This is a genomic window from Streptomyces sp. NPDC005805, assembly GCF_040630445.1.
Classification (GTDB): domain Bacteria; phylum Actinomycetota; class Actinomycetes; order Streptomycetales; family Streptomycetaceae; genus Streptomyces.
Genome location: NZ_JBEXXN010000004.1, coordinates 57,672 through 114,774, shown reverse-complemented (window position 1 = coordinate 114,774; position 57,103 = coordinate 57,672). Strand labels below are relative to the sequence as shown.

The window sequence follows — 57,103 nt, the reverse complement described above, 5'->3', positions numbered from 1 at the left end:
AGAAGCAAGGTGCCATCGAAATCGAGGGCACCGTGATCGAGTCCCTCCCGAACGCCATGTTCAAGGTGGAGCTCCAGAACGGTCACAAGGTCCTCGCGCACATCTCCGGCAAGATGCGCATGCACTACATCCGCATCCTCCCGGACGACCGGGTCGTGGTGGAGCTCTCTCCCTACGACCTGACGCGTGGCCGGATCGTCTACCGCTACAAGTAGATCTTGTCGCACCCCCTCTCGCGGGGTGGCGGCACTGACCCGGAGAACCTCACATCCCATGAAGGTCAAGCCGAGCGTCAAGAAGATCTGCGACAAGTGCAAGGTGATCCGCCGTCACGGCCGGGTCATGGTCATCTGCGACAACCTGCGCCACAAGCAGCGCCAGGGCTGACGCACGACCACCTGCACCACACTCGCAGTCTTCGCGCGACGCACGTAACACCATGTACATACGCAGGGTCCGCCTGGCTTCGGCCGGCGACACCTCCGGTGGAGGCCGGAGACCTGGTCGTACCACCCCGCTCGCGGGGTCGGCGGCCACGGAACGACCTTGCGGAAGACCTCCGACTACATCAGGAGCCATGAATGGCACGCCTTGAAGGCGTTGACCTTCCGCGCGACAAGCGCATCGAGGTCGCCCTCACCTACGTCTTCGGCATCGGGCGCACGCGGTCCCAGGAGACCCTCGCCGCCACCGGTGTCGACCCGAACACCCGCGTTCGTGACCTCCCCGAAGAGGACCTGGTCAAGATCCGCGAGTACGTGGACGTCAACTTCCAGACCGAAGGTGACCTCCGCCGCGACATCCAGGCCAACATCCGCCGCAAGGTCGAGATCGGCTGCTACCAGGGTCTGCGCCACCGTCGCGGCCTGCCGGTCCACGGCCAGCGCACCAGCACGAACGCGCGTACCCGCAAGGGCCCGCGTCGCGCGATCGCCGGCAAGAAGAAGCCGGGCAAGAAGTAGTCCTCAGCGGACATCTGTCCACGGTCTTCGCTGCAGGACCGACCACCTCCCGTAGGAGTTAAGAGATGCCCCCCAAGGGACGTCAGGGCGCAGTCAAGAAGGTGCGCCGCAAGGAAAAGAAGAACGTCGCTCACGGCCACGCGCACATCAAGAGCACGTTCAACAACACGATCGTCTCGATCACCGACCCCTCGGGCAACGTGATCTCCTGGGCCTCCGCCGGCCACGTCGGCTTCAAGGGCTCGCGCAAGTCCACCCCCTTCGCCGCGCAGATGGCCGCCGAGTCGGCCGCCCGCCGCGCGCAGGAGCACGGCATGCGCAAGGTCGACGTCTTCGTCAAGGGTCCCGGCTCCGGCCGTGAGACCGCGATCCGTTCGCTCCAGGCCACCGGCCTGGAGGTCGGCTCGATCCAGGACGTCACCCCCACCCCGCACAACGGCTGCCGTCCGCCGAAGCGCCGCCGCGTCTGACGCACGGCGCGGGCCTCGCGGCCCGGCTGCTGGACCAGGGTGTTCCGGGCGGTACGTCCCCTTCGGGGCGTGCCGCCCGTACCCTGTATCAGAGGACGTCAAATAGCGGGCGTCCACGACTGAAGGAATTCACACCATGCTGATCGCTCAGCGTCCCTCGCTGACCGAAGAGGTCGTCGACGAGTACCGCTCGCGGTTCGTCATCGAGCCCCTGGAGCCGGGCTTCGGCTACACGCTCGGCAACAGCCTCCGCCGCACCCTCCTCTCCTCGATCCCGGGTGCGGCCGTCACGTCCATCCGCATCGACGGTGTCCTGCACGAGTTCACCACCGTGCCGGGCGTCAAGGAGGACGTGACCGACCTCATCCTCAACATCAAGCAGCTGGTCGTCTCCTCGGAGCACGACGAGCCGGTCGTGATGTACCTGCGCAAGCAGGGCCCCGGCCTGGTCACCGCCGCGGACATCGCGCCGCCGGCCGGTGTCGAGGTGCACAACCCCGACCTGGTCCTCGCCACCCTCAACGGCAAGGGCAAGCTGGAGATGGAGCTGACCGTCGAGCGCGGTCGCGGCTACGTCTCCGCCGTCCAGAACAAGCAGGTGGGCCAGGAGATCGGCCGTATCCCGGTCGACTCCATCTACTCGCCGGTTCTCAAGGTCACCTACAAGGTCGAGGCGACCCGTGTCGAGCAGCGCACCGACTTCGACAAGCTGATCGTCGACGTCGAGACCAAGCAGGCCATGCGCCCGCGCGACGCCATGGCGTCCGCCGGCAAGACCCTGGTCGAGCTGTTCGGTCTGGCGCGCGAGCTCAACATCGACGCCGAGGGCATCGACATGGGCCCGTCCCCGACGGACGCCGCCCTCGCCGCGGACCTGGCGCTGCCGATCGAGGAGCTGGAGCTCACGGTCCGCTCCTACAACTGCCTCAAGCGTGAGGGCATCCACTCCGTGGGTGAGCTCGTGGCGCGCTCCGAGGCGGACCTGCTCGACATCCGCAACTTCGGTGCGAAGTCGATCGACGAGGTCAAGGCGAAGCTGGCCGGCATGGGCCTGGCGCTCAAGGACAGCCCGCCCGGATTCGACCCGACCGCCGCCGCCGACGCCTTCGGCGCGGACGACGACGCGGACGCGGGCTTCGTCGAGACCGAGCAGTACTGAGAGCTCGGGCCTCACGGTCCGTACCCGGGTGCGGGTCGGCTGTGGCTGATCGCGCCCACGCGGCGGAGCCGCAGATGCAGTACCGCCCCGCGCCCCTTCCGGGGCGCCCCCTGTGGGGACGCCCCGGATCTCCGACAGGTAACCGCCTGCTCGGATACTGACACCGGTACCTGGTACGGCCGGTGCAGACACCAAGGAGAAACACCATGCCGCGTCCCACCAAGGGAGCCCGTTTCGGTGGCAGCGCCGCTCACGAGAAGCTGCTTCTCGCGAACCTGGCGAAGTCGCTGTTCGAGCACGGCCGCATCACCACGACCGAGGCCAAGGCCCGCCGCCTGCGTCCGGTCGCCGAGCGCCTGATCACCAAGGCGAAGAAGGGCGACATCCACAACCGTCGCCTGGTGCTGCAGAGCATCACGGACAAGGGTGTCGTGCACACCCTGTTCACCGAGATCGCTCCGCGTTACGCCGAGCGTCCCGGCGGCTACACCCGCATCACCAAGATCGGCAACCGTCGTGGCGACAACGCCCCGATGGCCGTGATCGAGCTGGTCGAGGGTGAGATCGCCAAGAAGGCGACCGTCGCCGAGGCCGAGGCCGCCACCAAGCGTGCGGTCAAGGAAGACGCCCTCAAGAAGGACGAGGCCGCCGAGGCCACGACCGACGAGGCCGTCGAGGCGAAGTCCGAGGACGCCGCCGAGGAGTCCAAGGACGCCTGAACCCGGCTCCGGGCCCCCGCGGCCCGGTCCCGGTTCGCCGAACGGGTCCGTCCCCTCACGGGGGCGGGCCCGTTCCGCATGGTGCGCGGGGTGCGGCGCGCCGTACGCGAGTTGAGAGGATGGTCGCGTGAGCGACGAGGTGGAGCCCGGGTTCGTCCGGGTGCGGCTGGATCTTTCGTACGACGGCACGGACTTCTCCGGCTGGGCCAAGCAGGCCGGCGGCCGGCGCACGGTGCAGGGGGACGTCGAGGACGCCCTGCGCACGGTGACCCGCTCGGGCACCACGTACGAGCTGACCGTGGCCGGGCGGACGGACGCGGGGGTGCACGCGCGCGGCCAGGTCGCGCACGTCGACCTGCCGGTCGAGCTGTGGGCCGAGCACCGGGAGAAGCTGCTCAAGCGGCTGGCCGGACGCCTGTCCCGGGATGTGCGCGTCTGGCGGGCCGAGGAGGCCCCGGCGGGGTTCAACGCCCGCTTCTCGGCGATCTGGCGCCGCTACGCGTACCGGGTCACCGACCACCCCGGCGGGGTCGACCCCTTGCTGCGCGGGCATGTGCTCTGGCACGACTGGCCGTTGGACGTGGACGCCATGAACGAGGCCGCCGCCCGGCTGGTGGGGGAGCACGACTTCGCGGCGTACTGCAAGAAGCGCGAGGGCGCCACGACCATCCGCACCCTCCAGCGGCTCGACTGGGAACGGGACGCCTCGGGGGTGCTCACCGCGACCGTGCGGGCGGACGCCTTCTGCCACAACATGGTGCGCTCCCTGGTGGGCGCGCTGCTCTTCGTGGGCGACGGGCACCGGCCGGTGGACTGGCCCGCGAAGGTGCTGGCCGCCGGGGTGCGGGACTCCGCCGTCCATGTGGTGCGCCCCCATGGGCTGACCCTGGAGGAAGTGGGCTACCCGGCGGACGAGTTGCTGGCCGCGCGCAGCAGGGAGGCCCGCAACAAGCGCTCCCTGCCCGCGGGTCCGGCCGCCGCGCCGGCCGCACGGGGCTGCGCGGGCTGCGACTGAGGGCGCTGCGCCAGAGCGGGCCGGGGGGCGTCGGGCGGAGGGCGTCGGCTACCCGGCGGGCGCCGTCGCGGCCGCCGACGCCTGGGCCTCGCCGCGCCGGACGATCTGCCGGAACGCGAACTCCCCGATGTCGTCCCCGGTCCGGTACGCGGCGGTGTCCTTGCTGGTCACCGACTTGGCCGTGGTGTAGCCGGTGAGGGTGAAGTAGGCGTACCGGCCGTAGGAGTTGTAGGTGTTGCGGCAGACCGGGCCGCCCTTGCAGAAGCCGGAGACGCCCTTGCCGGGCAGCGGGGCGACCCCGCCCCGAGCCTCCTGGACGACCTTCTTCGCGGTCTTCTCGTTCTCGAAGGTGGCGACGCCGACCGTGACCGCGATGCCGTCCCGGAGGTAGGTCGCGCGGAACACCTGCTCGCAGCCGTTGCGTTCCAGCACCCCGCCGAGGGCGCCGGTGGTGACGGAGGCGCAGTTGCCGGTGCGGGTGGTGAGGCCCTTGGTGTAGACGCGCTCCCCGTTGCCCATGGTGAGCTTGGCGCCCGGGAAGAGGGTGTCGGCGCTGAGCGGGGCCGTGTCCTTCTTGCGGTCCGAGACGAAGTCCTTCGGGTTCGGCGGGGGGAGCGGGGCGACCGAGGAGAAGGACGGCTGGGGCTGGGTGGTGTCCTGCGGGAGCGTGGGGGCGGTCGGCAGGGTGCTGTTCTCGCCGGAGGCCGTCGTGCCGCCGTTGTCCTTGTTGGAGGAGACGATCGCGGTCGCGACGGCGCCGGCTATCAGGGCCGTCGCGAGTCCGCCGCCGCCCACCATCAGCCAGCGCCGGCGGCGGGTGCGCGCGGCGGAGGCGTCGGCGAGGGCGGCCCAGTCGGGGGTGCCCGGGTCGGAGCCGTACCGGCCCTGGGAGCCGCCGTACCGGCTCCGGTCGTCGTCGTAGGAGCCCTGCCCGTAGGGGTCGTTGCCCTGGCCGTACGGGCCCTGGCCGTAAGGGTCCTGTTGCTGTCCGCCGGAACCCCACTGAGGTCCCCCCTGCCCAAAGCTCATGCCGCGCATCCTAAACCTGTTGGGCCGAGTGGGTCGGGGCGGTGACAATCGGTCGCATGGGACATGTGGAGGCGGCACATCTGGAGTACTACCTTCCGGACGGGCGGGTGCTCCTCGGGGACGCGTCGTTCCGGGTCGGCGAGGGCGCGGTCGCGGCCCTGGTCGGCGCCAACGGCGCGGGCAAGACGACCCTGCTGCGCATCCTCTCCGGTGAACTCCAGCCGCACGGCGGCTCGGTGACGGTGACCGGCGGGCTCGGTGTGATGCCGCAGTTCGTCGGCTCGGTGCGGGACGAGCGGACCGTACGGGACCTGCTGGTCTCCGTCGCCCAGCCGCGTATCCGCCAGGCGGCCGTCGCGGTGGACGCGGCCGAGCACGCCGTGATGACCGTCGACGACGAGCGGGCGCAGATGGCGTACGCACAGGCGCTGAGCGACTGGGCGGAGGCGCGCGGCTACGAGGCGGAGACCGTCTGGGACATGTGCACGATGGCCGCCCTGGGCGTCCCGTACGAGAAGGCGCAGTGGCGCCAGGTGCGCACCCTCTCCGGCGGCGAGCAGAAGCGGCTGGTGCTGGAGGCCCTGCTGCGCGGCCCGGACGAGGTGCTGCTGCTGGACGAGCCGGACAACTACCTCGACGTGCCCGGCAAGCGGTGGCTGGAGGACCGGCTGAAGGAGACCCGCAAGACCGTCCTCTTCGTCTCCCACGACCGGGAACTGCTCTCCCGGGCGGCCGAGCGGATCGTCAGCGTGGAGCCCGGCCCGGCCGGCTCGGACGTATGGGTGCACGGCGGCGGCTTCGCCACCTTCCCCGAGGCGCGCCGGGAGCGGTTCGCCCGCTTCGAGGAGCTCAAGCGCCGCTGGGACGAGGAGCACGCGCGGCTGAAGGCCCTGGTGCTGCGGCTGCGGCAGCAGGCGGCGAACAGCCCCGACATGGCCTCCCGCTACCGGGCGATGCAGACCCGGCTGCGGAAGTTCGAGGACGCGGGCCCGCCGCCGGAGCCGCCGCGCGAGCAGGACATCCGGATGCGGCTGCGCGGCGGCCGCACCGGGGTGCGGGCGCTGACCTGCGAGGACCTGGAGTTGACCGGGCTGATGAAGCCCTTCTCGCTGGAGGTGTTCTACGGGGAGCGGGTGGCCGTGCTGGGCTCCAACGGCTCCGGCAAGTCCCACTTCCTGCGGCTGCTGGCGGGGGACACGGTCGCGCACACCGGGCAGTGGCGGCTCGGCGCGCGGGTCGTCCCCGGCCACTTCGCCCAGACCCTCCCCCATAGCCCTTCGGGCATGGGAGGTACCCCCATCCACCCCGAGCTCCTGGGCCGCACCCTGGTGGACGTCCTGTGGACGGAGCACGCCAAGGACCGGGGCGGGGCGATGTCCGTGCTGCGCCGCTACGAGCTGGAGCGGCAGGGCGACCAGCCCTTCGAGAAGCTGTCCGGCGGGCAGCAGGCGCGGTTCCAGATCCTGCTCCTGGAGCTGGCGGGCACCACCGCCCTGCTGCTCGACGAGCCCACCGACAACCTGGACCTGGAGTCGGCCGAGGCGCTCCAGGCGGGTCTGGAGGCGTACGAGGGGACGGTGCTCGCGGTCACGCACGACCGCTGGTTCGCCCGGTCCTTCGACCGCTATCTGGTGTTCGGCGCGGACGGCCGGGTCCGGGAGACGCCGGAGCCGGTGTGGGACGAGCGGCGGGTGGAGCGGGCGCGGTAGCGGACCCGGACCCGGCGGCCCGGACCCGGCGGGCCCGGGCGCGGTGGCCCCGGGCCCCGGGGAGCGTTTTGACCCGTGCGGGGGGCCACGGGTATTCTTCTGGTTCGTTATGCGTATTGGCTTGCTCTATCTCACGTGAGGGGCCCTTACGCCGGTCCACCGGGCCGACTCTCAGCGACCAGCACGCGGTTTGCGTCACCGAAGTGCGGTCAGGGCTGGCATGTCGTCCGGGTGGCCTTGTCAGGACCCCGTCCTGGGCGGCCTCGCGGTCGCGCAGGATCCCCATCACTGAAGAAGCGAAGGCTACGACCGTGCGTACGTACAGCCCCAAGCCCGGCGATGTGACGCGCCAGTGGCACATCATCGACGCGCAGGACATCGTCCTGGGCCGTCTGGCGACCACCGCCGCAACCCTTCTCCGGGGCAAGCACAAGCCGATCTACGCGCCGCACGTTGACACCGGTGACTTCGTCATCATCGTCAACGCGGACAAGGTGCACCTGTCCGGCAACAAGCGGACCCAGAAGATGGCGTACCGCCACTCCGGCTACCCGGGTGGTCTGCGCTCCGTCCGCTACGACGAGCTGCTGGACAAGAACCCCGAGAAGGCCGTGGAGAAGGCCGTCAAGGGCATGCTCCCGAAGAACTCCCTGGGCCGTCAGATGCTCTCGAAGCTGAAGGTCTACGCGGGCGAGAACCACCCGCACGCTGCGCAGCAGCCGGTTCCGTTCGAGATCACCCAGGTCGCGCAGTAAGTCCGGCCACCCCCTAAGACGAAAAGAATCTGAGGAGAATCGTGGCTGAGACCACCGCCGAGACCCCGCTCGAAGAGGTTGACGTCGAGCAGTACACCACCGAGACCGAGGTTCCGGTCGAGGGTGAGTACACCTCCGAGTCCCTGGCGTCCGACGCCTCCCGCTTCGGCGACCCGCAGCCGGCCGCCGGCCTGGGCCGCCGCAAGAACGCCATCGCCCGTGTCCGGATCGTTCCGGGCTCCGGCAAGTGGAAGATCAACGGTCGCACCCTTGAGGACTACTTCCCGAACAAGGTGCACCAGCAGGAAGTCAACGAGCCCTTCAAGGTGCTCGAGCTCGACAACCGCTACGACGTCATCGCCCGCATCGCGGGTGGCGGCGTCTCCGGCCAGGCCGGCGCCCTGCGCCTCGGTGTGGCCCGCGCCCTCAACGAGGCCGACGTGGACAACAACCGCGGCGCCCTGAAGAAGGCCGGCTTCCTCTCCCGCGACGACCGTGCGGTCGAGCGCAAGAAGGCCGGTCTCAAGAAGGCCCGTAAGGCCCCGCAGTACAGCAAGCGCTAAATCGCAGGCTGGCTCTTCGTACGCCCCGGCGGCACTCGGTGCCGCCGGGGCGTTCGTCTTACCGCCCGGCCGCCGCCCCGGTTCACCCACCCTGCGACGGCCGACTCGACGACCTCGGGCGTATAACAAAGGTTCGAGCACTCAGTTTCTCGGAGGACACAGTGGGACGACTCTTCGGTACGGACGGGGTACGCGGCGTGGCCAACGCCGACCTCACGGCCGAGCTCGCGCTCGGCCTGTCGGTCGCGGCGGCGCATGTGCTCGCGGAGGCGGGGTCCTTCGCGGGCCATCGCCCGACCGCGGTGGTGGGCCGCGACCCCCGCGCCTCCGGAGAGTTCCTGGAGGCCGCCGTCGTGGCCGGCCTCGCCAGCGCCGGCGTGGACGTGCTGCGCGTCGGGGTGCTGCCGACGCCCGCCGTGGCGTACCTCACCGGCGCCCTCGGCGCCGACCTCGGTGTGATGCTCTCCGCGAGCCACAACGCCATGCCGGACAACGGCATCAAGTTCTTCGCCCGCGGCGGCCACAAGCTCGCCGACGAGCTGGAGGACCGCATCGAGCAGCGCTACGAGCAGCACCGCACCGGTGAGCCCTGGGACCGGCCGACCGGCGCGGGCGTGGGCCGGGTGAAGGAGTACGACGAGGGCTTCGACAAGTACGTCGCCCACCTCGTCGCCGTCCTGCCGAACCGCCTCGACGGCCTGAAGATCGTCCTGGACGAGGCGCACGGCGCGGCCTCCCGGGTCTCGCCGGAGGCGTTCGCGCGGGCCGGGGCCGAGGTCGTGACCATCGGCGCGGAGCCCGACGGGCTCAACATCAACGACGGCTGCGGCTCGACCCACCTGGACCTGCTGCGCGCGGCGGTCGTGGAACACGGGGCGCACCTGGGCATCGCGCACGACGGCGACGCCGACCGCTGCCTGGCCGTGGACGCGGCGGGCGAGGAGGTCGACGGCGACCAGATCCTGGCCGTCCTCGCGCTGGCGATGCGCGAGGCGGGCACCCTGCGCGGGGACACCGTGGTGGCCACCGTGATGTCCAACCTGGGCTTCAAGCTGGCCATGGAGCGGGAGGGCGTCCGGCTGGTGCAGACCGCCGTCGGCGACCGCTACGTCCTGGAGTCGATGAAGGAACACGGCTTCGCCCTCGGCGGCGAGCAGTCCGGGCACGTCATCGTCCTCGACCACGCGACCACCGGCGACGGCACCCTCACGGGCCTGATGCTCGCGGCCCGGGTCGCGGCCACCGGCCGCCCGCTCGCCGAGCTGGTGAAGGTGATGGAGCGTCTGCCGCAGGTCCTGGTCAACGTCCGGGACGTGGACAAGGCCCGGGTGGCGACCTCGGGCGAGCTGTCCCACGCGGTGGTCGAGGCCGAGCGGGAGCTGGGCGCCACGGGCCGGGTGCTGCTGCGCCCCTCGGGCACCGAGCCCCTGGTGCGGGTCATGGTCGAGGCCGCCGACATCGAGCAGGCGCGCACGGTCGCGGGCCGGCTGGCCGACGCGGTGAAGTCCGCGCTGGGCTGAGGCGTACCGGTTGCGGGGCCCGGGCGGGCCCGGGGGCGCTCCGACGCCCCGACCTGGCCGGTGCCCGCGGGTCCGGTCGGGTGCCGGGCGGGCCTCCATCCGGAGGGACGGGCCCGCGGCGCTTGGAGTGGCGCCGCCTCGGGCACTCGGCGCGCCCCTAGGTTCGGGGTTCATGGACCCATCCATGAACCCCGCCCCCCTTCCCACCGCCCCTGCCGCGCCCAGCCGCCGGACCGCGCTCGCCGGACTCGTCGCGGGCGCCGCCGGAGCCGTCGGCATCGCAGGCGCGTCGGCCGCCTCCGCCGCTCCCGGTGCCGCCGCCGTCCGGGCTCCCGCCGACTCGCCGACCCCCGGTGTCATGCAGTTGTTCGCCGACCCGGGGCTCAACTTCGGCGCCCTGCTCGCCCTGGGTGGCGCGGGTGCCAAGGCAGCCGAGGTCGGAGAAGTGCTCACCGCGGTCAACGCGATCAACGCGGCCGGGGCGAACGAGAACACGTACACCGCCGAGTTCCGCGCATGGGGCGACCGGCTCGTCGCCGCCCGGACCGGCCACCCGCAGACCGACCGCTTCCGGTCGCTGCGCGCCGCGCAGTACTACGCCCAGGCGCTGTTCTTCGTCCTGGGCTCCACCACCCCCGGCGACGAGGAGCGGCTCTACCGCGACGGCCGCCGCAACTGGGACACCTTCGCCCGGCTCTGCGAGCCCGCCGCGATCACGGACCGGGTCCCGTACGGCAGGACGCCCCTGCCCGTGTGGTTCTTCCGGCCCGACACCTCGGGCAAGCCGCGGCCGACCGTGATCCTCACCAACGGCAGCGACGGGCAGAACCTCGACATGTGGACCTACGGGGTCATGGCCGCCCTCGAACGGGGCTGGAACGCGCTCGTCTACGACGGCCCCGGACAGGGACAGCTCCTCTTCGTCGACGAGGTGGTCTTCACCCCGCGGTGGGAGCGGGTGGTCGCCCCTCTGATCGACTGGCTGCAGGCCCGCCACGACGTCGACAGCCGTCGGATCGCGCTGACCGGTCTGTCCATGGCGGGCAACCTGGCCCCCCGCGCCGCCGCCTTCGACCACCGTGTCGCCGCACTGGCCGCGATGCCCGGATGCATCTCCCCGTGGCTGGGGTTCCCCCAGGAGATCCGGGACATCCTCACCCCGGACCGGGAGGAGACCAACCGGATCTGGAACGAGGAGGTCGTGCCCGAGCTGAGCCCGTCCGAGCAGTACCAGCTCAAGAAGCGATTCGAGCCCTTCTCGGTCGAGGCGATGCGCGCCGCCCGCCGGGGACGGATGTTCACCGACTTCTGGACTCCCGCGCGGCGGATCGTGGCCCTGGACATCCGTGGTGTCGTCCGCCGGATCAAGGCCCCGACCCTGGTGCTCGACTACGAGGACGAGCAGTTCTACCCCGGCCAGCCGCGCGAGATGTACGAACTCCTGCGCGTCCCCAAGAAGTACGTCAGACTGACCGCCGCCACGGGGGCGCAGCTCCACTGCTCACCGATGGCACCCCAGCAGCACTGCGAAGTGATGTTCGACTGGCTGCAGGACACACTGGGGAGCCGCCGACGGGCAGGCTGACCCGGTATCCGCGTGGCCTTCGGGAGCCCGGGCTCACAGCTTGCGCAGGGAGAGCCGCTGCACCTTGTGGTCCGGGCCCTTGCGCAGGACCAGGGTGGCGCGGCCGCGGGTGGGGGCCACGTTCTCCAGGAGGTTGGGGCGGTTGATCGTCCGCCACATGGTGCGGGCGTAGTCCAGCGCCTCCTCCTCGGAGACCTGGGTGTACTTGCGGAAGTACGAGAACGGGTTCTGGAACGCGGTCTCCCGCAGCTTGCGGAAGCGGTTCAGGTACCAGGTCTCGATGTCCTCGGTGCGGGCGTCCACATAGACGCTGAAGTCGAAGTAGTCGGCGAGACCGACACGGGTGCGGCCGTCCTGGCCGGGCAGGGCCGGCTGGAGGACGTTCAGCCCCTCCACGATCAGGATGTCCGGGCGGCGCACGGTCAGGCGCTCGTCGGGGACGATGTCGTAGATCAGGTGCGAGTAGACCGGCGCGGTGACCTCGTCCTTGCCCGCCTTGATGTCCGCGACGAACCGGGTCAGCGCCCGGCGGTCGTAGGACTCCGGGAAACCCTTGCGGGACATCAGCCCGCGGGCCTGGAGCTCCTTCATCGGCAGCAGGAAGCCGTCGGTGGTGACCAGCTCGACCCGGGGGTGCTCGGGCCAGCGGGCCAGCAGCGCCTGGAGGAGCCGGGCCACGGTGGACTTGCCCACGGCGACCGACCCGGCGACCCCTATGACGAACGGTGTGCCCTGCTGGGCGCCGTGGCCGCCGCCCGCGTCGCCGAGGAAGGTGTTGAGCGCGCCGCGCAGCCCGGCGGTGGCCTGCACATAGAGGTTGAGCAGCCGGGAGAGCGGCAGATAGACGTCGCGCACCTCGTCGAGGTCGATCACGTCACCGAGGCCGCGGAGCTGCTCGACCTCCTCCGCCGTGAGCGGCAGCGGTGTCTTCTCCCGCAGCGCGCTCCACTCCGCGCGGGTGAGGTCGACATAGGGCGTCGACGGGTGCTCGGCCCGGCGGTGGGCGCTCCGTGGCGGCGAAGAGATCACACGGCCCATTGTCGGGGGTGGGCGGTGCCCGTGGGGGGTGGGGTCGGTCACGCCACGCCGGACCGGGCGACCGGACGGTTGGTCCGCTTCACAGCGGAATGTCAGTGGCGTGGGTCACAGTTGTGGAAGGAGTGGGTGCCGAACCGCGGCGCCCGCGATACCCGCGAAGTCGGCCGAGAGAGTCGCAGGAAGTCGCAAGAGGTGTCCCATGACGTACGCCATCCAGGCGGAGGGCCTGGTCAAGCGGTTCAAGGAGACGGAGGCCCTGGCCGGGGTCGACCTGGCGGCCCGCACCGGCTCGGTGCTGGGCCTCCTCGGCCCCAACGGCGCCGGGAAGACCACGGCGGTGCGGATCTTCGCCACCCTGATCGAGCCCGACGCCGGGCGGGCGCTGGTCGCCGGCCACGACGTCGTCCGCGAGGCCCGCGCCGTCCGCTCCCTCATCGGCCTGACCGGCCAGTACGCCGCGGTCGACGAGAACCTCACCGGCACGGAGAACCTGCTCCTGATAGGCCGCCTCCTCGGCCTGTCCCGGCCCGACGCCCGGGCGCGGGCGAGGGAGCTGCTCGACCGCTTCCAGCTCTCCGACGCCGCCGGCCGCGCCGCGAAGACCTACTCCGGCGGTATGCGCCGCCGGCTGGACCTCGCCGCCAGCCTGGTGGGGCGCCCCAGCATCCTCTTCCTGGACGAACCGACCACCGGACTCGACCCGCACAGCCGGGGCGAGCTGTGGGAGATGCTGCGCGGCCTGGTCGCCGACGGGGCGACGGCCCTGCTCACCACCCAGTACCTCAACGAGGCGGACGTCCTCGCGGACGACATCGTCGTCGTGGACAAGGGCCGGGTCATCGCCGAGGGCACGCCCGACCAGCTCAAGTCCGAGGCCGGCGGCCAGGTCCTGGAGGTCCGCCCGCTCGCCCCGGCCGACCTGGGCGCGGTGCACGCGCTGGTCGGCCGGGCCGCCGGGCCGGGCACCCGGATCGAGGGCGACGCCGTCACCGCGCCCGTCAACGACCCCGAGCTGATGCCCGCGGTGGTCCGTGGCCTGGACCGGGAGGGCATCGCGGTGGGCGAGCTGGCCCTGCGGCGCTCCTCACTGGACGAGGTCTTCCTCGCCCTCACCGGCCACCGGGCCGAACCACGCGAGGACGGCGCCGACGGGGACGGTTCCGACGGGCCCGACGGCGACGGCTCCGGCGCGGGAGACGGGTCCCGGTCCCGGGGCGAGAGCGGGGCGGCGAAGGCGGTGAGTTCGGTATGACCGCCGTGACGGCCACTCCCACCGCACCCGTGGCGGGCTCCGGCCGGGCCGGGCCCCTGACCTGGGCGCGGCAGACGCTGACCATGGCGTGGCGCAGCCTGGTGGCGGTGAAGCACAACCCGCTGGAGCTGGTCGACTACAGCGTCACACCGATCATGTTCGTGCTGCTCTTCACCTATGTGCTGGGCGGGCAGATGGCGGGCTCCACCGACGCCTATCTGCAGTACGCCCTGCCCGGCATCATCGTGCAGAACACCCTGTTCATGACCACCTACACGGCGATGGCGCTCAACACCGACCTGACCAAGGGCGTCTTCGACCGGCTGCGCAGCCTGCCCATCGCCCGCTCGGCCCCGCTGATCGGGCGGATCACGGCCGACCTCACCAAGCACATATGGGCGATGCTGCTGATGATCGGCCTCGGTCTGATCATGGGCTTCCGGATCACCGGCGGGATCGGCGGCTTCCTGCTCGGCGCGGTGCTGCTGGTGGTGTTCGCGGCGGCGGTCTCCTGGGCCGCGGTCCTGATCGGGATGCTCGCGGGGGACGCGGAGAAGGTCCAGGCGTTCGCGTTCACCCTGATCTTCCCGATCACGTTCACCAGCAGTGCCTTCGTCGTCGTGGACACCATGCCCGGCTGGCTCCAGGCGTGGAGCGACGTGAACCCGGTGACCCATCTCTCGGACGCCTACCGCGGGCTGCTGGGCGGCGGCGCGGTGGCGGAGCCGGTGCTGTGGTCGCTGGTGTGGGCCGTGGGTATCGCCGCGGTGTTCTGCCCGCTGGCGATGCGGGCGTACCGGGCGAAGGCGTGAGCGGAGCCGGCGGGGACCGGGTCTGGTGGCCGGGCGCGGGCCTGCGGACGTGACCGGGGCGGGTGGCCGGGTGCGGGGCGGGCCGGGTCACTCGGTGCGGGCGGGGACCCGGCCGGTGGCGATCGCGTCGAGCAGGGCCCGGTGGTCCCGCTCGTTCTGGTCCGCGTAGCGCTCGGCGAACTCCGTCAGCGCCCGGTCGAAGACATCGCTCCCGCCGAGATAGGCGGCGATCGCGATGCGGTCGCCCGAGCGCGCGTGGGCGCGGGCCAGCGTCCAGCCGCACAGCTCGCCGAAGACCCGCATCCCGCGCGGGGCCATCCGGGAGGCGTCCACCACGAACTTCCAGTCCCGCAGCTGGCGCAGATAGAAGTCCCGGGTGCCGCCGTCGATGCCCTCGGCCCGCTGCCAGCCGAGGAAGATGTCACTGGCCGCCTGCATCAGCCGCTGGCCCGCGACCACGCGCTCGCCCTCGGTGGCGTACTCGGACCTCCCCAGGTGCGGGGCGAGCACGGAGACGCCCGCCTCCTTGGCCTGGATGAAGAGCGGGTCCTCGTCGTCCCGGCCCAGCAGCAGCACGATCCAGCAGCGGGTGCCCACACTGCCCACGCCCACCACCTTGCGGGCCACGTCGACCGGGGTGAACTGGGAGAGCAGATGCTGCCGGTCGGTCGGCAGGCTGGCCCGGTAGCCGAGCAGCAGATCGGTGATCCGCCGGCGCAGCACGCCCTCCTCCACATCGGGCAGCAGGTCGGTGAGCGGGGTGACCACGGGCGGATCGGGCGTGATCCGGCGCTCCCCGTCGATCACGGAGGTCAGCTTGGCGAACGCCTGGAGGTTGTCGTGGCGGCGGGCCGTGGCGAGGGAGCGCTCCAGCTCCTTGCGCCCCCGGGTGTGCAGCCGCCCCGAGGCGACGCTCGCGAGCTGGTCCGCGTCGGCCCGTGTGTACCAGACGTCCAGCAGGCGCATCCCGGCGAAGCGGCGCATGTGCTCGCGGTAGGAGCGCACGGTGGCGCGGACGATCCTGCGGCGCTGGACGGTGGAGAAGCCGTTCTCCCGCCCGGCGATGACCAGGCTGGCGGCGAGGCGTTTGACGTCCCACTCCCAGGGGCCGGGCAGGGTCTCGTCGAAGTCGTTGATGTCGAAGAGGAGCCGGCGCTCGGGGGAGGCCAGCAGGCGGAAGTTGAGCATGTGCGCGTCACCGCAGAGCTGGGCGCGCAGGCCGGAGTCGGCGGTGGCGGCCAGGTCGCCGGCCATGATCGCGGCGGCGCCCCGGAAGAAGCGGAACGGCGTCTCGGACATCCGGCCGTAGCGCAGCGGTACCAGGTCCGGCACCCGGGTCGCCGACTGCTTCTCGATCACGTCGACGGGGTCGGGCCGGTGCCGGGTGGGGGCGAAGTCGGCGTGCGAGGAGCGTGGTGCCCGGTTCCGCGCCGCCCGCCCGCGCGCGGCGCGCTCCGCGGGGGAGAGCCGGACCTGCCGGGTCGCGGTCATGGTCCTCGGCGTCGCCGCCGCCGTGGTCTTCCTGGGCTTGCGCTTCATCGCGGTCCTCGCGTTCCTGGCGCTCTCGGGGTGGCGGGCCCGCCCCGCAGGACCCGGTCCGTTTCCAGGAGAACCCCGCCCCGCGGCGCGCGCACCCCGGCGGCCGGACCGGCCCCGGGGCGGGCCGCGCCCGGCCGACGCACCCCGGACCGGGCGGTGCCCGGCGCGAGCGCCCCTTAGGCTGCCGCCATGTGCGGAATCGTGGGTTACGTCGGCGGACAGTCGGCGCTCGAAGTGGTCATCGCCGGGCTGAAGCGGCTGGAGTACCGCGGGTACGACTCGGCCGGGGTCGCGGTCCTCGCGGACGGCGGGCTCGCCGCGGCGAAGAAGGCCGGCAAACTCGTCAATCTGGAGAAGGAGCTGGTGGAGCGGCCGTTGCCGAGCGGCTCCACGGGCATCGGGCACACCCGGTGGGCCACCCACGGCGGCCCCACCGACGCCAACGCCCACCCCCATCTCGACAACGCGGGCCGGGTGGCGGTCGTCCACAACGGGATCATCGAGAACTTCGCCGCGCTGCGCGCCGACCTCGCGGAGCGCGGCCACGACCTGGCGTCCGAGACGGACACCGAGGTCGTCGCGCACCTCCTCGCCGAGGCGTTCTCCTCCTCCGGCGACCTCGCCGAGTCGATGCGCATGGTGTGCCGGCAGCTGGAGGGCGCGTTCACCCTGGTCGCCGTGCACGCGGACGAGCCGGACGTGGTCGTCGGCGCCCGCCGGAACTCGCCCCTGGTGGTCGGCGTCGGCGAGGGGGAGTCCTTCCTCGCCTCGGACGTGGCCGCCTTCATCGCGCACACCCGGTCCGCGATCGAGCTGGGCCAGGACCAGGTGGTGGAACTCCGCCGCGACGGCGTGACGGTCACCGGCTTCGACGGCGCGCCCGCCGAGGTGCGTTCGTACCACGTCGACTGGGACGCCTCCGCCGCCGAGAAGGGCGGCTACGACTACTTCATGCTCAAGGAGATCGCCGAGCAGCCCAAGGCGGTCGCCGACACCCTCCTCGGCCGGATCGACGCCTCGGGTGTGCTGAGCCTCGACGAGGTCCGCATCCCGGCGCACGTGCTGCGCGAGGCGACCAAGGTCGTCGTGGTGGCCTGCGGCACCGCGTTCCACGCCGGTCTGATCGCCAAGTACGCCATCGAGCACTGGACCCGCCTCCCCTGCGAGGTCGAGCTGGCGAGCGAGTTCCGCTACCGGGACCCGATCCTGGACCGCAGGACCCTGGTCGTCGCGATCTCGCAGTCCGGCGAGACGATGGACACGCTGATGGCGCTGCGCCACGCGCGGGAGCAGGGCGCGCATGTGCTGGCCATCTGCAACACCAACGGGTCGACCATCCCGCGCGAGTCCGACGCCGTGCTCTACACCCACGCCGGCCCGGAGGTCGCGGTCGCCTCCACCAAGGCGTTCCTCACCCAGGTCGTGGCCTGCTACCTGGTCGCGCTCTACCTGGGCCAGGTGCGCGGCACCAAGTGGGGCGACGAGATCCGGGACGTCATCCGGGACCTGGCGGGCATCTCCGGTCAGGTGGAGCGGGTGCTGGAGACGATGGAGCCGGTGCGGGAGCTGGCGCGCTCGCTGGCGCACAAGAACACCGTCCTCTTCCTCGGCCGGCACGTCGGGCACCCGGTGGCCCTGGAGGGTGCGCTCAAGCTCAAGGAGCTGGCGTACATGCACGCGGAGGGCTTCGCCGCGGGCGAGCTGAAGCACGGGCCGATCGCGCTCATCGAGGAGGACCTGCCGGTCGTGGTGGTGGTGCCCTCGCCGCGCGGGCGCTCGGTCCTGCACGACAAGATCGTCTCCAACATCCAGGAGATCAGGGCCCGGGGCGCCCGGACGATCGTCATCGCGGAAGAGGGGGACGAGGCGGTCGTGCCGTACGCGGACCACCTGGTCCGCATCCCGGCGACGCCCACCCTGCTCCAGCCGATGGTCGCGACCGTCCCGCTCCAGGTCTTCGCCTGCGAGCTGGCGACCGCCCGGGGCAACGAGGTGGACCAGCCGCGCAACCTGGCGAAGTCGGTGACGGTGGAGTGAGCCCGGTGAGCCCGGTGAGCCCGGGGCGGCGGATCGCGGGCGGGGCGGGAGGGCCCGGCCGGTGATCATCGGGGTGGGGATCGACGTGGCGGAGGTCGACCGCTTCGCCGCGTCGATGGAGCGCACACCGGCCATGGCGCGGCGGCTGTTCGTGGAGCACGAACTCCTCCTCCCGAGCGGCGAACGCCGGGGGTACGCCTCCCTCGCGGCGCGCTTCGCCGCGAAGGAGGCGCTCGCGAAGGCGCTGGGCGCGCCGGCCGGACTGCTCTGGACGGACGCGGAGGTGTACGTCGAGGGCTCCGGCCGCCCGCGCCTGCGCGTCAGCGGCACGGTCGCGGCCCGGGCGGCGGAGCTGGGGGTGCGCTCCTGGCATGTCTCCCTCAGCCATGACGCGGGGGTGGCGTCGGCGGTGGTGATCGCGGAGGGGTGAGCACGGGTGGCCGGCGGCCGTGTGGCGACGACCTGTGTGGTGCGGGCACACGGTGTGGCGGCCCGTGTGGGGCGGCTCCATGTGTTGGCCCCGGTCCATGTTGGCCCGGTCCGTGTGGGGCCGGCACGTGTGCGGTCCGTCCGTGTGGTGCGCGCACATGTGGGACCGGTCCATGTAGGGCCGGCACATGTGCGGCGCGCCCGCGCCCCGGCGCGCTCGCCGTTGCCGGCCGGGGCAACTCGGTTCGCCGGGGCGCGACTTGCCCGCGCCGCGCGTCCGGGCGGGGCAGCGGCCGGTGGGGCAGACTCGGGGCATGCGTACCGCGTACACCGTCGAAGCCGTCCGTCACGCCGAGGCCCAGCTCATGGCGCGGCTGCCCGACGGGGCGCTGATGCAGCGCGCCGCCGCCGGGCTGGCCGCCGCCTGCGCGGGGCTGCTGGGGCGGGTGTACGGCGCCCGGGTGGTCCTGCTGGTCGGCAGCGGCGACAACGGCGGAGACGCCCTGTTCGCGGGCGCCCGCCTCGCCCGGCGCGGAGCCGGGGTGACGGCCGTGCTGCTGTCCCCAGGCCGCGCGCACCGGGCCGGGCTCGACGCCCTCCGTACCGCCGGCGGGACGGTCGCCGACGACCCGTTCGAGCCCCTGGCCCGGGCCGATCTCGTCCTGGACGGGATCACCGGCATCGGCGGCCACGGCGGACTCCGCCCGGACGCCGTCCCCGTCGCCCGGGCCGCCCGGGGCTCGGACGCCGTCGTGGTCGCCGTCGACCTGCCGAGCGGTATCGAGGCGGACACGGGCGAGGTGCGGGGCGAGGCCCTGCGCGCCGATCTGACGGTGACCTTCGGGGCGTACAAGGCGGGGCTCCTCGTCGACCCGGCGCGGGAGCTGACCGGGACCGTCCGCCTGGCTCCCATCGGGATCGAGGACGACCTGCCCTCCGTACCCGAACTGGAGGCCCTCCAGCACCTGGACGTGGCCCGGCTGCTGCCGCTGCCCGCCGCCGAGAGCGACAAGTACCGGCGCGGGGTCGTCGGGGTCGTCGCCGGGTCAGCCCGGTACCCCGGGGCGGCGGTGCTGGCCGTCGCGGGGGCGCTGCGCGGCGGCGCGGGGGCCGTCCGGTACGTGGGGCCGGGCGCCGACGCGGTGATCGCGCGCTTCCCGGAATGCCTGGTCAGCGTGGGCCGGCCGAGCGAGGCGGGCCGGGTCCAGTCCTGGGTCGTCGGCCCGGGCATCGGCGAGAACCGGGACGCGGTGCGCGAGGTGCTCGCCTCGGACGTGCCGGTCCTGGTCGACGCGGACGGCCTGCGCCTGCTGGAGGCGGCCGAGGTACGGGACCGGACCGCGCCCACCCTGCTGACCCCGCACGCCGGGGAGGCCGCGGCCCTGCTCGGGACCGCCCGCGAGGAGGTCGAGGCGGCCCGCCTGGCGTCCGTCCGCGAACTGGCGGCCCGGTACGGCGCGACGGTCCTGCTGAAGGGGTCCACCACCCTGGTGGCCGCCCCCGACGGGCGCTCCCCGGTGCGCGTCAACCCGATGGGCACCCCGTGGCTGGCCACGGCGGGCAGTGGCGACGTCCTCTCCGGCCTCGCGGGCTCCCTCCTCGCGACGGGCCTGGGCGCCCGCGACGCCGGCTCCGTCGCCGCGTACCTCCACGGCCTCGCCGCCCGCCTCGCGGCCACGCGGGGCGTCCCCCTCACGGCATTCGAGGTCGCCGAAACCCTCCCGACCGCCTGGCACGACATCCACGCGGTGGCCGCCCCGCCCGCGTCCCTGACCTGATCCCCCGGGCGGGCCGGTCCCGGCCGCCGTATGGCGGGCGCACATGTGTGGGCCCGCCGTGTCGACCGGGGACACACCCCTGCCGGGCGGCATCCATGTGATCCGGGCCCATGTGACCCGAGCCCATATGACCCGGGCCCATGTGGCCCCGCCCCAGGTGGCGGCCCCCCACCTGCCGGTCCCGCGCTCCCGGCCACGCGCCACGCCCGGCCCCGCGGGTACCCGGTCCCGACCGTGGCCGGGGCCCGGCAAACCCACCCGCCCCCGCGTGTCGCCCGGGGGCGCGGGCGCTCCCCGTGCCCCGGGCGACGCGGCCCCCCGGCGACGGGGTGACGCAGGTGGCCGCCGGGCGTACGGAGCCGGGCGGGGGGCTCTGAGAGACTGGGCGGGATGAGCCAGACACCGCCACCGCAGCCCGCACCGCCGAGAGCCCGCGCCGAGGTCGATCTCGGCGCGCTGCGCGCCAACGTCCGCGCGCTGCGCGCTCGCGCCCCGCGCGCCGCGCTGATGGCCGTCGTCAAGTCCGACGCCTACGGCCACGGCATGGTCCCCTGCGCCCGCGCCGCCCTCGCGGCCGGCGCCGGCTGGCTGGGCACCGCCACCCCGCACGAGGCGCTCGCCCTGCGCGCCGCGGGCATCGGCGGCCGGATCATGTGCTGGCTGTGGACACCCGGCGACCCCTGGCGCGCCGGCATCGAGGCGGACCTCGACATGTCGGTGAGCGCCATGTGGGCCCTCACCGAGGTCACGGCCGCCGCCCGGGAGGCCGGCCGCCCCGCCCGCGTCCAGCTCAAGGCCGACACCGGCCTCGGCCGCAGCGGCTGCGCCCCCGCCGACTGGCCTGCCCTGGTCGCCGCCGCCCGAGCCGCCGAGGCCGAGGGCCTGATCAAGGTCACCGGCCTCTGGTCCCACTTCGCGTGCGCCGACGAGCCGGGCCACCCCTCGATCGCCGCCCAGCTCCACGTCTTCCGCGACCTGCTGGACCACGCCGAGAAGGCCGGGATCGACCCCGAGGTGCGCCATATCGCCAACTCCCCGGCGACCCTCACCCTTCCGGAGTCCCACTTCGACCTGGTCCGCACGGGCATCGCCGTCTACGGCGTCTCACCCGCCCCCGAACTCGGCACGCCCGCCGAACTCGGCCTGCGCCCGGTGATGACGCTCGCCGCCTCCCTGGCGCTGGTCAAGCACGTCCCGGCGGGCCACGGGGTCAGCTACGGCCACCACTACGTCACCGGGCGCGAGACGACCCTCGGCCTGGTCCCGCTCGGCTACGCGGACGGCATCCCGCGCCACGCCTCCGGCACCGGCCCGGTCCTGGTAGGCGGCGAGTGGCGACGGGTCGCCGGGCGGGTGGCGATGGACCAGTTCGTCGTGGATCTCGGTGGGCAGACGGTCGACGAGGGCAGCGAGGTGCTGCTCTTCGGCCCGGGCGACCGGGGCGAACCGACCGCGGAGGACTGGGCGCGGGCGGCGGGCACGATCGGGTACGAGATCGTCACCCGCATCGGCTCCCGGGTGCCCCGCGTCCACCTCGACCCGGACCCGGAGACGGACCCGGACCCCGAGTCCGTCCCGGAAGCGGACGCGGAAACGGGCCCCGCCCCGGCGGGGGCCACCGCCCGCTGACGGACCCCGACCCAGCCCGACCCCCAGCCCGGCACCCGGACCCGGACCAGCACCCGGACCGCCACGCACGACGCGTCGACGAGACGAACAGGAGAGGCACGGTGAGCGAGACCAGCACGGGGGACGTCGCCGAGGCCGCCGCGGCGGTCGCGGCGGCGGGCAGTTGGCGCCGCGCGGGCGTCGCCGGAGCCGCGATAGGCGTGATCGCCGCCGGCGCCGCGGCGGGCGTCGCGATCGAACGCCTCACCGTCGGCCGCGGCATGCGCAAGAAGGCCCGCCTCGCCCTCGACGCGACGGGACCCTACGGCTCCCTGCGCGGTGTCCCCGGCCGCGCGGTCGCCGACGACGGCACGGTCCTCTACTACGAGGTCGACGACGTCGACCCGGAGGCGGCCGCGCCCCGGCGCCGGCGCCTCTTCGGCCGCAAGGCGCCCGCGCCCGTCACCGTCGTGTTCAGCCACGGCTACTGCCTGAGCCAGGACTCCTGGCACTTCCAGCGGGCCGCCCTGCGCGGACTCGTGCGGACCGTCCACTGGGACCAGCGCAGCCACGGCCGCTCGGCCCGCGGCACGGCCCAGTCCGGCCCCGGCGCGGTGCCGGTCTCCATCGACCAGCTCGGCCGGGACCTGAAGGCCGTGATCGACGCCGCCGCCCCCGAGGGCCCACTGGTCCTCGTCGGGCACTCCATGGGCGGTATGACGATGATGGCGCTCGCCGCGCACTTCCCCGAGCTGGTGCGGGACCGGGTGGTCGCCGCGGCCTTCGTCGGCACCTCGGCCGGCCGCCTCGGCGAGGTCAACTACGGGCTGCCGGTCGCGGGCGTCAACGCCGTGCGCCGGGTCCTGCCGGGTGTGCTGAAGGCCCTCGGCTCCCAGGCCGAGCTGGTCGAGCGGGGCCGCCGGGCCACCGCCGACCTGTTCGCCGGGCTGATCAAGCGGTACTCGTTCTCGTCCAGGGACGTGGACCCGGCCGTCGCCCGCTTCGCGGAGCGCATGATCGAGTCCACCCCGATCGACGTGGTCGCCGAGTTCTACCCGGCCTTCACCGAGCACGACAAGTCCGAGGCGCTGGACGTGTTCGCCGGCGGCCCGGTCCTCGTCCTCGCGGGCGACAAGGACCTGGTCACGCCCAGTACGCACAGCGAGGCCATCGCCGACCGGCTGCCCGACGCGGAGCTGGTCGTCGTCCCGGACGGCGGCCATCTGGTCATGCTGGAGCACCCGGAGGCCGTCACGGACCGGCTGGCGGACCTGCTGGTGCGGGCGGGCGCGGTGCCGGCAGCGGCTAACGTTGGCAGCTATGGAAGCACTGCACAGCCCGGCGGCTGACCCGGCCGCCGCATCCCCCGCCGACCGGGGCGAGGCGTCGTCCGCGTCCCCCGTCGAGGTCCGTTCCGTCCGCGTCACGGTCGACTCCCCGGAGCGGATGCGGGTCCTGGGGCGCGCGCTGGCGGAGCGCCTGCGTCCCGGGGACCTGGTGATGCTCACGGGCGAACTGGGCGCGGGCAAGACGACGCTCACCCGCGGCCTGGGGGAGGGGCTCGGGGTGCGGGGCGCGGTCACCTCGCCGACCTTCGTCATCGCCCGGGTGCACCCGCCGCTGGCCGCCGGGCCGGCACTGGTCCACGTCGACGCGTACCGCCTGGGCGGCGGGCTCGACGAGATGGAGGACCTCGATCTCGACGTCTCGCTGCCCGAGTCCGTGGTGGTCGTGGAGTGGGGCGACGGCAAGGTGGAGGACCTCTCGGAGGACCGCCTCCACGTCCTGATCCACCGCACCTCGGGCGACACCGACGACGACCGCCGCGAGGTGACCCTGCACGGGTACGGGCCGCGCTGGGCGGACGCGGACCTGGCCGGCCTCACCGCCCCGGACGCCCCCACGGCCTGATCCGGGCCCGCTGCACCGCCGGACCTGCACCGGCACCCGCTCCCGCCGCCGCTCCACCCGTTTCCGAGCCCCGCTCCGGCCCGCCGTGCCCCACCCGCGCCGTGCGTTCCGACAAGGTGTCGGGAAATTGTTGCGCGGGTGGCCTTCTGCGTGATGACATGGGGGCAAGACTTGGTTAGGTATACCTCACCACGCCTGCCCCAGGAGCCCAGGAGGCGTCCATGCCGGCATCGGAGCGCGAAGCACAGTCCCCCCGGCCGTCGTCCGAGGCGGATCCCCGGCCGCCCGCCGGCCTGTCCATGCGCGATCTGCTGGCGTCCTGCGCCGCGGCGAGCGCCGTCTCCACCCCGCCGCGCGAGCTGCCCCGCACCGCCGCGCCCCGGGAGACGGCACACGACCACCGCGACGCCGCCTGAGCGGGAGCCCGCGGACCGCCCGGACCGTGATTCCCGAGGCGCGTTGCGGGACGACGACTCAGTTGCGGGACGACGACTTACGGGACGACGACGACCTTCGAGCCGATCGTCGCGAACTTCCACATCGCGTCCCCGTCCGCCCGCGTCATCCGGACGCCGCCCGTCTTCTTCGACGGGTCCGGGCCGGCCATCGAGCCGTCCACGGCGGCGCTGAACCCGATCGCCACCCGGTCGACCACCGCGAAGCGCACGACGTGCTCGATCGGCACCCCGTCCGAACCGGCGACCTTGCCCGAGCGCGAGGTGACCGCGTAGGACCCGGGCCGCGGGTTCACCGTCGAGGGCATCACCTCGAAGGTCCGCGGCTTGCCCTCCTCGCCGACCAGCCAGACGCGGCGGTCGCCGAGCCGGTACACGACCCGCTCACCGGTCCCGGAGTCGGCCGGCACGGCCAGCGGGTCCTTCGCCTTCTCCTCGGGCCCGCCCGAGGCCTTCGCGGACGGGACCGCCTGCGGGCGCTTCGACGCGTCGAGGCTGTCGGGGACGTTGGCCTGCGCCTGGTACGCGAGGAACCCGACGACGGCCAGCGCCGCCGCCGTGAGCCCGGCCACGAGTCCCGAGCTGCTCCGTGCCACCGTGTCCCGCCTTTCGCCCGCACATCCCGATCGTGGTGACGGTAGCAGCAGCCGTCGTGTTCGAGCGGGCACCGTGCCCGCTCCCCGGGAGCCGTAGGCTGTTCGCGTGCTCTTGCTCGCCATGGATACCGCCACCGCCGCCGTCACCGCCGCCCTGCACGACGGCTCCTCCGTCGTCGCCGAGTCCACCCGCGTGGACGCCCGCAGACACGGTGAGCTGCTGCTTCCCGCCGTCGACCGGGTGCTCGGCGAGGCCGGGACGAAGCTCGACGCCGTCACCGGGATCGTGGTCGGCGTCGGCCCGGGGCCGTACACCGGGCTGCGCGTGGGGCTGGTGACCGCGACGACCTTCGCGTCCGCCCTGGGTGTCCCCGTCCACGGCGTCTGCACCCTCGACGGCCTCGCGTACGCCTCCGGTCTGGAGGAGCCCTTCACGGTGGCGACGGACGCGCGGCGCAAGGAGGTCTACTGGGCCCGGTACGCCGACGCCCGCACCCGCCTCACCGACGCCGCCGTGGACCGGCCCGCCGACATCGCCGAGCAGGTCGCGGGGCAGCCCGCGGTCGGCGCGGGCGCGCTGCTGTACCCGGAGACCTTCCCGGACGCGCGCGGGCCCGAGCACGTCAGCGCGGCGGCCCTCGCCTCCCTGGCCGCCGAACGCCTGGCGGCGGGCGGGGACGGCGGCTCCGGGGACGGCTTCCTGGACCCGCTCCCGCTGTACCTGCGCCGCCCCGACGCCCAGGTGCCGAAGAACTACAAGGTGGTCACCCCCCGGTGAACACGGCCGTCCTGCGGGAGATGCGCTGGTGGGACATCGGGCCGGTGCTGGAGCTGGAATACGCCCTGTTCCCCGAGGACGCCTGGTCGGAGGGGATGTTCTGGTCCGAACTCGCCCACGCCCGGGGTGCCGGGGCCACCCGCCGCTATGTCGTCGCCGAACTGGACGGCGCCCTGGTCGGCTACGCGGGCCTCGCCGCGGCCGGCGGGCTCGGGGACGTGCAGACCATCGCCGTCGACAAGAGCCAGTGGGGCACCGGGCTCGGCGCCCGGCTGCTCACCGACCTCCTCCAGCACGCCACCGCCTTCGAGTGCGACGAGGTCTTCCTCGAAGTGCGCGTGGACAACACCAGGGCGCAGAAGCTGTACGAGCGCTTCGGCTTCGTGCCGATCGGATTCCGCCGCGGCTACTACCAGCCCGGCAACATCGACGCCCTCGTGATGCGCCTGACCGTCCAAGGAACAGAGAACCCCTCCCATGGCTGACGAACCGCTCGTACTCGGTATCGAGACCTCCTGCGACGAGACCGGGGTCGGTGTCGTCCGAGGCACCACCCTGCTCGCCGACGCCATCGCCTCCAGCGTGGACACGCACGCGCGGTACGGCGGCGTCGTGCCCGAGATCGCCTCCCGCGCCCACCTGGAGGCCATGGTCCCCACCATCGAGCGCGCCCTCGCCGAGGCCGGCGTCTCGGCGCGCGACCTGGACGGCATCGCCGTCACCGCCGGACCGGGCCTCGCGGGCGCGCTGCTGGTCGGCGTCTCGGCGGCGAAGGCGTACGCGTACGCCCTGGGCAAGCCGCTGTACGGGGTGAACCACCTGGCCTCGCACATCTGCGTGGACCAGCTGGAGCACGGGCCGCTGCCGGAGCCGACGATGGCCCTGCTGGTGTCCGGCGGGCACTCCTCGCTGCTGCTCGCGCCGGACATCACGGCCGATGTGCGGCCCATGGGCGCGACGATCGACGACGCGGCGGGGGAGGCGTTCGACAAGATCGCACGCGTGCTCGACCTGGGCTTCCCGGGCGGGCCGGTGATCGACCGGCTGGCGAAGGAGGGCGACCCGGAGGCGATCGCCTTCCCGCGCGGCCTGAGCGGTTCCCGGGACCCGGCGTACGACTTCTCCTTCTCCGGGCTGAAGACCGCCGTGGCGCGCTGGATCGAGGCGAAGCGGGCGGCGGGCGAGGAGGTGCCGGTGCGGGACGTGGCGGCCTCCTTCCAGGAGGCGGTGGTCGATGTGCTGACCCGCAAGGCGGTCCGGGCATGCAAGGACGAGGGCGTGGACCATCTGATGATCGGCGGCGGGGTCGCGGCCAACTCCCGGCTGCGCGCGCTGGCCCAGGAGCGGTGCGAGCGGGCGGGCATCCGGCTGCGGGTGCCGCGTCCGAAGCTGTGCACGGACAACGGGGCGATGGTCGCCGCGCTGGGTGCGGAGATGGTGGCCCGGAACCGGCCGGCCTCGGACTGGGAGCTGTCGGCCGACTCCTCCCTCCCGGTGACCGACCCCCATGTGCCCGGCGCACATGGTGCGGCGGCACATGGGTCGGACGCACATGGGGGCCACACACATGGCCACGACCACGATCACGACCATCTGCACGAACTCAGCAAGGAGAACCTGTACCCGTGAGCGTCGTCGCCCTGATGTGGGAGGCCCGCGCCACCGAGGGCCGCGGCGCCGAACTCCTGGAGTGGGCGCGGGCCCAGGTCCTGGCCCGGGAGCCCCTGCGCCGCGAGACCTTCCGCGCGGGCGGCGACCGGGTCCTCGTCATCACCTGGTGGGAGACCCCGGACCCGACCGCGGACCTCCCCGAACTCCCGGAACCGGCCGCGGGCGCGGTCACCCGCCCGGTGCACCGCTGGCGCTTCGAGTCGGTGGACGTCTCGCTCCCGGGCCCGGGCCACGGGTAGCCCGCGGCCTTCCCCGCGCGCCCCTTCGTCCGGTCACCGGTGGTGGGCTGCCAGATGGGCGTTTCCCATGTCCACGACGACCCGCAGAGCCCGAGGCGTCACGCTTTCGTCGAAGGACAGGAACCGCTCCCTGAAGTGCGAGGACGCGGCGCACAGGTGCAGGGCCGTCTGCGCCTGCGCCACGAAGGGCACCAACTCCTCGTCGCAGCACGGGTGCTCCCCGTCGATCCGGGCCCGCAGGGCCGCCTCGAAGGAGTCGTGCTCGCCGTCGTACGCCCAGGTGTCCAGGCTCCGCAGCAGCGGGAACCGTGCCACCGCTTCCCACCTGGCCAGCGGCACGGTGTCGTACCCGGCGGGCCCCGCCCGGTCCGACGCCCGCAGCAGCCCGGCGAGTTCCCCCAGGAACCCGGGGACGCTCAGCTGCCCCGCCGCCCCGAGCCAGGCCCGGCGGGCGTACTCGGGGCAGCCCGCGAAGAACTCCTCGGAGAACGTGACCGCCAGGTAGTCGGCCTGGGACGCCAGGGGCTGCAGCACCGCGCGCCACGGTTCCTCCCAGTACGCCGCCCCCAGCACCCGCCGCAGACGCGCGACCTCCCGTTCCGGCGGCTCACCGTCCCGGCACACCACGGCGACCAGCTGGAAGAGCGGGCCGCCGGTGAAGACGCCCTCGGGGTGCAGGGCCACCGCGCTCACCTTCCTCCGGGCCGTACCGGCCGGCCCAGCAGCATCGACGGGGCGCCGTCCGTGCGGGTCAGGAAGACGGTGGCCGCGTTCGGGCCCTGGGGCTTCATCCTGCGGCGGAGTTCCTCCGGTTCGACGGCGGAGCCGCGCTTCTTCACCGTCAGGGTGCCCACCTCGCGCTCCCGGAGCAGGGTCTTCAGGCGCTTCACGCCGAACGGCAGGACGTCGGTGATCTCGTACGCGGTCGCATACGGCGTCGGGCGCAGTTCGTCGGAGGTGATGTAGGCGATGGTGGCGTCGATCAGGCCGCCGGAGAGGTCCTCGGCCGCCTCGGCGACGAGGTGGGCGCGGATGACCGCGCCGTCCGGCTCGTAGAGGTAGCGGCCCACCTCGCGCACCGCAGGGTCCGGCAGGCCCCGGCCGAGGAGGGTGTGCGGGCCCGGGAGGAGGGTCGCCCGGACCGCGCCCGGGGCGGTGCCGAACCAGAGGACGGCCTCCTTCACGTCGCCCCCGTCCGAGATCCACTCCGCCTCGGCGTCCTCGGGCACGGCCTCGTGGGGGATGCCGGGGGCGACCTTGAGGGCGGCGTGCGGGCGGGCGCGGGCCGCCTCGACGGCCCAGGACAGGGGCGGGGAGTACGCCTCCGGGTCGAAGATCCGGCCCCGCCCGCCGCGCCGGGCCGGGTCCACGAAGACGGCGTCGTACCCGGAGGTGTCGACGTCCGCCACGTCGCCGCAGCGGACCTCGATCAGGCCGGCGAGCCCCAGAGCCTCCGCGTTGGCGCGGGCGGTCGCCGCGGTGAGCGGGTCGCGGTCCACGGCGAGGACCCGGATGCCGGCGCGGGCCAGGGCGAGCGCGTCGCCGCCGATGCCGCCGCAGAGGTCGGCGACGCTGCGCACCCCGAGCGCGGCGAACCGGCGGGCCCGGTGCTCCGCGACCGCGCGGCGGGTGGACTGCTCGACGCCGTTCGGGGTGAAGAACATCCGCCCCGCGTCCTCGGCGCCGAACTTCGCGGCGGCCCGCTGCCGGAGCCTGGCCTGTCCGAGGGCCGCCGAGACGAGCGCGGCCGGGTGGTCACGGCGCAGCCGGGTGGCGAGGGCCAGCTCCTCGGCGGGGTCGTGGTCGGCGAGGGAGGCGAGCAGGTCGGCCCCCTGCCCGGTGCGCAGGGCGGCGAGGGCGGCGAGCGGGTCCTGCGGGTCGAGCGGGTCGAGGTCGTTCACCGGCCCATTGTCCACCGGGAGTCCCCGGCCCCCGGCCCCCGCCCGCGCACCGGCCCGGCCCCCGCCCGCGCACCGGCCCGGGCCCGGGCCGCGCACCGGTCCGAGCCCCCGCCCACCCGGCCCGGCCCCGCCCATCACCCTCCCTCCGCCCGCCCCGCGCCCGCCCCCTGTCCGCCGCCCGGGGGACGGTCGGCCCCCGCGGGCGGTGTCGGCCGGGCACGGGGACGGTCCGCTGACAGGATGCGACGCCATGCAACTAGTACGACAAAAGGGAAAGCTGATGACTTTTCGTGTGCGAGCGGCCCTCGCGGCGTTCGTCGTCGCCGCCCTGGGCGCGGGCTGCGCCGCCGAGACGCGCGGGACGGACCCGGCCGCGACCCCCGCGGCCGGCACCAGGGCCGAGGAGGAGCGCCGGGCCGCCGAGGAGGAAGGGGCGGCCGGTGCCCTGGCCGTGCAGGCCGAGAAGGTGCGCCGCGCCCAGGCGGCCCGCGCGGTCGCGGCGAAGAAGTGGGGCCTGGCCAAGACCCCGCTCGCCGCGCCCCCGCCCCCCGCCGCCAAACCGCGCATCACCACCCGCAAGGGCTTCGAGGTCACCGGCGGCGCGGGTCTGCCGCCCGTCTTCACCACCGTCCCCACCAAGGAGAAGATCGTCTTCCTGACGATCGACGACGGCGCGGAGAAGGACCCGGAACTGCTGCGGATGCTGTCCGAGCTCCGGATCCCGTACAGCGCCTTCCTCAGCGACTACGTCATCAACGACGACTACGCCTACTTCGAGAAGATGCGCGACAGCGGGGTGGCGCTGCACAACCACACCCTCAACCACCGCTATCTGCCGGGCCTGTCGTACGCGCAGCAGAAGCGCGAGATCTGCGGCCAGCAGGAGAAGCTCCAGAAGCGCTACGGCACCCGGCCGCGCCTGTTCCGCCCGCCGTACGGCAACTACAACGGCGACACGCTGCGGGTCGCCAAGTCCTGCGGCGTCGAGGCGGTGCCGCTGTGGGCGGCCGAGGCGTTCCCGGACCGCATGGAGTGGCGCGAGTGGGACCGGGACCTGCACCCGGGCGACATCATCCTCACCCACTTCCGCGGCAAGGGGGCCTGGAAGGGCTCGATGCCCGACATGATCCGCCAGGTCATGCGGACGGTCACCGACAAGGGGTACGCCGTGGCCAAGCTGGAGGACTACGTCTGAACCGCGCGCCCGGGTCAGGGGCGCGACACCGATACAGCCCTCCGCGCCGCGCCGCGGAGGGCTGTATTGGCACTCCGCTTGACCGAGTGCTAATCGCAGTCATAGTCTCGCTCCTGGCACTCACCACTGGAGAGTGCCAACACAGCGACGGGCAGGTCCGGCACCCGCGACGACGGATCCACCTGGTCGCCACCTCAGATCAATTGACCCCGTGAGATCTCCGAAGGGGGAGGTCGGATCGTGACGACCGCCAGCTCCAAGGTTGCCATCAAGCCGCTCGAGGACCGCATTGTGGTCCAGCCGCTCGACGCCGAGCAGACCACGGCCTCTGGCCTGGTTATTCCGGACACCGCCAAGGAGAAGCCCCAGGAGGGCGTCGTCCTGGCCGTGGGCCCGGGCCGCTTCGAGAACGGCGAGCGTCTTCCGCTCGACGTGAACGTCGGCGATGTCGTGCTCTACAGCAAGTACGGCGGCACCGAAGTGAAGTACAGCGGCGAGGAGTACCTCGTCCTCTCGGCTCGCGACGTGCTCGCGATCGTCGAGAAGTAATTCACCGATTTGCTTTCGAACCGCGCCCCTGGTCACCCCGCTGATTGCCGGGCGGCGAGGGGCGCGGCTCGTTTCGAGAGGACTTGAGAAAGCTCCATGGCGAAGATCCTGAAGTTCGACGAGGACGCCCGTCGCGCCCTTGAGCGCGGCGTCAACAAGCTTGCCGACACCGTCAAGGTGACGATCGGCCCCCGCGGCCGCAACGTCGTCATCGACAAGAAGTTCGGCGCTCCCACCATCACCAACGACGGTGTGACCATCGCCCGCGAGGTCGAGGTCGAGGACCCGTACGAGAACCTCGGCGCCCAGCTGGTGAAGGAGGTGGCGACCAAGACCAACGACATCGCGGGTGACGGCACCACCACCGCCACCGTGCTGGCCCAGGCCCTGGTCCGCGAGGGTCTGCGCAACGTCGCCGCCGGCGCCTCCCCGGCCGCCCTGAAGAAGGGCATCGACGCCGCCGTCAAGGCCGTCTCCGACGAACTGCTGGCGACCGCGCGCCCGATCGACGAGAAGTCCGACATCGCCGCCGTCGCCGCGCTCTCCGCGCAGGACCAGCAGGTCGGCGAGCTCATCGCCGAGGCGATGGACAAGGTCGGCAAGGACGGTGTCATCACCGTCGAGGAGTCCAACACCTTCGGTCTGGAGCTGGACTTCACCGAGGGCATGGCCTTCGACAAGGGCTACCTGTCGCCGTACATGGTGACCGACCAGGAGCGCATGGAGGCCGTCCTCGACGACCCGTACATCCTGATCCACCAGGGCAAGATCTCCTCCATCCAGGACCTGCTGCCGCTGCTGGAGAAGGTCATCCAGGCCGGCGCCTCCAAGCCGCTGCTGATCATCGCCGAGGACGTCGAGGGCGAGGCCCTGTCGACCCTGGTGGTCAACAAGATCCGCGGCACCTTCAACGCGGTGGCCGTCAAGGCCCCCGGCTTCGGCGACCGCCGCAAGGCGATGCTCGGCGACATGGCCACCCTCACCGGTGCCACCGTCATCGCCGAGGAGGTCGGCCTCAAGCTCGACCAGGCCGGTCTGGACGTGCTGGGCACCGCCCGCCGCGTCACCGTCACCAAGGACGACACCACGATCGTCGACGGCGGCGGTGAGTCGGCCGACGTGGCCGGCCGTGTCAACCAGATCAAGGCCGAGATCGAGAGCACGGACTCCGACTGGGACCGCGAGAAGCTCCAGGAGCGCCTCGCGAAGCTGGCCGGCGGCGTGTGCGTGATCAAGGTCGGCGCCGCCACCGAGGTGGAGCTGAAGGAGAAGAAGCACCGTCTGGAGGACGCCATCTCCGCGACCCGCGCCGCGGTCGAGGAGGGCATCGTCTCCGGTGGTGGCTCCGCGCTCGTCCACGCCGTCAAGGTGCTGGACGGCAACCTCGGCAAGGAGGGCGACGAGGCCACCGGTGTCGCCGTCGTCCGCCGCGCCGCCGTCGAGCCGCTGCGCTGGATCGCCGAGAACGCCGGCCTGGAGGGCTACGTCATCACCTCCAAGGTGGCGGAGCTGGAGAAGGGCAACGGCTTCAACGCCGCGACCGGCGAGTACGGCGACCTGGTCAAGGCCGGCGTCATCGACCCGGTCAAGGTGACCCGTTCCGCGCTCGAGAACGCCGCCTCCATCGCCTCCCTGCTGCTCACGACCGAGACCCTGGTCGTCGAGAAGCCGGCCGAGGAGGAGGCCGACGCGGGCCACGGCGGCCACGGCCACAGCCACTGAGGCATCCGGCCGCGCCCCCACGGGCGCGGCCGCGGCAAGGCCCCCGTCCCGCGAGTGCGGGGCGGGGGCCCTGCCGTGTTCCGCCGTTCGTGGTTCCGCCGGGCGTACGTGCTCAGGCCGCGCCGAGCTGGTGCATCAGGCCGAGCCGGTCGTAGTGCCACCAGCCCTCGGCGATCCGCCCGCCGTGGAAGCGGAAGAGGACCGTCCCGGTCATGGCGCACTGCTCGCCGGTCGCCGGGATCCCCTCGAACTCGCCCTTGTGCCACCCGGTCCAGGTCCACAGCAGGACCACGTCCTCGCCCTCGGCGACCTGGCGGTCGAGTTCGAAGGAGAAGTCGAACGCGGCCCGCCAGGCGAGGAGTTCACGGCGGACCGCCTCCGGACCGCGGGCCCCGCCAGGGGCGGGCGGCTCGCCGGGCCGGGCCGCGGTCTCCGGGACCTCGTCCGGGCCGTGCCTCCGGTAGTTGGCGGCGAACACCTCGCCCAGCGCGTCCAGGTTCCCGCCGTTGGCGATCTCGTGGAAGAAGCGCCGGGCCACGGCCGCGTTCCGCTCCTCCGGCTCCGCGAACGGCTCTACGACCGCTTCCGCGATCGGTTCCGGCTCCGGTTCCATGGCGCTCCCAGCGTCGGCGGACGGACGGGACGACGCGTCCATTTTAGTGACGCCCACCACATTCCGCCCCGCGTGTCCGCCCCGTGTGTCCGCCCCGGGGCTCATGCCCCGCGCGCCCCGGGGCGCCCCCGCCTCACTTCGGGCCGTACTTGCGGCCCGTCCGCGAGGTCAGCCCGCCCAGCAGGCTCCGGGGCGTCAGCTTCACCACGCCCATCAGCGCCTTGTACCGGGGGTCCGGGATCGACAGGGACTTGCCCTTCGCCAGGTCCGCCAGCGCGGCCGCCACCAGCTTGTCGGCGTCCAGCCACATCCAGCCGGGGATGTTGTCCGTTCCCATCCCCGCCCGCTGGTGGAACTCGGTCCGCACGAAGCCGGGGCAGAGGGCCATCAGCCGCACCCCGGAGCCCGCCAGGTCCCGCGCCGCGCCCTGGGTGAACTGCACGACCCACGCCTTGGACGCCCCGTAGGTGCCGCGCGGCACGAACGCGGCCACGGACGCCACGTTCACCACCCCGCCGCGCCCGCGCTCCCGCATCGACTCCGTCGCGGCGGCGGTCAGCCGCAGGACCGCCTCGCAGTGCACCTTCAGCATCGTGAGCTCGTCCGCCATGGGGACGTCGAGGAACCGGCCCTTGTTGCCGAAGCCGGCGTTGTTGACCAGCAGGTCGACGGGGTGCCGGCGGTCGGCGAGCCGCTGCTCGACCGCGGTGATCCCGGCCTCCGCGGACAGGTCGGCGGTCAGCACCTCGGCCTCGATGCCGTGGCGGTCGTGCAGTTCGGTGGCCTGCTCGCGCAGCCGTGCGGTGTCACGGGCGACCAGCACCAGGTTGTGGCCGTCGGCCGCGAGCCGTCGGGCGAAGGCGGCCCCGATGCCCGCGGTCGCTCCCGTGATCAGTGCAGTTGTCATAGGCGGCACGTTAGTGGTCCCGGTGTCGGCACCGGGTGAGAGGGCCGATCCGCAAGACGGGCCCCGGGCCCATGTGCTGTCAGCGGGCGCCCTCGCCCGCCACCGCGTCGCCGTACTTCTCCGCGTAGGCGCGGGCGGCCCGCAACTGCTCGGGGTGCAGCGCCTCGCCCGCCGCCAGCACCCGGGGCAGCAGGGTGCGCTCCACGGTCTCGGCCCGGAACGACATCGCGACCGTCACCTCGTGGTCCGGCCGGTGCACGACCGCGATCGGGTCGCCCGCCCGGATCTCGCCCGGCACGATCACCCGCAGATACGCGCCGGGGGCCGAGTCCCGCGTGAAGCGCCGCACCCAGCCCCGCTCGCCCAGATGGCTCGCGAAGGTCCGGCAGGGGATGCGCCCGCTGGTGACCTCCAGCACGAGGTCCGCGCCGACGCGCCACCGCTCGCCGATCAGCGCGCCGGTCACGTCCAGACCGCTGGTGGTCAGGTTCTCGCCGAAGGAGCCGTTGGCCAGTGGCCGGCCCAACTCCCGCTCCCAGCGGTCCAGATCCTCGCGCGCGAAGGCGTACACCGCCTGGTCGCTGCCACCGTGGTGACGCAGGTCGGAGATCTCGTCCCCGGCCAGCCCGCTGCCGCCCTCCCCCTTGGGACCCGGGTCGCGGACGAGGACGGGGCCCTCGACGGGCCGCTTGTCGATGCCGGTCGCGCCGTTGTCGGCGTAGTCGGCAGGGCGGAGGGGACCCGCGTTCACGGTGAGAAGCTGCATGGGGGCACGCTAACCCGCATTCGCTCAAAGAAACCAGGCGATATTTCTCGCATACCCCAAGGCTCCCTTATGCTCGACGGGTGATCGAAGCCCGCCATCTCCGTGTCCTGCGCGCCGTCGCCGCCACCGGCTCCTTCTCCGCCGCGGCCCGTGAACTGGGCTGCACCCAGCCCGCGGTCAGCCAGCAGATGAAGGCCCTGGAAACCTCCGCGGGTACCCCGTTGCTGATCCGCACCGGCCGGGAGATGCGCCTCACCCAGGCCGGGGAGGTGCTGGTCCGGCACGCCGCCGGCATCCTCGCCGGGCTGACGGCGGCCGAGGAGGAGATCGCCGCGATCGCGGGCCTGCGGGCCGGACGGGTCCGGCTGGTGTCCTTCCCGAGCGGCAGCTCCACCCTGGTCCCCACCGCCCTGGCCGCCCTGCGCACCGACCACCCCGGCACCCGGGTCTCCCTGGTGGACGCGGAGCCGCCCCGCTCCGTCGAGATGCTCCGGGAGGGGGACTGTGACATCGCGGTGGCCTTCCGGTACGGCGGCGCCGGGGCCGAGTGGGACGACCTGGTGGTCCGGCCGCTGCTGACCGACCGGCTCGTCGGCCTGGTGCCCGAGGCGCACCCGCTGGCGGACGCGGGGACGGTGGCGATCGGGGACCTCGCGGAGGAGTCCTGGATCGCGGGCTGTCCCCGCTGCCGCCGCCAGCTCGTGGAGGTGTGCGAGGAGGCGGGCTTCGCGCCCCGTATCGACTTCGCCACCGACGACTACCCGGCGGTGATCGGCCTGGTGGGCGCCGGTCTCGGCGTCGCGGTGCTGCCGGAACTCGCCCTGGAGTCGGTGCGCCCCAAGGGGGTGCGCACGGTGGCGGTGGACCCCCCGGTGCACCGCGAGATCGTGGCGCTCACCCTCCCGGACCTGTCGCAGGTCCCGGCGGTGGCGGCCACCCTCGACCGCCTGGCGCGGGCGGCCGCGCGCTGACGGGCCGGCGGCCCGGGGCGGGTACGGGCGGCCTGAGCGGGTCCGGGGCCCGGACCGGCGGGGCGGCGGGCGCGGCCAGGACCACACGCGCGGCTTCGCCCTCGCGTGCAGGAACGTTTCTTCGATAAGTCGTCGTGTGCGGGTGTCAGCCGCGGGCGGTGCCCCCGGCACTCGTCGCGGGGACCAGACGGTGGCGGGCCCGGCCCATGAGCTCCTCGCGCTCGTCCTCGGTCAGCCCGCCCCAGACCCCGTAGGGCTCGCGGACGGCCAGCGCGTGCGCGGCGCACTCCGCCCGGACCGGGCAGCGCATGCAGACCTCTTTCGCGGAGTTCTCGCGTGCGCTGCGGGCCGCTCCGCGCTCGCCCTCCGGGTGGAAGAAGAGCGAGCTGTCGACCCCGCGGCAGGCCGCGAGGAGCTGCCAGTCCCACAGATCGGCGTTGGGTCCGGGAAGGCGAGAGAAATCTGCCATAGCGCATGTCCCCTTGAAACCGTGCTGGTTGGAGGGCCCTGGGTGGAACAGGGCCGGTAGGAACGGGCGGGGCCACGGGCCGGTGAGTGCCCGGATCAGCGTCCCGCGCTGTGCCAACGACCGTACATCTCCTGTGTAAGTAGATGTAAATATGACTCATTGCGAATCTAGCCATAGACACCAGCTAAAGGGAAGAAAACCGTCTGAATGGGGCACGATCTCCCGGTGGCGGCCGGATGCGGGCCCGACGCCGGTGCGGTGACCTGCGGCGCTTCCCTCCGTAGGGGTCCGCTCACGCACGGTGCGAAGAGGTTCACCCGAGCCGTAACTCTTTCGAGTGACCATCGTTGAGAGAGCGAGGCGGTTGAAAGAAGAAGCTGTCGGGCACATGTCCGACAGCGTTCAACCGCACAGGTGACGAAACGTACCCAGCCTGGAGGCTCAAGGTGACGCGCATTGGCTGCGAGAGCCACGGAGGTCAGTCATGACGTCCGTCCTCGTCTGCGACGACTCCCCGCTTGCCCGAGAGGCGCTGCGCCGCGCGGTCGCGACCGTGCCCGGCGTCGAGCGCGTGACGACCGCGGCCAACGGGGAGGAAGTCCTCCGCCGCTGGGGCGCCGACCGCTCGGATCTCATCCTGATGGACGTGCGCATGCCCGGCCTGGGTGGTGTCGAAACGGTCCGCCGGCTGCTGTCGGCCGACCCCGGCGCGCGGATCATCATGCTCACCGTCGCCGAGGACCTCGACGGCGTCGCCCTCGCCGTCGCGGCCGGCGCCCGCGGCTATCTGCACAAGGACGCCTCGCGCGCCGAACTGCGCGCCACGGTCACCCAGGCGCTCGCCGACCCCACCTGGCGGCTCGCCCCGCGCCGGCTCCGCTCGGCCGAGATGGGCGCCGCGCCCACCCTCACCGCGCGGGAGATCCAGGTGCTCGAAGGCATGAGCCACGGCCGCTCCAACGCCGAGATCGGCCGGGAGCTGTTCCTCTCCGAGGACACGGTCAAGACGCACGCCAGGCGGCTGTTCAAGAAGCTCGGCGCCTCGGACCGGGCACACGCGGTGGCGCTCGGATTCCGGTGGGGCCTGGTCCGCTGAGTGGGCCGGCACGGGGTGACGGATGCCCGAGGGCATCCGTTTCCCGCGCGATGCCGCATCCTTGAGGTGTGGAGTTCCTCGGGGACGATTCGGTCGAGCGGGAGGGGAGGGCGCAGGAGATGAGTTCCGGCGCACCTGCTCATAACGCTTCGGTGCACAACACGGGAGGCGGTGCCGCGCAGGCGCCGCCGCCGAGGCACGATGGACCGATGCGTGACGACAAGGGGGCCGGCGCCCAGGGCGCCATCGGAGCGCTGGTGCACCGTGCCGTCGACGGCGACGAGCAGGCCACGCACGACCTGCTCGCGCACGTCCATCCGCTGGCACTGCGCTTCTGCCGCTCCCGTCTGAACCGGCTGCCCGGGGACGCGCGCCATTTCGCCGACGACCTCGCCCAGGAGGTCTGCGTGGCGGTGCTCATGGCCCTGCCGCGCTACAAGGACACCGGACGCCCCTTCGAGGCGTTCGTCTTCGCCATCGCCTCGCACAAGGTCGCCGACCTCCAGCGCGCCGCGATGCGCCACCCCGGCTCCACGGCCGTGCCCTCCGACGAGATGCCCGAGCGGCCGGACGACTCCCTCGGGCCCGAGGAGCGGGCGCTCCTCAGTGACGACGCCGAGTGGGCGCGCAAGCTCCTCGCCAATCTGCCGGAGAACCAGCGCGAACTGCTGGTGCTGCGCGTCGCCGTGGGACTGACCGCGGAGGAGACCGGGCAGATGCTGGGGATGTCGCCCGGCGCCGTCCGGGTCGCCCAGCACCGGGCGCTCAGCCGGCTGCGGGCGCTGGCCGAGCAGTAAGGGTCACCGCTCGCGGGTGTCCCTCACGTACACGTAGGAACGTCCAAAGCTGCTCGTGGATCTTGATCGTGGAATGAGACACGGTCGCGGCCCGTTAGCATGGACATCCGCACCGATCAAGGCCATTGGGGAAGGTGTCATGACCAACGTCGACGGAGTGCCCGAGAAATTCGCGACACTCGGGCTGACCTACGACGATGTACTGCTGCTGCCGGGTGCGTCCGAGGTGCTCCCCAACGCGGTCGACACCTCGTCCCGCATCTCCCGGAACGTGCGGGTCAACATCCCGCTGCTCTCCGCGGCGATGGACAAGGTGACCGAGTCCCGGATGGCGATCGCGATGGCCCGGCTGGGCGGCGTCGGCGTGCTGCACCGCAACCTCTCCGTCGAGGACCAGGTCAACCAGGTCGACCTGGTCAAGCGCTCCGAGTCCGGCATGGTCACCGACCCGATCACGGTGCACCCGGACGCGACCCTCGCCGAGGCGGACGCGCTCTGCGCCAAGTTCCGCATCAGCGGCGTCCCCGTCACCGACCAGGCCGGCAAGCTGCTGGGCATCGTGACCAACCGCGACATGGCCTTCGAGTCGGACCGCACGCGCCAGGTGCGCGAGGTCATGACGCCGATGCCGCTGGTCACCGGCAAGGTGGGCATCTCCGGTGTGGACGCCATGGAGCTGCTGCGCCGCCACAAGATCGAGAAGCTGCCCCTGGTCGACGACAAGGGTCTGCTCAAGGGCCTGATCACGGTCAAGGACTTCGTCAAGGCGGAGAAGTACCCGAACGCGGCCAAGGACGCCGAGGGCCGGCTGCTCGTCGGCGCCGCCGTGGGCGCGAGCCCGGAGGCGCTGGAGCGGGCCCAGGCGCTGGCCGGCGCCGGGGTGGACTTCCTGGTCGTCGACACCTCGCACGGCCACAACAGCAACGCGCTGAGCTGGATGTCGAAGATCAAGTCGAGCGTGAACATCGATGTGATCGGCGGCAACGTCGCCACCCGTGACGGCGCGCAGGCGATGATCGACGCCGGTGTCGACGGCATCAAGGTGGGCGTCGGCCCCGGCTCCATCTGCACCACCCGCGTGGTCGCGGGCATCGGCGTCCCGCAGGTCACCGCGATCTACGAGGCGTCCCTCGCGGCGCGGCCCGCCGGTATCCCGCTGATCGGCGACGGCGGCCTCCAGTACTCCGGCGACATCGGCAAGGCCCTCGCGGCCGGCGCGGACACGGTGATGCTCGGCAGCCTGCTCGCGGGCTGCGAGGAGTCGCCCGGCGAGCTGATGTTCATCAACGGCAAGCAGTTCAAGTCGTACCGGGGCATGGGCTCGCTCGGCGCCATGCAGTCCCGTGGCCAGGGCCGGTCCTTCTCCAAGGACCGCTACTTCCAGGCCGACGTCGCCTCCGACGACAAGCTCGTGCCCGAGGGCATCGAGGGCCAGGTGCCCTACCGCGGCCCGCTCGCGAACGTCCTGCACCAGCTGGTCGGCGGTCTGCGCCAGACCATGGGTTACGTGGGCGCCGGCAGCATCGAGGAGATGGAGTCCAAGGGCAGGTTCGTGCGGATCACCTCCGCCGGCCTCAAGGAGAGCCACCCGCACGACATCCAGATGACGGTCGAGGCGCCGAACTACAGCAGGAAGTAGCAGGGTGGGCGGACACCGCCCGGACGCAGTACCCGCTCCCCGGGGGCGGTCCCGGGTCGCCGGGGCCGCCCCCGGGTGTGTGTCGGGGATACTGGTAGCGCCAGACGTAGAGGGAAAGGCCACACACGTGACTGAGATCGAGATCGGGCGCGGCAAGCGCGGGCGCAGGGCGTACGCGTTCGACGACATCGCCGTCGTGCCGAGCCGCCGCACGCGGGACCCGAAGGAGGTCTCGATCGCCTGGCAGATCGACGCCTACCGCTTCGAGCTGCCGTTCCTGGCCGCTCCGATGGACTCGGTCGTGTCCCCGGCGACCGCCATCCGCATCGGTGAGATGGGCGGTCTCGGCGTCCTCAACCTCGAAGGGCTCTGGACGCGTTACGAGGACCCGCAGCCGCTGCTCGACGAGATCGCCGGCCTGGACCCGGAGACCGCCACCCGCCGTCTCCAGGAGATCTACGAGGCGCCGATCAAGGAGGAGCTGATCGGGCAGCGCATCAAGGAGGTGCGCGACTCGGGTGTCGTCACCGCCGCCGCGCTCTCCCCGCAGCGCACCGCGCAGTTCTCCAAGGCCGTGGTCGACGCGGGTGTGGACATCTTCGTCATCCGCGGGACGACCGTCTCCGCCGAGCACGTCTCCGGCGCGGCCGAGCCGCTCAACCTCAAGCAGTTCATCTACGAGCTGGACGTCCCGGTCATCGTCGGCGGCTGCGCCACCTACACGGCCGCGCTGCACCTGATGCGCACCGGCGCCGCGGGTGTGCTGGTCGGCTTCGGCGGTGGCGCCGCGCACACCACGCGGAACGTGCTGGGCATCCAGGTCCCGATGGCGACCGCCGTGGCCGATGTGGCCGCCGCCCGCCGCGACTACATGGACGAGTCCGGCGGCCGGTACGTCCACGTCATCGCGGACGGCGGCGTGGGCTGGTCCGGCGACCTGCCGAAGGCGATCGCCTGCGGTGCGGACGCGGTGATGATCGGCTCCCCGCTGGCCCGTGCGACGGACGCGCCGGGCAAGGGCCGCCACTGGGGCATGGAGGCGGTCCACGAGGACGTGCCGCGCGGCAAGCTGGTGGACCTGGGCATCGTCGGCACCACCGAGGAGGTCCTCGCGGGTCCCTCGCACAGCCCGGACGGGTCCATGAACTTCTTCGGCGCGCTGCGCCGGGCGATGGCGACGACGGGCTACAGCGAGCTCAAGGAGTTCCAGCGCGTCGAGGTCACGGTGGCGGACTCCCAGCACCGTCGCTGACCCGGCGCGGCGCGAGCGCGCTCGCGCCCCGGCTCGGCCCGGCAGCCCGAAAGGCCCGGTACCGCTCGGCGGTACCGGGCCTTTCGGCATGTGCGGCCGGGGAAGGTCAGTCGTTGGCCTTCTTGGCGCCACCGAAGGCGGTGATCGCGGCGATGGCGAGGAAGACCCAGGTCATGGCCTCGGCGGACTCGGACCATGCCGTGGTCAGCAGGTCGAACTGGTCGATGAAGATCTCCGAGAAGGAGGTGTTCAGGTCGTCGGCCACGATCATCGCGATGCCGATGAGCTGGCCGAGGTAGACCGCGCCGACCGCGAGGACCGCGCTGACGATCGGGAGCAGCGGGTTGCGGCCGCCGACCTTGGCCGCGGCGAAGCCGATGAGGAAGCCGACCGCGATGGCCGCGTACCCGACCTCCCGCTCGATGGCCCCGGCGAGCGCGCCATAGGCGCCTGCCGTCACCAGCGCCGCGACGACGGCGACCAGGATGCCGAGGCCGAGCTTCTCGCGGACCGGGGCCGGCGGCGGGACCGGGGCGAACGGTGCGCCCGGCGTACCCGGCGCACCGGGGGCGTTCTGCGCGAACGGGTTGCCGGACGGCGGCGGTACGGGCTGGCCCATGTGAAAGTTCCCCCTGGAGGCGTGAATTGCGTCGCACGAGCGTGCGAGCGGTTCCGGACACTAGCAGTCCGGAACGACACTCCGCCCCTCGGTTACATGACCGTTGCACATGTGTCCGGGCCCCATGTGTGCGCCGCCTATGCGCCGCCTATGTGCCGCGTGCGGGCCGCGTGTGGCCGGGTGTGTGCCGGCGTGTGTGCCGACTACAGCCGGTGTGCGGCCCCCACCGGGGTGGTTCCCCTTGTGTCCAGCAGGAGTTGGGCCTTCACGGCCAGTCCCTGGAGGTCGTAGGTGCGGTGGTTCTGGAGCAGGACCGTCAGATCGGCGCTGGCCGCCGCCTCGTAGAGGGAGTCCGCGCGTGGGACGGGGAGGTCGTGCACGCGCCAGTCGGGGACATGCGGGTCGTGGTAGCTGACCGCCGCGCCCATGTCCCGCAGCCGGCGGGCGATCTCGGTGGCGGGTGACCCCTGGAGGTCGGGCAGATCGGGCTTGTAGGTCACGCCGAGGAGCAGGACCCGGGCGCCGCGCGCGGACTTGCCGTGCTCGTTGAGGAGGGTGGCGCAGCGCTGGATGACGTACTGCGGCATACGGGAGTTGATGTCCTGGGCGAGACCGACCATGCGCAGGCTGCCCCCGGCGGGCGGGAGTCCGCCCGGGTCGAGGGCGACGCCGTGGCCGCCGACGCCGGGTCCCGGCCGGAACGCCTGGAAGCCGAAGGGCTTTGTCTCGGCGCAGCGGATGACGTCCCACAGGTCCACGCCGAGGGTGTGGCAGAGCACCGCCATCTCGTTGACCAGAGCGGTGTTGACGTGCCGGAAGTTGGTCTCCAGGACCTTGACGGTCTCCGCCTCGCGCAGCCCCCGCGCCCGCACCACCTTCTCGGTGAGGCGTCCGTAGAACGCGGCGGCGGACTCGGTGCAGGCGGGGGTGAGGCCGCCGATGACCTTGGGGGTGTTGGCGTAGTGGTGGTCGCGGTTGCCGGGGTCGGTGCGGCTGGGGGAGTAGGCCAGGTGGAAGTCCCGGCCGGCGCGCAGACCGGAGCCCTCCTCCAGGAGGGGGCGCAGGAACTCCTCGGTGGTGCCGGGCGGAACCGCGGATTCGAGGATCACCGTGGTGTACGGGCGGAGCCGGGCGGCCAGGGTGCGGGCCGCGTCGGCGAGGGCGGTGAGGTCGGGGCCGCCGTCGGGGCCGGGCGGGGTGGGCGCGCAGATGACCGCCGTGCGCACCCGGCCCAGTTCGGCGGGGTCGGTGACCGTGCGGAAACCGGCGGAGAGCATCCGTCGCACGTCGGCCGCGGTGACGCCGCCGGCGGGTTCCGGGTGGCCGGGGCCGGGGTGGTAGCCGATGGTCTCGATGCGGGCGGCGACGGCGGCCTGGGCGAGGGGCAGACCGAGGTGGCCGAGGCCGATGACGGCGAGATCTGCGGGCATGGCGGTTGGCCGTCCTTCCCATAGCCGGAGGGGGGTCGGTGCGCAAGCCCTGTGGGCGGAACGAGCGCACGCAATGTCAGACTAGGCGTAAATATGACCGTTATGCCGCATTGTGGCCGCGTGGCTGACCGAGTGTTATCCACAGGCGGTGGCTGAAGTCGTCGAGTGCGGACAGAATCGACGAGGAGAGCCCGACCGCAGGGGACGCACGGGGGCGACGGGAGGCAGCAGTGAGGACAGCGACACTGGGACCCGGGGAGCGCGCCGAGGCGCTCGCCGCCATGGCCGATCGCGAGCTGGACGTGCTCGTCGTCGGCGCCGGCGTGGTGGGCGCGGGCACCGCCCTGGACGCGGCGACGAGAGGACTCGCCACCGGGCTGGTCGAGGCGCGCGACTGGGCCTCCGGCACGTCGAGCCGGTCGAGCAAGCTGATCCACGGCGGGCTGCGCTATCTGGAGATGCTGGACTTCGCCCTGGTCCGGGAGGCCCTCAAGGAGCGGGGGCTGCTGCTTGAACGGCTCGCCCCGCACCTGGTCAGGCCCGTCCCCTTCCTCTATCCCCTCCAGCACAAGGGCTGGGAGCGCTGGTACGCGGGCTCGGGCGTCGCGCTCTACGACGCGATGTCCGTCTCCTCCGGCCACGGCCGGGGCCTGCCCGTGCACCGCCATCTCTCCCGCCGCCAGGCGCTGCGCGTGGCCCCCGCCCTCAGGAAGGACGCCCTGGTCGGCGCCCTCCAGTACTACGACGCACAGGTGGACGACGCCCGCTTCGTCACCGACCTGGTCCGCACCGCCGCGTCCTACGGCGCGCATGTGGCGAGCCGGGCCAGGGTGGTCGGCTTCCTGCGGGAGGGCGAGCGGGTCGTCGGCGCCCTGGTGAGGGACGTCGAGAGCGGCAACGAGTACGAGGTCCGCGCCCGCCAGGTGGTCAACGCGACGGGCGTGTGGACGGACGACACCCAGGCCCTGATCGGGGAGCGCGGGCAGTTCCATGTGCGCGCCTCCAAGGGCATCCACCTCGTCGTGCCCAAGGACCGCATCCACTCGACCACCGGGCTGATCCTGCGCACCGAGAAGTCCGTGCTCTTCGTGATCCCCTGGGGCCGCCACTGGATCGTCGGCACCACGGACACCGAATGGGACCTCGACAAGGCGCACCCCGCGGCCTCCAGCGCCGACATCGACTACCTGCTGGAGCACGTTAACTCGGTGCTGGCCGTCCCCCTCACCCGGGACGACGTCCAGGGGGTGTACGCGGGGCTCCGGCCGCTGCTCGCCGGTGAGTCCGACGCCACGAGCAAGCTCTCCCGCGAGCACACGGTGGCCCACCCGGTGCCCGGTCTGGTCGTCGTCGCCGGCGGCAAGTACACGACCTACCGCGTGATGGCGAAGGACGCGGTGGACGCGGCCGTGCACGGGCTGGACCAGCGGGTCGCCGCCTGTGTCACGGAGGAGATCCCGCTCATCGGCGCCGTGGGCTACCAGGCCCTGTGGAACTCCCGCGCCCGGATCGCGGCGCGTACCGGCCTCCATGTGGTGCGCGTCGAGCATCTCCTCAACCGCTACGGCGCCCTGACGGAGGAACTGCTCGACCTGATCGCCGAGGACCCCTCCCTCGGCGAGCCGATCGGCGGCGCGGACGACTACCTCCGCGCCGAGGTCGTCTACGCGGCCTCGCACGAGGGCGCGCGCCACCTCGACGACGTGCTCACCCGGCGGACCCGCATCTCCATCGAGACCTTCGACCGGGGCACGCGCAGTGCCCGGGAGTGCGCCGAGCTGATGGCCCCGGTGCTCGGTTGGGACGAGGCCCAGATCGACAAGGAGGTCGCGCACTACGAGAAGCGGGTCGAGGCGGAGCGCGAGTCGCAGCGTCAGCCGGACGACCTCACGGCGGACGCGGCGCGTCTGGGGGCGCCGGACATCGTGCCGCTCTGATCCGGGAAGTGTGCGCGGGGTGCCGGGCGCGGCACCCCGCGCGGGGGCGAGTGGGTCCGGGAGAAGAGGAGCGTCCCAACAGGCTTGGCGTAAAAGGGGGATGGGGGTTGGCTGAGAACAGCGGGCGATCCCGCGACCAGCGCAGGGGTGGGCTTCACGGCCGGTGATGGCATGGTGGGGGTGGCACCGGGGTGCGTACACCCCGGTGCGGGGCGGCCCCCGGAGCAGATCCGGTCCCGGAGTGAGGGACAATGGTCGCTCTGCCAGGGCGGGTTACCGCCTCGCGCGGGAGCGGCGGGCGCGGGCGAAGATCAGGGATCGCAGAGGGGACGCATGTCGGAGGCTGAGCAGTCGCGGGGGCCCCAGCGGGACGAGGTCGTCAAGGCCGGATCCGCAGGCAAGGGCGAGGACTCCGTCAGCGGTGAGGGCACGTCGGGGGACGCGAACGTGGAGAACAAGGACCCTCGCGCCGAGGGTGGCGCGCCTGGCGAGGGCGACGCCGGGAGCGCGCGAGCCGACGACGACGGCGGGGACGACGTGCGTCCGGCGTCCTCCGCCGCGGCGAAGGACGAACCGGTGTCCGAGGGCGGCGACGCGGACGAGCCCGCCGCGCGCGGGGAGCGCCCCGCCGCGGACGGTGGCACGGTCGTGCTGGGCGCTGTGGCGGCCGAGGCGCTTGCGTCGTCGGGGGGCGGGGCGAAGTCGCGCCCCGCGGACCGCGCGAAGAAGCCCGACGAGGCGCCGGCCCCCGGCTCGGCCGACGCCGGCCGTTCCGGCGGGGAGCCGGAGGCACCGGCCGGTTCCGGGGCCGGCGGCGAGGCTGCGTCTGCGAACGGTGATCCCGTGTCCGGTGGCGGTGCCGGGCCCGCGAGTGGTGCCGTCGCGCTGAGCGGCAAGGCTGCGTCTGCGGGGCGTGACTCCGGACCCGGTGGTGCCGTGGGCGGTGCCCCGTCCGGCGACGCGGCCCCCGAGGGCCTTGCCGGCCGCGAGCCGGAGGCACCGGCCGGTGCCGGTTCCGGGACCGCGAGCGGTGCCGTCGCGCCGAGTGGCAGGGCCGCGTCTGCGGACCGGGCCGCCGGGACGGGGCCCGCGCCCAGCGGCAAGGCCGCGGACCGGGCCGCCGGGGGCGCGTCCCGGAAGCCCGCGCAGGACGCGTCAGCCGTGGACGCGCTTCGGAAGCCGGCCGCGCAGAACGCGGCCGCCGCCGCGCCCGTCAAGAAGGAGACCCCCGGCAGCGGTGGGCGGCTGCTCGCGCGGCGGTACCGGCTGGACGGGGTCCTCGGGCGCGGCGGCATGGGCACCGTGTGGCGCGCGGTCGACGAGACCCTGGGCCGTACCGTCGCCGTCAAGGAACTCCGCTTCCCGAACGCCATCGACGAGGACGAGAAGCGCCGCCTCATCACCCGGACCCTGCGCGAGGCCAAGGCCATCGCGCGGATCCGCAACAACAGCGCCGTGACCGTCTACGACGTCGTCGACGAGGACGACCGCCCGTGGATCGTGATGGAACTGGTCGAGGGCAAGTCCCTCGCCGAGGTGGTCCGCGAGGACGGCGTCCTGGCGCCCCGCCGCGCCGCCGAGGTCGGCCTCGCCATCCTCGACGTGCTGCGCTCCGCCCACCGCGAGGGCATCCTGCACCGCGACGTGAAGCCGTCCAACGTCCTCATCGGCAAGGACGGCCGCGTCGTCCTCACGGACTTCGGCATCGCCCAGGTCGAGGGCGACCCGTCGATCACCTCGACCGGCATGCTCGTCGGCGCCCCCTCCTACATCTCGCCGGAGCGCGCCCGCGGCCACAAGCCCGGACCCGCCGCCGACCTGTGGTCGCTCGGCGGTCTGCTGTACGCGAGCGTCGAGGGCAGCCCGCCGTACGACAAGGGGTCGGCGATCGCCACCCTGACCGCCGTGATGACCGAGCCGCTGGACCCGCCGAAGAACGCCGGGCCGCTCGCCGACGTCATCTACGGCCTCCTCGCCAAGGACCCGGCCCAGCGGCTCGACGACGCGGGCGCCCGCGCGCTGCTCACCCGCGTGGTCAACACCCCCGAGCCGCCCGCCGCCCCGCCCGCGCCCTCCCCGGAGGAGACGCGGGTCATCCCGATCCCGCCCCCGCCGCCCCCCACCGCGCCCGAGACCAGGCCCGCCCCCGTGCCGAAGGACCAGGCCGCGGCGGACCGGGTGCGCGGTGCGCTGCGCTCCGTGCGGAACGCCGCTGCGGCGGCCAAGGCCGACGCCCGGCTGCCGGGCCGGTCCGCTTCGGCGTCCGCCGCCACGACCGCCTCCGCGGCCGGCCCGGCGTCGGCCGCCACCGGGTCCACACCCGGGCGGCGTCCCGCGCCGGTGCGCGCGCCCATCACCGATGTGGTGCCCAAGCGCACGCTGGTGATCATCGCGGTGGTCGCGGCCCTGGCGGTGCTCTCCACGGTGCTCGTCCTCACCCTCGGCGGCGGTGACGAGGACAACGGCGCCAAGGGCGCGGACGGTTCGACCAGGAACGACAAGACGGCGTCGGCCGGTGCGGAGTCCGGTGGCGGCGACGGCAAGGCCACCGGCGGCAGCGCCCCGGACGGCGGCGCCTCCCCGGACAGCGGCGAGAACCCGGACGCGGGGACCGGCGAGGACGGCGGCGGGTCGGCCGGCTCGGGCGGCGAGCCCGGCGAGGACGGCGGCACCGGCGAGGACACCGGTTCCGGGGACGGCGGCGGGACGGACGCGCTGCCCGACGGGTATGTGATGGTCTCCAACGACCAGTTCCGCTTCAGCATGGCGATGCCCGAGGACTTCCGGTTCACCGGCATCGCGGGCCGCAACTCCGGCGCCAAGTTCGGCCGGGACGGCGGACCGCCGAAGATCCAGGTGGACTTCAACAACAGCCCGAAGGACGACGCCGCCTCCGCGTGGGCGGCGGCCGTCGCCGGCGTCAGCGCCAGCAGCAACGGGTACAAGCACATCGGGATACGGAAGGTCGAGTTCAACGGCTATCCGACCGTCGCCGACTGGGAGTTCGAGCGCCGGGAGAACGGCCAGCGGGTCCGTATCCTCAACCGCGGCTTCAAGGTCGACGCCCGGCGCGGCTACGCCATCATGATCACCTGCAAGGCCGACGCATGGGACGGCGAGGAGTGCTCGACGCTGCGCAAGACGGCGTTCGCGACGTTCCGGCCCAAGGACTGACCGGTCCACGTATCGTGAGAAACACGTATCGTGAGAGCCCGCGAACGGAATGCAGCCACAAAGGGCCGTTGAGCGACCGGATGTGACGGCTCGGTGAGGTCCGCCCGGTGGTGAGGCCCTCCGGAACGGCCGGGGCTGCGCGCTGTGGGGAGGCGTCGTGGAGGAGTACGCGGGTCGGGTGCTCGCCGACCGCTACCGTCTGCCGCTGCCGCCGTCGGACGAGTTCGAACTGGCCGAGTCCCGTGCGTTCGACACCTACAGCGGCCATGAAGTCCTGGTGCGGCAGGTGCCGTTGCCCGAGGTCGTCGACGCGGAGGTGGTCGACGGCGACGGACTCGCCGGCGCGGCCGTGCCCCGCCGGGCGCCGGGGCGGGCCACCCGGCGGCCCACCGACCCGGCGGTGGTGCGAGCGGTGGAGGCCGCGCAGGCCGCGGCCTCCCTCCCCGACCATCCCCGGCTCGACCAGGTCTTCGACGTGTTCGCGGAGGACGGGTCGCTCTGGATCGTGAGCGAGGTCGTGGCCGCGCGCCCGCTGGCCGCGCTGCTCGCGGAGAAGCCGCTGAGCCCCTACCGGGCGGCCGAGGTCGCCGCCGATGTGCTCACCGCTCTGCGGGTTCTCCACGCGCACGGCTGGACCCACCGGAACATCACCGTCCGCACGGTGCTCGTCTGCGACGACGGGCGGGTGGTCCTCACCGGGCTGGCGTCGGGAGCCGCGGAGGAGGCGCTGTGCGGGTACGCGCCGGTGCCGGAGCCGCCGCAGGCGGCGGAGGCGGCGGACGGTGAGGTGGTGGCGGACGCCCACGGGGCGTCCGGCGCGGTGGAGTTGGCCGCCGGGCCCGGTTCCGAGGGCCCGGCCCGGGGCGGGTTGCCCGCGCCGGTCCGCCCGGCGGAGGCCGCCGGCCCGCCCGCGCTGCCCCGCCAGTCCGGGGCCCCGGCGCCGGATGTGCGCGCCGCCCGGGCGGGCGCCATCGCCGCGTACCGGGCGGGTGCCCGCGCGGCGGCTCGCGTCCGCGACGACGAGCGCCCGGGCGCGGGCGCCGCACCGGACGACCGCCCGGTGCAGGACGGCATCGACCCCGACTGGTGGGCCCGCGGCCCGGGTGAGCGTCCCGCCGACGACCACCGCCCCGAGCCCCCGGTCCTCGACCCGGGCCCGACGGACGCCCCGGAGGGCGGGTACGGCGGTGCGCGCGGTAGTGGTGAGGCTCGCTCGGAGGGCGGGTACGGCCGTGGGGCGGAGGGCGGTTACGCGGGCCCCGGCGGCCCGGGGGGCCGGGACGGTGGGCATGGCGCCCACGACGGCGCGCGCGGCAGCGATGACGTCCGCCCGGCCCGGGCCGGGCACACCGGTCCCGTGGGCCGGGGCAGCGGGTCCGCAGGCCCCGGCGGCCAGGACGACACGTACGGCCGCAGGGCCGAGGGTGGCTACGCGGGCCCTGGCCGCCCCCAGGGCTGGGACGGCGGGTACGCCGATCGCGACGGCACGCGCGGTAGCGGTGACGCAGGCCCGGACAGTGGGTACGGCCGTGGGGGCGAGGGTGGTTACGCGGATGCGGGCGACGGCCCGGGGGTCCGGGAGGGTGGGTACGACGGCGTCCGCGGCAGCGGTGACGTCCGCCCGGCTCGGGCCGGGCACACCGGTCCCGTGGGCCGGAGCGCCGGGCCCGCAGGCCGGGACGTCGGCCAGGGCGAGGCGTACGGCCGAGGTCACGGCGGTCCCGGCGGCGAACCCGCGGGGCACCGCGGCGCGGGTGGCCGGGAGGCCGGGGCCGGGCAGGCCGGTGCGGTGGGGGAGGCGCGGCCCTACGAGGGCTACCCCTACGCCGACACGGTCTCCCCCCGCGAGGACGCCGGGCCCAGCGGCCCGGCGGAGGCCCCGGACCCCGGCGGTGCGCCGTGGGCCGCGGGCGGCCCGCGCACCGCGCTCTCGTACGGCGGCGCACAGGGCGCCGCCCGGCACGCCCCGACCGGCCCGTTCGGCGAAGGCCACGACGCCCCCCGGGGCCCCTACCCCGCCGCCCCCTTCCCCGGTGGCTCGTACCCCGAGGGGTTCGAGCCCGAGACCGACCGCTTCGGCGATCACCGGGGCTACGACGCGGACGGCGACGACGACGGGGACGACACCGACGACCAGCGCCCCGGCCTGCTGCCGCCCCCACGTGACGGACGCGCCCCGCACCACGACGGCCACGACCCCTACCGCGACGGCCACGACCCCCGCCACGACGGCCCCGAGGGCCACGGCGGCGGCGCCCCCCGTGCGCGCCTCGCCGGGGTCTGGCACGACGGGCCCGGGGCCGGCCGGGACGGCTTCGGGCCGCTGCCCGCCGGTGGCGGACGGCCCGCCCTCCCCGCCGCGCCCCCCGACCCCTACCGCGACGACCCCTACGGCGTCCGCCGGGCGGCCGCCGCCGACAGCGGACGCCCGGACCGCCGCCCCGCGCTGCCCGCCGCCCGCCGCGACAGCGGTGCCGCCGGCTGGGCCACCGGCGGCGACGCGCTGCGCGCCGACGCCCAGCGGGTCCCGGCCCCGGCCGGCGGTCCCGCCGGGCCCCCGCCCGGCCGCTGGGACGAGGTTGCGGCCCCGAGCCGCGGCGGCCCCGGTTTCCACGGCCCCACGACCCCGCTCGCCGCCGAACGCGCCCGGCAGGCGCGGATCACGGTCGTCGGCGCGGTCACCGAACGCTGGGCGCCCGAGCAGGCCGGGCCCGTGCACGAGAACTGGCAACTGGCCGCCCCCGTCGGCCCCGCCACCGACCTGTGGGCGCTCGGCGCGCTGCTCTACCGGGTGGTGCAGGGCCACGCCCCCTACCCGGAGGACAGCGCCGCCGAGCTGGTGCATCTGGTGTGCGCCGAGCCGCCCGCGTTCGCGGAGGAGTGCGGTCCGCTGCGCCCCGTCGTGGAGTCCCTGCTGCGGCAGGACCCCACCGAGCGGCCCGACGTCGAGGAGCTGAGCGGCTGGCTGCGCTCCCTGGTGCGGTCCGCGCCCGAACCGGAGGCGGGCACGGGACTGGTGTCGGTGCCGTCCGGCCCGGTCGACCCGTCGCTCCTGCCGATCGTCCGGCGGCGCGGCGAACTGGTCCGCCGGCGCCGCTTCGGCGGGCGGGACGGGGGCCACGGCCGTCACAAGCACCGCAAGGGCAGGGGCAGGGGCGCGGGGCATCCGGCGCCTGCTCCGGAGCGGTCCGCCGCCCCCCGGCCGTTCGACGATCCGCGCGGCCCCGCGAGCACCTCCCGCCTCGAACCGCACCGCTTCGAACCGCCCCGGCGGCCCCCGAAGCAGCAGCGCCGCTTCACGGACGACGAGTTCGCGGACGAGCGGTCCCCGCGCGGCGCCGGCCGCGGCCGGGAGCCCAAGGCGCTCGGGCGGACCATCCTCCTGGTGGTCCTGCTGGCGCTCGCCGCCGCCGTCGCGTACGCCGTCCTGTTCATGCCGAAGGCCGGCGAGGAGCCGGCCGGCGGCGCCCCGGGCGCAGCGCAGCGGCCCTCCGCGGGCGCCGGGCCGAGCCCCGACCGCACCGGCCCCGCGCCCTCGCCGGACGGGTCGCCCGGGTCCCAGCAGCCGCAGACCTCGGCCCCCGCGGCGGACCTCCCCGACGGCTATGTGCTGCGCGAGGACGCCGAGGGCTTCCGGGTGGCGGTCGACGAGGACTGGCGGCGCAGCCCCGTCAACGACGCCGGCCAGGTCCGTTACGTGGGCGGGGACTTCACCCTGATCGTGGTCCCCGGCCGGGACTCCGTCGCGGAGAACGGGGACGACCCGCTGACGTACCAGCGGGACCGCGAGCGGGAGTTGCGGCCGTTCCGGGAGTCGTCCTGGGCCACGGCGAGCGGGCTGAAGCGGATCGACGTGGGCGAGCAGTCCATGGCCGAGGGCCAGTTCACCTGGCAGGACAGCTCCGGCCGGGAGGTGTTCGTGCGCAACCTCGCGCTGATCGTCGGCGACCGCTACCACGTGGTGCAGGTCATCGGTCCCTCCGACCAGCGCGAGAAGGTCACCGAGATCCACCAGCAGGCGGCGGCGACCTACCGCGTCACCCGCTGACCGGGGGCCGGCCCGATGCCCTGGCGACCGGGCGGCCCGCCCGTGCCGTAATCGGCGTCACAGTGCGGTCACTTGAGCGTTTCCCGGGTTCCCTGGTCGTGCCGCCCGTCCGTAACCTGTGTTTCCAAGGAACGGGGCGGGGGACGTGGACCAGACTGAGAGCAGTACAGGCACGGGAAGTGGGCTGCTGCTCGCCGGGCGGTACCGCCTGGGCGAGGCGCTCGGCAGCGGCGGTATGGGGAAGGTGTGGCGCGCCCACGACGAGGTGCTGCACCGGGTCGTCGCGGTCAAGGAACTGACGGCGGGTCTGTACGTCTGCGAGGCGGACCGGCTGGTGCTGCACGCGCGGACGCAGAAGGAGGCGCGGGCCGCCGCCCGGATCAGCCACCCCGGTGTGGTCACCGTCCACGATGTGCTGGAGCACGACTCCCGCCCGTGGATCGTCATGCAGTTCGTCGACGGTCCCTCGCTCGCCGACGCGGCCCGCGAGCCCGGGCGCCTCGACGGCCCGGCGGCGGCCCGGATCGGGCTCGACGTCCTCCGGGCGCTGGTCGCCGCGCACGCGGCCGGGGTGCTCCACCGCGACATCAAGCCCGCCAACGTCCTGCTCGACGCCGGTGGCCGGGCGCTGATAACGGACTTCGGGATCGCGTCGATCGACGGCGACTCGACCATCACCCGGACCGGGGAGATCGTCGGATCGGTGGACTATCTGGCTCCCGAGCGCGTGCGCGGCCATGACCCGGGTCCGGCCTCGGACCTGTGGTCGCTCGGTGCGACGCTCTACACGGCGGTGGAGGGCGTCTCGCCGTTCCGCCGGACCTCGCCGCTGTCCACCATGCACGCGGTGGTGTCGGACGAGCCGCCCGCGCCGCGGCGGGCCGGGGTGCTGGCTCCGGTGATCGCCGCGTTGCTGACGAAGGACCCGGCCGCGCGGCCGTCGGCGGCCGAGACGGAACGGATGCTGGCCGAGGCCGCCGAGGGGCGCGACCCGGGCGCCCTGACCCGGCGGGTGCCGGCCCCGCCGCCGACCGCGCGACTGCCCCTGCCCGGCGGCACTCCCGGGCAGCCTGCCCCCGCCCCGGCCCACCCCGGGGCCGGTCCCGGCGCGCCGACGCCCCCCGTCGCCTTCGGACCGCCCGGCGCGCCGCCGGCCACCGGTCCGGCACGGCCCCGGTCCGGCGGGCGGCTGCGGATGCTGGCGATCGTGGTGGTGCTGGCCGCGGTGATCGGCGGCGGCGCGGGGCTGGCCGTCCTGAAGTTCGGCCCCGGGAGCGGCGGGAGCGGCGGGACCGCGGCGGGCGCCACCGCCGGTGCCCAGGGCTCCGGCGGCACCGGAGTCGACGGCAAGCAGAAGACGGGTGGCGAGCAGCAGGGCGGCGGGGAGCAGACGGGGAACGGGAAGACGGACGGCACCCCGGCGTCGGAGATCCCCGAGGGCTGGCAGCGGGTGGAGGACCCCGAGGGCTTCTCCCTCTGGGTGCCCGACGGCTGGACCCGGCAGACCGAGGGCAGCCAGATCGACTACACCCCGGACGACGGCCGCCACCGCATCCGGATCAGCGTCGATGCGGCACCCGACTTCGAGAACCCCTACCTCCATATGCTCGACATGGAGGAGAGCGTGCGGGACCGGCTGCCGGCGTACGAACGCATCGAGCTGCGCGCCAACACCTTCCGCGACCAGACCCGGGCCTCGCTCTGGGAGTTCCGCTGGACCGAGCGGAACAAGCACCCGGGTCCGCGCCGCGCCATCGACCAGATGTACTTCGGGCGGGACGGCAGCGAGTACGCGATCTACATGTCCGGGCCGGAGGACGACTGGGCGGTCACCCGCGAGCAGTTCGACATCGTCCTGCGGAGCTGGCGGCCCCCGCCCTCGCGGTGAGCCCGGGGCGGGACCGGGAGCGACCGGGACGACCGGACGGGACCGGTCGGGTCCGGACGTGACCGGGTGTGCCCGGCCCCGACCGGAAAAGTGCCGGAAGTGCGTGCCGGAAACGCCTCGCGCCCATGGCAAGCCCCTGATCAGGGCTTATGTGCCAGTGATCACTGGCGTAATCGTGTGAGGGCCGTGAAAAGCTGTTACCGACGGGTACCCAAAGTGTTGATTGCGGCATACCCTCGCCCCCATGACGGACTCGCAGGCCACCGCAACCGCCCCCGGCACCAACCCTCTCGCCCCCGCGCCCGCCGGTGCGCGCACCGCGGCCGACGTCGTGACCCCCGAGGTGGTCGCCCAGCTCACCAAGGGGGTCGTGGGCTCCGGCCGGACCGCCAACCACGCCCCGTTCACTGGGGAACGGCTGGCGGAGCTGCCCGAGTCCACCCCCGAGGACGTGGCCACGGCCTTCGAACGGGCCCGGGCCGCGCAGCGCGTGTGGGCGGCCACCCCCGTGCGTACCCGTGCGGCGGTGCTGCTGCGCTTCCACGACCTGGTGCTGGAGCGCCAGGCCGAGGTCCTGGACCTCATCCAGCTGGAGACGGGCAAGGCCCGGCTGCACGCCCACGAGGAGGTGCTGGCGGTCGCGGTCGCCGCCCGCCACTACGGGCGCAAGGCCCCCGCGTACCTCAAGCCGCGGCAGCACACCGGGGTCGTGCCGGTGCTGACCAGGACCACCGAACTGCGCCAGCCGCGCGGGGTGGTGGGCCAGATCGCGCCGTGGAACTACCCGCTGGAGCTGTCCGTCGGGGACGCGCTGCCCGCGTTCGTCTCCGGCAACGCGGTGGTCATGAAGCCGGACACCGAGACCGCGCTCACCGCCCTCTGGGCCCGTGACCTGCTGATCGAGGCGGGGCTGCCCGCCGAGGTGTTCCAGGTGGTGCTGGGCGAGGGCCCGGTCGTCGGACCGGAGGTCGTCCGGCACGCCGACTACGTCTCCTTCACGGGCTCCACCCGCACCGGCCGCGAGGTCGCCCGGGGCGCGGCCGACCGCCTGGTGGGCGTCTCCCTGGAACTGGGCGGCAAGAACGCCATGCTGGTGCTGCGCGACGCCGATGTGGAGAAGGCCGCCGCGGGCGCCGTCCGGGCCTGCTTCTCCTCCGCCGGGCAGCTCTGCATCTCCATCGAGCGGCTGTACGTCCACGAGTCCGTCGCGGACGACTTCATCGAGCGCTTCGCCACCCGCGCCCGCGCGATGCGGCTCGGCAACTCCCTCGCGTACGGCGCCGACATGGGCTCCCTGGTCGGGCCGCGCCAGCTGGAGACGGTGACCCGGCACGTCGAGGAGGCCGTCGCCAAGGGCGCCAGGCTGGTCGCCGGCGGGGTCGCCCGCCCCGACATCGGCCCGTACTTCTTCGAACCCACCATCCTCGACGGCGTCTCCGAGCCCATGGCGGTGTGCGCGGAGGAGACCTTCGGCCCGGTCGTCTCGATCTACCGCTTCTCCGACGAGGACGAGGCGATCGAGCAGGCCAACGCCACCGCGTACGGCCTCAACTCCAGCGTCTGGACCCGGGACGCCCGCCGGGGCCACGCCGTCGCCGCGAAGCTGCGCACCGGCACGGTCAACATCAACGAGGGCTACGCCCCGGCCTACGGCAGCGTCCAGTCGCCCATGGGCGGCATGAAGGACTCCGGCCTCGGGCGGCGGCACGGCTCCGAGGGCATCCTCAAGTACACCGAGGCCCAGACCGTCGCCCAGCAGCGGCTGATCCCGCTCGCCCCGGCGTTCGGGATGGACGACGAGGCGTACGCCGCGTTCATGAGCCGCAGCCTGCGCCTGATGAAGGCCCTGCGCCTGCGCTGACCGGCCCGGGCCCGCCGCCGGGCCCGCGTCCACCACCCCGACCCGCATCCGCACGCCCGTACATCTCGACCATCTCGACGAGGAGAGCCATGTCCGAGGTATCCCCTGCCCGAAACCAGGACCTGGAGCAGGACGAGGACGGCTACGACTACGACGTGGTCGTCGTGGGCTCCGGCTTCGGCGGCTCGGTCTCCGCCCTCCGGCTCACGGAGAAGGGCTACCGGGTCGGTGTGCTGGAGGCCGGCCGCCGGTTCACCCGCGAGACGCTGCCCCGGAACTCCTGGGACCTGAAGAACTACCTCTGGGCCCCCGCGCTGGGCCTCTTCGGCATCCAGCGCATCCATCTGCTCGGCAACGTGATGGTGCTCGCGGGCGCGGGCGTCGGCGGCGGCTCCCTCAACTACGCCAACACGCTGTACGTGCCGCCCGCCCCCTTCTTCAACGACCCGCAGTGGAAGGACATCACCGACTGGCAGGACGAGCTGGCGCCCTACTACGACCAGGCCAAGCGGATGCTGGGCGTGCGGCTCAACCCGACGATGACGCCGTCCGACGTCCACCTCAAGGCGACCGCCGAGGCGATGGGCGTGGGCCACACCTTCCACATGGCGCCGGTCGGCGTGTTCTTCGGGGACGGGGA

General features: G+C 73.5%; 51 protein-coding genes (2 of these 51 only partly in view). 39 read left to right on the top strand and 12 right to left on the bottom strand.

Annotated features, from left to right (window positions below):
* From infA to truA, 7 genes are all read left to right on the top strand, one after another.
* Window positions 1-215 carry the 3' portion of a translation initiation factor IF-1 gene (gene infA / locus ABZ457_RS04155; RefSeq protein WP_003956442.1) on the top strand. It extends 7 nt beyond the left edge of the window, so the window shows 215 of its 222 coding nt (coding positions 8-222); the start codon falls outside the window, past its left edge; it ends in the stop codon at window positions 213-215.
* 58 nt (window positions 216-273) lie between these two features.
* Window positions 274-387 carry a 50S ribosomal protein L36 gene (gene rpmJ, locus ABZ457_RS04150; RefSeq protein ID WP_003956441.1) on the top strand — a complete coding sequence of 38 codons (114 nt, stop codon included), beginning with the start codon at window positions 274-276 and terminating at the stop codon, window positions 385-387.
* Between the two features lie 194 nt (window positions 388-581).
* Window positions 582-962, top strand: coding sequence for a 30S ribosomal protein S13 (rpsM, locus tag ABZ457_RS04145; RefSeq protein WP_359153661.1), 381 nt, complete (start codon window positions 582-584; stop codon window positions 960-962).
* Between the two features lie 65 nt (window positions 963-1,027).
* Entirely contained in the window at window positions 1,028-1,432 is a 405-nt protein-coding gene (gene rpsK / locus ABZ457_RS04140; protein WP_017949643.1) for a 30S ribosomal protein S11, read from the top strand.
* A 136-nt stretch (window positions 1,433-1,568) separates the two neighbouring features.
* On the top strand, window positions 1,569-2,591 hold the full coding sequence (locus tag ABZ457_RS04135; protein ID WP_003956430.1) for a DNA-directed RNA polymerase subunit alpha: 1,023 nt from the start codon (window positions 1,569-1,571) through the stop codon (window positions 2,589-2,591).
* Window positions 2,592-2,797: 206 nt separating this feature from the next.
* A complete protein-coding gene (gene rplQ / locus ABZ457_RS04130) occupies window positions 2,798-3,310 on the top strand; it encodes a 50S ribosomal protein L17 (RefSeq protein WP_018847487.1) in 513 nt (170 codons plus the stop codon).
* A gap of 127 nt (window positions 3,311-3,437) precedes the next feature.
* A complete protein-coding gene (truA, locus tag ABZ457_RS04125; protein WP_359153658.1) occupies window positions 3,438-4,325 on the top strand; it encodes a tRNA pseudouridine(38-40) synthase TruA in 888 nt (295 codons plus the stop codon).
* Window positions 4,326-4,373: 48 nt separating this feature from the next.
* Here the strand turns inward: truA and ABZ457_RS04120 are convergent, their stop codons facing one another.
* Window positions 4,374-5,354, bottom strand: coding sequence for a hypothetical protein (locus ABZ457_RS04120; protein WP_359153656.1), 981 nt, complete (start codon window positions 5,352-5,354; stop codon window positions 4,374-4,376).
* Window positions 5,355-5,410: 56 nt separating this feature from the next.
* Here ABZ457_RS04120 and ABZ457_RS04115 point away from each other — a divergent pair, with 56 nt between their 5' ends.
* From ABZ457_RS04115 to ABZ457_RS04095, 5 genes are all read left to right on the top strand, one after another.
* Window positions 5,411-7,063, top strand: a complete 1,653-nt coding sequence (locus tag ABZ457_RS04115) for an ATP-binding cassette domain-containing protein (protein WP_359153654.1) — start codon at window positions 5,411-5,413, stop codon at window positions 7,061-7,063.
* Window positions 7,064-7,374: 311 nt separating this feature from the next.
* The gene (rplM, locus tag ABZ457_RS04110; protein WP_359153652.1) at window positions 7,375-7,818 is read left to right on the top strand and encodes a 50S ribosomal protein L13; all 444 of its coding nucleotides are present in this window, start codon (window positions 7,375-7,377) and stop codon (window positions 7,816-7,818) included.
* A gap of 41 nt (window positions 7,819-7,859) precedes the next feature.
* Window positions 7,860-8,381: a 30S ribosomal protein S9 gene (gene rpsI, locus ABZ457_RS04105; RefSeq protein ID WP_359153650.1), complete on the top strand. Its 522-nt coding sequence runs from the start codon at window positions 7,860-7,862 to the stop codon at window positions 8,379-8,381.
* Window positions 8,382-8,542: 161 nt separating this feature from the next.
* The gene (glmM, locus tag ABZ457_RS04100; RefSeq protein WP_359153648.1) at window positions 8,543-9,901 is read left to right on the top strand and encodes a phosphoglucosamine mutase; all 1,359 of its coding nucleotides are present in this window, start codon (window positions 8,543-8,545) and stop codon (window positions 9,899-9,901) included.
* A 184-nt stretch (window positions 9,902-10,085) separates the two neighbouring features.
* Window positions 10,086-11,486 carry an alpha/beta hydrolase gene (locus ABZ457_RS04095; RefSeq protein WP_359153646.1) on the top strand — a complete coding sequence of 467 codons (1,401 nt, stop codon included), beginning with the start codon at window positions 10,086-10,088 and terminating at the stop codon, window positions 11,484-11,486.
* 33 nt (window positions 11,487-11,519) lie between these two features.
* Here the strand turns inward: ABZ457_RS04095 and coaA are convergent, their stop codons facing one another.
* Window positions 11,520-12,515, bottom strand: a complete 996-nt coding sequence (coaA, locus tag ABZ457_RS04090) for a type I pantothenate kinase (RefSeq protein ID WP_359153645.1) — start codon at window positions 12,513-12,515, stop codon at window positions 11,520-11,522.
* Window positions 12,516-12,723: 208 nt separating this feature from the next.
* Between coaA and ABZ457_RS04085 the strand changes: the two genes are divergently transcribed.
* Window positions 12,724-13,776 (top strand): ATP-binding cassette domain-containing protein, encoded by a 1,053-nt coding sequence (locus ABZ457_RS04085; RefSeq protein WP_359153643.1) that lies wholly within the window; start codon window positions 12,724-12,726, stop codon window positions 13,774-13,776.
* Window positions 13,773-14,588 carry an ABC transporter permease gene (locus ABZ457_RS04080; protein ID WP_359153641.1) on the top strand — a complete coding sequence of 272 codons (816 nt, stop codon included), beginning with the start codon at window positions 13,773-13,775 and terminating at the stop codon, window positions 14,586-14,588. The genes ABZ457_RS04085 and ABZ457_RS04080 overlap by 4 nt, the downstream gene beginning before the upstream one ends.
* Before the next feature lie 87 nt (window positions 14,589-14,675).
* Here ABZ457_RS04080 and ABZ457_RS04075 read toward each other — a convergent pair whose 3' ends face one another.
* Window positions 14,676-16,079 (bottom strand): DUF2252 domain-containing protein, encoded by a 1,404-nt coding sequence (locus ABZ457_RS04075; protein WP_359153778.1) that lies wholly within the window; start codon window positions 16,077-16,079, stop codon window positions 14,676-14,678.
* A gap of 237 nt (window positions 16,080-16,316) precedes the next feature.
* Between ABZ457_RS04075 and glmS the strand changes: the two genes are divergently transcribed.
* From glmS to ABZ457_RS04040, 7 genes are all read left to right on the top strand, one after another.
* Window positions 16,317-18,164 carry a glutamine--fructose-6-phosphate transaminase (isomerizing) gene (glmS, locus tag ABZ457_RS04070; protein ID WP_359153639.1) on the top strand — a complete coding sequence of 616 codons (1,848 nt, stop codon included), beginning with the start codon at window positions 16,317-16,319 and terminating at the stop codon, window positions 18,162-18,164.
* Window positions 18,165-18,225: 61 nt separating this feature from the next.
* Complete coding sequence (locus tag ABZ457_RS04065) at window positions 18,226-18,594, top strand: holo-ACP synthase (protein ID WP_359153637.1); 369 nt, start codon at window positions 18,226-18,228, stop codon at window positions 18,592-18,594.
* A gap of 313 nt (window positions 18,595-18,907) precedes the next feature.
* Complete coding sequence (locus ABZ457_RS04060; RefSeq protein ID WP_359153635.1) at window positions 18,908-20,371, top strand: NAD(P)H-hydrate dehydratase; 1,464 nt, start codon at window positions 18,908-18,910, stop codon at window positions 20,369-20,371.
* A gap of 390 nt (window positions 20,372-20,761) precedes the next feature.
* Window positions 20,762-22,000, top strand: a complete 1,239-nt coding sequence (alr, locus tag ABZ457_RS04055; protein ID WP_359153633.1) for an alanine racemase — start codon at window positions 20,762-20,764, stop codon at window positions 21,998-22,000.
* Between the two features lie 101 nt (window positions 22,001-22,101).
* Window positions 22,102-23,328 (top strand): alpha/beta hydrolase, encoded by a 1,227-nt coding sequence (locus tag ABZ457_RS04050; RefSeq protein WP_359153631.1) that lies wholly within the window; start codon window positions 22,102-22,104, stop codon window positions 23,326-23,328.
* Complete coding sequence (tsaE, locus tag ABZ457_RS04045; RefSeq protein WP_359153629.1) at window positions 23,300-23,890, top strand: tRNA (adenosine(37)-N6)-threonylcarbamoyltransferase complex ATPase subunit type 1 TsaE; 591 nt, start codon at window positions 23,300-23,302, stop codon at window positions 23,888-23,890. Before ABZ457_RS04050 ends, tsaE begins: the two co-directional genes overlap by 29 nt.
* A 221-nt stretch (window positions 23,891-24,111) precedes the next feature.
* On the top strand, window positions 24,112-24,306 hold the full coding sequence (locus ABZ457_RS04040; RefSeq protein ID WP_359153627.1) for a hypothetical protein: 195 nt from the start codon (window positions 24,112-24,114) through the stop codon (window positions 24,304-24,306).
* Between the two features lie 77 nt (window positions 24,307-24,383).
* Here the strand turns inward: ABZ457_RS04040 and ABZ457_RS04035 are convergent, their stop codons facing one another.
* Entirely contained in the window at window positions 24,384-24,941 is a 558-nt protein-coding gene (locus tag ABZ457_RS04035) for a hypothetical protein (RefSeq protein WP_359153625.1), read from the bottom strand.
* 106 nt (window positions 24,942-25,047) lie between these two features.
* Between ABZ457_RS04035 and tsaB the strand changes: the two genes are divergently transcribed.
* The 4 genes from tsaB to ABZ457_RS04015 are packed head-to-tail and all read left to right on the top strand — an operon-like array spanning window position 25,048 to window position 27,629.
* A complete protein-coding gene (tsaB, locus tag ABZ457_RS04030; RefSeq protein WP_359153623.1) occupies window positions 25,048-25,719 on the top strand; it encodes a tRNA (adenosine(37)-N6)-threonylcarbamoyltransferase complex dimerization subunit type 1 TsaB in 672 nt (223 codons plus the stop codon).
* A 20-nt stretch (window positions 25,720-25,739) separates the two neighbouring features.
* A complete protein-coding gene (rimI, locus tag ABZ457_RS04025; RefSeq protein WP_359153776.1) occupies window positions 25,740-26,204 on the top strand; it encodes a ribosomal protein S18-alanine N-acetyltransferase in 465 nt (154 codons plus the stop codon).
* Window positions 26,197-27,348, top strand: coding sequence for a tRNA (adenosine(37)-N6)-threonylcarbamoyltransferase complex transferase subunit TsaD (tsaD, locus tag ABZ457_RS04020; protein WP_359153621.1), 1,152 nt, complete (start codon window positions 26,197-26,199; stop codon window positions 27,346-27,348). The genes rimI and tsaD overlap by 8 nt, the downstream gene beginning before the upstream one ends.
* On the top strand, window positions 27,345-27,629 hold the full coding sequence (locus ABZ457_RS04015; RefSeq protein WP_359153618.1) for a hypothetical protein: 285 nt from the start codon (window positions 27,345-27,347) through the stop codon (window positions 27,627-27,629). The genes tsaD and ABZ457_RS04015 overlap by 4 nt, the downstream gene beginning before the upstream one ends.
* Before the next feature lie 33 nt (window positions 27,630-27,662).
* On the opposite strand, the gene ABZ457_RS04010 is transcribed toward ABZ457_RS04015, so the two are convergent.
* Window positions 27,663-28,313, bottom strand: coding sequence for a hypothetical protein (locus tag ABZ457_RS04010; RefSeq protein WP_359153616.1), 651 nt, complete (start codon window positions 28,311-28,313; stop codon window positions 27,663-27,665).
* Between the two features lie 5 nt (window positions 28,314-28,318).
* The gene (locus tag ABZ457_RS04005; protein ID WP_359153614.1) at window positions 28,319-29,530 is read right to left on the bottom strand and encodes an SAM-dependent methyltransferase; all 1,212 of its coding nucleotides are present in this window, start codon (window positions 29,528-29,530) and stop codon (window positions 28,319-28,321) included.
* 280 nt (window positions 29,531-29,810) lie between these two features.
* Here ABZ457_RS04005 and ABZ457_RS04000 point away from each other — a divergent pair, with 280 nt between their 5' ends.
* The 3 genes from ABZ457_RS04000 (at window position 29,811) to groL (ending at window position 32,996) form a co-directional block, all read left to right on the top strand.
* On the top strand, window positions 29,811-30,725 hold the full coding sequence (locus tag ABZ457_RS04000; protein ID WP_359153612.1) for a polysaccharide deacetylase family protein: 915 nt from the start codon (window positions 29,811-29,813) through the stop codon (window positions 30,723-30,725).
* Between the two features lie 240 nt (window positions 30,726-30,965).
* A complete protein-coding gene (gene groES / locus ABZ457_RS03995) occupies window positions 30,966-31,274 on the top strand; it encodes a co-chaperone GroES (protein WP_147987721.1) in 309 nt (102 codons plus the stop codon).
* 96 nt (window positions 31,275-31,370) lie between these two features.
* Window positions 31,371-32,996 (top strand): chaperonin GroEL, encoded by a 1,626-nt coding sequence (gene groL / locus ABZ457_RS03990; RefSeq protein ID WP_359153609.1) that lies wholly within the window; start codon window positions 31,371-31,373, stop codon window positions 32,994-32,996.
* 112 nt (window positions 32,997-33,108) lie between these two features.
* On the opposite strand, the gene ABZ457_RS03985 is transcribed toward groL, so the two are convergent.
* The 3 genes from ABZ457_RS03985 to ABZ457_RS03975 form a co-directional block, all read right to left on the bottom strand.
* Window positions 33,109-33,609, bottom strand: coding sequence for an ester cyclase (locus tag ABZ457_RS03985; protein ID WP_359153607.1), 501 nt, complete (start codon window positions 33,607-33,609; stop codon window positions 33,109-33,111).
* 133 nt (window positions 33,610-33,742) lie between these two features.
* A complete protein-coding gene (locus tag ABZ457_RS03980; RefSeq protein ID WP_359153605.1) occupies window positions 33,743-34,516 on the bottom strand; it encodes an SDR family oxidoreductase in 774 nt (257 codons plus the stop codon).
* Between the two features lie 79 nt (window positions 34,517-34,595).
* Complete coding sequence (locus tag ABZ457_RS03975) at window positions 34,596-35,282, bottom strand: MOSC domain-containing protein (protein ID WP_359153603.1); 687 nt, start codon at window positions 35,280-35,282, stop codon at window positions 34,596-34,598.
* An 80-nt stretch (window positions 35,283-35,362) separates the two neighbouring features.
* On the opposite strand from ABZ457_RS03975, the gene ABZ457_RS03970 reads away from it, so the two are divergent.
* Window positions 35,363-36,253, top strand: coding sequence for a LysR family transcriptional regulator (locus ABZ457_RS03970; RefSeq protein WP_359153601.1), 891 nt, complete (start codon window positions 35,363-35,365; stop codon window positions 36,251-36,253).
* Window positions 36,254-36,398: 145 nt separating this feature from the next.
* Here the strand turns inward: ABZ457_RS03970 and ABZ457_RS03965 are convergent, their stop codons facing one another.
* Window positions 36,399-36,722 (bottom strand): WhiB family transcriptional regulator, encoded by a 324-nt coding sequence (locus ABZ457_RS03965; RefSeq protein ID WP_359153599.1) that lies wholly within the window; start codon window positions 36,720-36,722, stop codon window positions 36,399-36,401.
* 484 nt (window positions 36,723-37,206) lie between these two features.
* Between ABZ457_RS03965 and ABZ457_RS03960 the strand changes: the two genes are divergently transcribed.
* The 4 genes from ABZ457_RS03960 (at window position 37,207) to ABZ457_RS03945 (ending at window position 41,506) form a co-directional block, all read left to right on the top strand.
* Entirely contained in the window at window positions 37,207-37,818 is a 612-nt protein-coding gene (locus ABZ457_RS03960; RefSeq protein ID WP_003948568.1) for a response regulator transcription factor, read from the top strand.
* A 209-nt stretch (window positions 37,819-38,027) separates the two neighbouring features.
* Window positions 38,028-38,615, top strand: a complete 588-nt coding sequence (locus tag ABZ457_RS03955) for a sigma-70 family RNA polymerase sigma factor (protein WP_018847454.1) — start codon at window positions 38,028-38,030, stop codon at window positions 38,613-38,615.
* 139 nt (window positions 38,616-38,754) lie between these two features.
* Entirely contained in the window at window positions 38,755-40,254 is a 1,500-nt protein-coding gene (guaB, locus tag ABZ457_RS03950; protein WP_359153596.1) for an IMP dehydrogenase, read from the top strand.
* A gap of 127 nt (window positions 40,255-40,381) precedes the next feature.
* Window positions 40,382-41,506, top strand: a complete 1,125-nt coding sequence (locus tag ABZ457_RS03945) for a GuaB3 family IMP dehydrogenase-related protein (protein ID WP_018847452.1) — start codon at window positions 40,382-40,384, stop codon at window positions 41,504-41,506.
* Window positions 41,507-41,612: 106 nt separating this feature from the next.
* On the opposite strand, the gene ABZ457_RS03940 is transcribed toward ABZ457_RS03945, so the two are convergent.
* Both ABZ457_RS03940 and ABZ457_RS03935 read right to left on the bottom strand, forming a co-directional pair.
* Window positions 41,613-42,125, bottom strand: a complete 513-nt coding sequence (locus ABZ457_RS03940) for a hypothetical protein (RefSeq protein ID WP_359153593.1) — start codon at window positions 42,123-42,125, stop codon at window positions 41,613-41,615.
* Between the two features lie 203 nt (window positions 42,126-42,328).
* Window positions 42,329-43,555, bottom strand: a complete 1,227-nt coding sequence (locus ABZ457_RS03935) for a nucleotide sugar dehydrogenase (protein WP_359153591.1) — start codon at window positions 43,553-43,555, stop codon at window positions 42,329-42,331.
* Between the two features lie 230 nt (window positions 43,556-43,785).
* Here ABZ457_RS03935 and ABZ457_RS03930 point away from each other — a divergent pair, with 230 nt between their 5' ends.
* The 6 genes from ABZ457_RS03930 to ABZ457_RS03905 form a co-directional block, all read left to right on the top strand.
* Complete coding sequence (locus ABZ457_RS03930) at window positions 43,786-45,492, top strand: glycerol-3-phosphate dehydrogenase/oxidase (protein ID WP_359153589.1); 1,707 nt, start codon at window positions 43,786-43,788, stop codon at window positions 45,490-45,492.
* Between the two features lie 333 nt (window positions 45,493-45,825).
* A complete protein-coding gene (locus ABZ457_RS03925) occupies window positions 45,826-48,666 on the top strand; it encodes a protein kinase (RefSeq protein ID WP_359153586.1) in 2,841 nt (946 codons plus the stop codon).
* A 157-nt stretch (window positions 48,667-48,823) separates the two neighbouring features.
* Entirely contained in the window at window positions 48,824-52,714 is a 3,891-nt protein-coding gene (locus tag ABZ457_RS03920; protein ID WP_359153584.1) for a protein kinase, read from the top strand.
* Between the two features lie 145 nt (window positions 52,715-52,859).
* Window positions 52,860-54,602, top strand: coding sequence for a serine/threonine-protein kinase (locus ABZ457_RS03915; RefSeq protein ID WP_359153582.1), 1,743 nt, complete (start codon window positions 52,860-52,862; stop codon window positions 54,600-54,602).
* 244 nt (window positions 54,603-54,846) lie between these two features.
* Window positions 54,847-56,463: a succinic semialdehyde dehydrogenase gene (locus ABZ457_RS03910; RefSeq protein ID WP_359153580.1), complete on the top strand. Its 1,617-nt coding sequence runs from the start codon at window positions 54,847-54,849 to the stop codon at window positions 56,461-56,463.
* Between the two features lie 89 nt (window positions 56,464-56,552).
* Window positions 56,553-57,103, top strand: the 5' portion of a protein-coding gene (locus tag ABZ457_RS03905) for a GMC family oxidoreductase (RefSeq protein ID WP_359153578.1). 1,276 nt of this gene lie beyond the right edge of the window; only the first 551 of its 1,827 coding nucleotides appear in the window; the start codon lies at window positions 56,553-56,555; its stop codon lies off the right edge, out of view.

What these genes read in the sequence shown, in the direction of transcription:
- ABZ457_RS04075 (WP_359153778.1), bottom strand. Translation starts at nt 16,079, where the DNA reads ATGACCGCGACCCGGCAGGTCCGGCTCTCCCCCGCGGAGCGCGCCGCG.
- ABZ457_RS04000 (WP_359153612.1), top strand. Translation starts at nt 29,811, where the DNA reads ATGACTTTTCGTGTGCGAGCGGCCCTCGCGGCGTTCGTCGTCGCCGCC.
- tsaE (WP_359153629.1), top strand. Translation starts at nt 23,300, where the DNA reads ATGGAAGCACTGCACAGCCCGGCGGCTGACCCGGCCGCCGCATCCCCC.
- ABZ457_RS04080 (WP_359153641.1), top strand. Translation starts at nt 13,773, where the DNA reads ATGACCGCCGTGACGGCCACTCCCACCGCACCCGTGGCGGGCTCCGGC.
- ABZ457_RS04095 (WP_359153646.1), top strand. Translation starts at nt 10,086, where the DNA reads ATGAACCCCGCCCCCCTTCCCACCGCCCCTGCCGCGCCCAGCCGCCGG.
- ABZ457_RS04060 (WP_359153635.1), top strand. Translation starts at nt 18,908, where the DNA reads ATGCGTACCGCGTACACCGTCGAAGCCGTCCGTCACGCCGAGGCCCAG.
- ABZ457_RS03925 (WP_359153586.1), top strand. Translation starts at nt 45,826, where the DNA reads ATGTCGGAGGCTGAGCAGTCGCGGGGGCCCCAGCGGGACGAGGTCGTC.
- ABZ457_RS04120 (WP_359153656.1), bottom strand. Translation starts at nt 5,354, where the DNA reads ATGAGCTTTGGGCAGGGGGGACCTCAGTGGGGTTCCGGCGGACAGCAA.
- rpsK (WP_017949643.1), top strand. Translation starts at nt 1,028, where the DNA reads ATGCCCCCCAAGGGACGTCAGGGCGCAGTCAAGAAGGTGCGCCGCAAG.
- ABZ457_RS03965 (WP_359153599.1), bottom strand. Translation starts at nt 36,722, where the DNA reads ATGGCAGATTTCTCTCGCCTTCCCGGACCCAACGCCGATCTGTGGGAC.
- ABZ457_RS04135 (WP_003956430.1), top strand. Translation starts at nt 1,569, where the DNA reads ATGCTGATCGCTCAGCGTCCCTCGCTGACCGAAGAGGTCGTCGACGAG.
- guaB (WP_359153596.1), top strand. Translation starts at nt 38,755, where the DNA reads ATGACCAACGTCGACGGAGTGCCCGAGAAATTCGCGACACTCGGGCTG.
- ABZ457_RS03980 (WP_359153605.1), bottom strand. Translation starts at nt 34,516, where the DNA reads ATGACAACTGCACTGATCACGGGAGCGACCGCGGGCATCGGGGCCGCC.
- ABZ457_RS04115 (WP_359153654.1), top strand. Translation starts at nt 5,411, where the DNA reads ATGGGACATGTGGAGGCGGCACATCTGGAGTACTACCTTCCGGACGGG.
- ABZ457_RS04040 (WP_359153627.1), top strand. Translation starts at nt 24,112, where the DNA reads ATGCCGGCATCGGAGCGCGAAGCACAGTCCCCCCGGCCGTCGTCCGAG.
- ABZ457_RS03940 (WP_359153593.1), bottom strand. Translation starts at nt 42,125, where the DNA reads ATGGGCCAGCCCGTACCGCCGCCGTCCGGCAACCCGTTCGCGCAGAAC.
- ABZ457_RS03955 (WP_018847454.1), top strand. Translation starts at nt 38,028, where the DNA reads ATGCGTGACGACAAGGGGGCCGGCGCCCAGGGCGCCATCGGAGCGCTG.
- rplQ (WP_018847487.1), top strand. Translation starts at nt 2,798, where the DNA reads ATGCCGCGTCCCACCAAGGGAGCCCGTTTCGGTGGCAGCGCCGCTCAC.
- rpmJ (WP_003956441.1), top strand. Translation starts at nt 274, where the DNA reads ATGAAGGTCAAGCCGAGCGTCAAGAAGATCTGCGACAAGTGCAAGGTG.
- rimI (WP_359153776.1), top strand. Translation starts at nt 25,740, where the DNA reads ATGCGCTGGTGGGACATCGGGCCGGTGCTGGAGCTGGAATACGCCCTG.
- glmS (WP_359153639.1), top strand. Translation starts at nt 16,317, where the DNA reads ATGTGCGGAATCGTGGGTTACGTCGGCGGACAGTCGGCGCTCGAAGTG.
- ABZ457_RS03910 (WP_359153580.1), top strand. Translation starts at nt 54,847, where the DNA reads ATGACGGACTCGCAGGCCACCGCAACCGCCCCCGGCACCAACCCTCTC.
- groL (WP_359153609.1), top strand. Translation starts at nt 31,371, where the DNA reads ATGGCGAAGATCCTGAAGTTCGACGAGGACGCCCGTCGCGCCCTTGAG.
- ABZ457_RS03960 (WP_003948568.1), top strand. Translation starts at nt 37,207, where the DNA reads ATGACGTCCGTCCTCGTCTGCGACGACTCCCCGCTTGCCCGAGAGGCG.
- ABZ457_RS04085 (WP_359153643.1), top strand. Translation starts at nt 12,724, where the DNA reads ATGACGTACGCCATCCAGGCGGAGGGCCTGGTCAAGCGGTTCAAGGAG.
- tsaD (WP_359153621.1), top strand. Translation starts at nt 26,197, where the DNA reads ATGGCTGACGAACCGCTCGTACTCGGTATCGAGACCTCCTGCGACGAG.
- ABZ457_RS03935 (WP_359153591.1), bottom strand. Translation starts at nt 43,555, where the DNA reads ATGCCCGCAGATCTCGCCGTCATCGGCCTCGGCCACCTCGGTCTGCCC.
- alr (WP_359153633.1), top strand. Translation starts at nt 20,762, where the DNA reads ATGAGCCAGACACCGCCACCGCAGCCCGCACCGCCGAGAGCCCGCGCC.
- ABZ457_RS03985 (WP_359153607.1), bottom strand. Translation starts at nt 33,609, where the DNA reads ATGGAACCGGAGCCGGAACCGATCGCGGAAGCGGTCGTAGAGCCGTTC.
- rpsM (WP_359153661.1), top strand. Translation starts at nt 582, where the DNA reads ATGGCACGCCTTGAAGGCGTTGACCTTCCGCGCGACAAGCGCATCGAG.
- ABZ457_RS03975 (WP_359153603.1), bottom strand. Translation starts at nt 35,282, where the DNA reads ATGCAGCTTCTCACCGTGAACGCGGGTCCCCTCCGCCCTGCCGACTAC.